Below are 54451 nucleotides of genomic sequence, written 5' to 3'. Positions count from 1 at the left end.
TTGTAGTCCGTAGGGGAATCGAACCCCTGTTACCAGGATGAAAACCTGGCGTCCTAACCCCTAGACGAACGGACCATTTTACTTGTTTGCAACAACACTATTATTTCGTTATTGCGGATGCAAAAATACAACTATTTTTCAATCCACAAAATTTTTTTTAAAAAAATTAATAAGCTTTTGCAAATAAAACTCTCTTACTTGATTTTTGCCCCGAAAATACACAGCTTCCTTCTTCAATTTTACTATCTAAAGGTATACATCTAATTGTTGCTTTTGTTAATTCTTTTATTTTCTCTTCAGTTTCTGCTGATCCATCCCAATGCGCAGAAACAAAACCTCCCTTTTTTTCAATTACTTCTTTAAACTCTTCAAAAGAATTTACTTCAGTAATATGATTATTTCTATACGTAATTGCTCTATCAAATAAATTAGATTGAATTTTATCTAATAAACCTTCCACAAAATCAACAATAGTATCTTGAGAAACAGTTTCTTTTTCTAATGTATCTCTTCTAGCTACCTCAACAGTATTATTTTCTATATCTCTATTTCCAATTGCAATTCTAATTGGAACTCCTTTTAATTCATACTCAGCAAATTTTGCTCCCGGTCTAAACGTATCTCTATCGTCATATTTAACTGAAATTCCTTTAGAGCGAAGTTCTTTTACAAAAACATTAACTCTATCTGAAATAGCCTCTAATTGATCCTCCCCTTTATAAATTGGAACAATAACCACTTGTATTGGTGCTAATTTTGGAGGTAATACTAACCCTAAGTCATCTGAATGAGTCATAATCAACCCACCAATTAATCTAGTAGAAACTCCCCAAGATGTTGCCCAAACATATTCTTGTTTCCCTTCTTTTGATGTGTATTTTACATCAAATGCTTTTGCAAAATTTTGACCTAAAAAATGTGATGTCCCTGCTTGTAATGCCTTCCCATCTTGCATTAATGCTTCAATTGTATAGGTTTCGTCTGCGCCTGCAAATCGTTCACTATCTGACTTTGCCCCTTTAATCACTGGCATCGCCATAAAACCTTCAGCAAATTCAGCATATACTTTTTGCATTAACATTGCTTCTGTAACAGCTTCACTTTTAGTTGCGTGAGCAGTATGTCCTTCTTGCCATAAAAACTCAGCAGTTCTTAAAAATAATCTTGTACGCATTTCCCATCTCACTACGTTTGCCCATTGATTTATTAATAAAGGTAAATCTCTGTAAGATTGAATCCATCCTTTATAGGTATTCCAAATAATAGCTTCCGAAGTTGGTCGAACAATAAGTTCTTCCTCTAATTTAGCTGTTGGATCTACACGTAATTTTCCCGGATTGTCTGGGTCGTTTTGCAATCTATAATGTGTTACTATGGCGCATTCTTTTGCAAAACCTTCTGCATTTTTTTCTTCAGCTTCAAATAAACTTTTAGGCACAAACAATGGGAAATAGGCATTTTCATGACCAGTTTCTTTGAACATTTTATCTAGTTGCGCTTGCATTTTTTCCCAGATAGCATACCCATAAGGTTTAATAACCATACAGCCTCTAACGGCTGAGTTTTCAGCTAAATCTGCTTTTACAACCAACTCATTATACCACTTGGAATAATCTACTTCTCGCTTTGTTAAATTCTTGCTCATAATCAAAAGTTTGGCACAAATATTGCACCTTTTTATAATAAAAATGCTAATTTCGACAAAATTAGTTTTTTTTAATAGTTCAACAATAAAAATTTCAACTGATTATGGAAGTTTCAAAATTATTTACCCGAAAATATGCCCAAATTGGCACTTTAGTTGTTTTATTAGGCAGTTTATATTCATGTGGCACTTATCAAAGCGCCTACAATTATGATGACGATGGAATTTACGCTTCCAATGCTAAAATTCAAACTAATGAAGACATTGTTATTATGGATGAGAGTGAGTTTGATAAAACTTACTTCACACGTCAGCTTGAAAAAATGGAAGATGTGAATAATTCTGACATTATTACAAATGTTGATGACTATTATTACGAGGATGAAGAGAATTACGAGAATGAAAACAATAATTACGATGCTCCTTGGGAATATACAAATGATGTAACAATTACTATTGATAACGGTTATAATGATTTTGGATTTGGGTTTGGTTATAATCCTTTTTTCAATGGGTATTATGATTATCCTTATTATACTAACTATTACAACCCTTGGAGATATAGATTTTACTCACCTTTTTATTATTCTGGTGGCTACTATCCGTACAATTATGGTGGTTATTACGGATATTCTAACTATTATCGACCATATTATTATCCTTATGGAGGTTATTATAATAATAATTATAATTACCCTTATCTTAACAAATATGATAGGTTTGATTCCCATGGTAAAAGAAATTCTTATACTTCAAATGGGAGAAATACCACCCCTTCATCTACTCAAAGAGTCGTTAGCAGCACAAGAAGAACTCCATATAATTCTTCAAACTCAACATATTCTGGAACAAGAAGAACTTCAACTAATAACAACACTATAGATAGAAATTCATCTATTAGAACATCTACAAGGTCTGGCTCAACAATTCAGCGAAATATAAATTCAACAACAAGATCTTCAGGTGTAAATACTAGAAATAGAGATTATTTTAGTAATGGAAACAGTAGAATTAATTCATCTTCTGGTGATTATATGATTAGAAGATCAACAAATTCAAATAATAACAGCAACTCTAATATTACGCCTACAAGAAGAAATTCTTCAAGCAGTTCAAACTCAACTAATAATAACAGTGGTTCTTCAAGAAGTTATTCTAATGATTCTTCCTCAAGATCATCGAGTTCTGGTTCATATTCATCTGGATCGTCATCAAGATCATCAAGCGGCTCATCAGGAAGTTCTTCAACAAGAAGCAGCTCAAGAAGAAATTAATAACAATTTAGAACCTTATACATTATGAAAAAATTATTTTTAGCAATGGTAGTTTTTGTTGCCTATTTTTCAAATGCACAAACATTATCTTATAACGATATCGGAGAATTATTCTCAAAGGAATCTATAAATGGTACGGCACGATTTAACGCAATGAGCGGGGCATTTGGAGCGCTTGGAGGAGACATTTCTGCCATAGAGATTAATCCTGCTGGAGCAGCTGTTTTTACAAAAAGTGAAGTTGCAATTTCATTATATAACAAAAAAATAAAAACAAATACCAATTTTTATGGCTTAAATCAATCTAGCGAAAATGAGTTTTTAGATTTATCTCAGGCTGGTGGCGTCATGGTTTTTAAAAGTAATAACAATAATTCTGGTTGGGGAAAATTTGCTTTAGGTTTTAATTATTCCGTTACTAACGATTTCAATAATTCCTATATAGCAAAAGGTAATAGTGGTTACGCTCCAATTACCGACTTTTATGACCCTGAAGTAGTTTATTTAAACTCAGACGGTCATTATTTACAGAATTACACAGATGGTAAAAATGAAAAATACACATTTACAATAGCTTCAGAATTTAATAATAATTTAATGTTAGGTTTTTCTTTAAGCACCTATAACATTGAACATTTTCAACGTGTTTTAACCGAAGAATATAATAATGATGGTAGCGGAAATACTTTTGATGTTTCACAAAATCAAGAATTATTAACTTATGGTGATGGAATTTCCTTTAATTTGGGATTGATCTCAAAACCAAATAACAATATTCGTTTAGGATTAGCTTTTCAATCGCCAATCTGGTATTCTCTTGCAGAAGAATTTTTAGAATATGATGCAACAATTTTTGAAAATAATATAAATGTAACAAACGAATTTTCAATAGATGATACATACTCTGGAACAAATGGATTTGATTACAAATTAAAAACTCCTTCAAAATTAACTGGAAGTTTTGCTTATATATTTAACACATCTGGCTTAATAAGTTTAGACTACATTTATAAAAATTACAGTAATATTAAGTTAAGTAACGCAGACTTTACAATGGAAAATCAAGCGTTTAACACAAATTTAGAAAGCACAACAGAATTAAGACTTGGTACAGAATGGAGAGTTGATGCATTTTCTTTAAGAGGTGGTTATCATTATGAAAAAAATCCAAATAAAAACGCATATCAATCTGATGATATTGAAGGATATTCATTAGGTGCAGGGTATAAATTTAGAGGAGGAAGAGTAGATTTTTCTTATTTAAACTCTACAAATACTGCTCCATATAATTTTTACCCAAATAATAACCAAATTAATAATGCTGAATTAAATATTGATACTTCTAGAATTACTGCAACACTAGTTTTAAATATTTAGTTATTAAAAATAAAATCACATAAAAACGCCTCAAAATTGAGGCGTTTTTTTATTATTAACATATTTGCTAAACAAGTTTTAGTACTTTTGCACAAAATTTAATTAAATGAAAACAATTTCCTTATATATAGAAAAAACAAATTCTGATACTATTTTAAAATTCTCTTCAAATAGTATTTTAACAAGTGGTAGCTATGATTTTAACAATATTGATGAAGCTAAAAACTCACCTTTAGCCCAACAACTATTTCATTTACCTTTTGTAAAACGCGTATTTATTTCTGCAAATTTTATAGCAATTGAACGTTTTTCAATAGTTGAATGGGCAGATGTAGAGGAAGAAGTAAAAGAACAATTGGAAAATTATTTGAATAACAATGGAGTTATAATTACTGAAGAAAATACTACAAAAAAAATACCGGTAGAAGTGTACGCTGAAGTAACACCAAACCCTTCCGTTTTAAAATTTGTTGCCAATAAAAAATTAATGGAAGTTGATGTTGAGTATAAAAATATTGAAGAAGCTAAAAATTCACCATTAGCTACCGCACTATTTAATTTTCCTTTTACCAAAGAAGTATTTATTTCAGAAAACTATGTGTCTATTACTAAATTTGATATTGTTGAATGGGGTGAAGTTACTGTAGAAGTTAGAAGTTTTATAAAACAATATATTGCTGATGGAAACAAAATTGTAACAGCGTATCCTGAAAAAGAAACTATTAGCACAAATGAAAAAAGTAACAATACTGAAAGTTTAGATGACGTTTCTCTTCAAATTATAAGTATTTTAGATGAGTATATTAGGCCTGCAGTTGCTGCTGACGGTGGGAACATTCTATTTCAATCCTACAATCAAGATTCAAAAATTGTAAATGTAATTTTACAAGGTGCTTGCAGCGGATGCCCGTCGTCTACAATTACTTTAAAAAATGGCATAGAGAATATGCTAAAACAATTAATTCCAGGAAAAATAGAAGAAGTTGTTGCTGTTAATTACTAAAAATTATGACCGAAAAAGTAAAACCATATAAAAATTCTGAGTTAGGAAAAAAAGAACAAGTGGCTAAAATGTTCGACACTATTTCTAATGAATACGATGGCTTAAACCGAGTTATTTCATTTGGTATTGATGTTTCGTGGAGAAAAAAAGTAGTGGAAATTATAAAAAAAACCAATCCTTCAACAATTTTAGATATTGCAACTGGAACAGGTGATTTAGCTATTAATTTAACAAAAACAGCTGCTTCAAAAATTGTAGGTTTAGACATTTCTGAAGGAATGTTACAAGTTGGAAGAAAAAAAATTGAAAATCTACATTTAAATAAAACTATTGAAATGGTTTTTGGTGATTCTGAGAATATTCCGTTCGAAAACAATTCTTTTGACGCTATTACTGTTGCTTTTGGAGTTAGAAATTTTGAAAATTTAGACAAAGGTTTATTGGAAATTTATAGAGTTTTAAAACCTGGTGGTATATTTGTGGTTTTAGAAACAGCAATACCTACAAAAACACCTTTTAAACAAGGATATCATTTTTATTCCACAAAAATACTTCCCTTAATTGGTAAATTATTTTCAAAAGATAAAGTAGCTTATAAATATCTATCTGATTCGGCCGCTTCTTTTCCTTACGGAGAAGCCTTCAACAATATTTTGATGAAAAATGGGTTTATAAATGTTGAAAACAAACCACAAACATTTGGGGTTGCTTCAATTTATATTGCTAAAAAATAATATATGAGAAAAGTTGTTGCTATTATAATTTTAATTTTTACACTAAATAGTCTACAAGCTCAAAAAAGAAGTGTCGTAGAATACCATCAAAACTGGGATAAACAAAAAATGTTTTGGGGATATTACTTAGGCTTTAACAAAAAAGACTATAAAATTACATATTTAACGGACATTGCAAATATTGTAGTAACTCCAACAGTTGGTTTTAATGTAGGTTTAATCGGAGATTTACGTTTACATAAAAATATTTCTTTGCGTTTAGAACCTGGACTTTCAAGCAATACTAAAACATTATCTTTTACACATATTATTGGAGGTGCAAAGGATAGTATTAGAGAGGTTAACTCAACCTATTTGCGCATTCCTCTTTTATTAAAACTAAATGCAGATAGGTATAATAATATTAGACCTTATGTTGTTGGTGGTGTTTCATATGATTATAATTTCTCTAGCAACCAGGATAATCCAGACGACAATTATGAGGGAGAATTTAGAATGAAAAAAAATAATTTCATGTATGAATTTGGTGCCGGAATTGATATTTATCTACCGTATTTTATTTTTTCTCCTTCTATAAGAGGTGTATTTGCTATTAATAATGAATTGGTTAAAGATAATAATCCGAATAGTCCTTGGACAGGACAAGTAGATTATTTTGGTACAAGAGGTATTTTTATAAAGTTAGCATTTCATTAAGTACTACGTTTAAATTCGCTTAATAAAATTGCAGTTGCTGTAGCTACATTTAAACTTTCTGTTTGCCGTACCTCTCCAAATCTAGGAATGGAGATTGATTGAGTTTTTAAACTTAAAATTTTCTCACTAATACCGTTAGCTTCGTTGCCCATAACTAAAATACCGTTTTTAGGTAAATTACTAGTATAAACATTTTCTCCTTCCATTAATGATGCAAAAATTGGCAATTCGGTACCTTTTAAATAATCACTAATATCCGTATACACAATTGAAACTCTGGTTAAAGAACCCATTGTAGCTTGCACAACTTTAGTATTATAACAATCTACAGAATTTTCAGAGCAAATTAATTGATCTACTCCAAACCAATCACATAAACGAATAATTGTTCCTAAATTACCCGGATCATTAACACCGTCTAATACTAAAATTAGCCCTTCATTTTTAAGCTTTTTAACTTCAGGGATTTTAAAAATACCAACAACATTATTAGGCGTTTTTAGTGAACTAATTTTTTTTAATACTGCTTCTGATACAATATAACAATCTTCAATATTTTCATATGCTGAATTATTAACACAAAATAGCTGATCTAATTCAAAATTTGAATTTAAAAATTCCTCAACAACTTTCGTTCCTTCTGCTATAAATAATTTATATTTTAATCGGTACTTTTTTTGTTTTAAACTCGTTATTAATTTGAATTGATTTTTGCTTAAAGCCATTAATTTGATTCTAAAAATTGTAATTTGTTAATACTTTGAAATGTTTTACATTTGAAACAAATTTAAACTCTTATTTTTTGAAAAACAATATTATAATATTTTTAATTTTAATAAGTATAACTTTTAGTTTTTCATCTTGCAATACATTGAAATATGTTTCGGAAAATGAATTATTACTTGCAAAAAATGCTGTTTTTGTAAATGATAAAAAAAATGTTAATTATGAAATTACTGATTATATTGTTCAACGCCCTAATCAGCTTGTGTTAGGCGTTCCATTTCCTTTATATTTTTACAACATTGGAAACAAAAATTTTGAAACAGATTTTAATACCTGGAAATTAGAAAACCCTAATTCTTATAAATTTACAACTAATATATTTTCCGAAAAACAAACTAGAGGTGTTCGTAGTTTTAAATATAAAACACATCAATGGTTTTTAAATAATGGTGAACCACCTGTTATTTTCGATGCTAAAAAAGCAATTCAAACAGTAGAAAATTTAACCCAACATTATTACAACGAAGGTTATTTTAATGTAAATGTAACTTATGAAGAACAAAAAAGTAAGAATAAAAAAATTGCTATAAATTATTTAATAAATACTGACAAACCTTATACATTAGATACCATTACAACAGCTATAGAATCTAAAGTTTTAGACTCTATTTATAATATCTACAAAAATCAATCAGAAATAAAAACGGGCAATCAATTTAAATTATCTCTATTTATTGAAGAGCAAAATAGAATCACTAATATTTTTAGAAATTCAGGGATTTATAGATTTAATAAAAACGCCATAACCTTTGAAGCTGATTCGTCTAAAACAAATTACAAATCAGATGTTACATTAATAATTAATGATAGTATTGCAAATGTGCCGTTTAAAGTTCAAAAAATTAAAAATGTAAACATATACACGGATTACTCCTACAACTCTAAAGATGAGCCTATTAAAGCAAATAAAACATATAATGGCTACTCATTTTTAGCCATTGATAAGTTAAAATATAACCCAAAATTTTTGTTGAATTCAATTTTTATTGAACCTAATGATATTTATAGAGATGAAACGCGAGAATTAACTCGTAAAGACCTAAGAAGACTAAATAATTTTAGATCAGTAGACATTAAATATGAAGAAACAGAAGATGATATGCTAAATGCTTCTATTTTTTTAACACCTTTAAAAAAATATTCCATTGGTTTTAATACAGAACTTACACATTCCAATATTCGTCAACTTGGAATTTCTGGAAAACTCTCATTTTTAAATAGAAACATATTTAAAGGATCAGAAATATTAAGATTTTCTGTGCAAGGATCATTTTTAGACTCTAAAGATGCTGCGGATCAATCTAGTTTGTTAAATGCATGGGAAGTTGGTAGTGATATTTCTTTAGAAATACCACGCTTTTTAGCTCCTTTTAAACTAAATAAAATTATTCCAAAAAGCATGGCGCCTTCTACAACTTTTACTTTAGGAACAAGCCTTCAAAAAAATATTGGATTAGACAAACAAAAATTCACAGGAATTATTGATTACACTTGGGAATCTTCAAAAACTAAAAATCATAGCTTTCAAATTGTAAACGCACAGTTTATTAAAAACCTAAATATAAATTCATACTTTAATATTTATACTTCAGAATATAATGATTTAGCCGCAATACAAGAGGAATATTTCCCACTAGTAACGCTTAACGAAGAAAATGCTATCTCATTTATAGATAACTATATTAACGATGCATTTAAAACAACTAATGAGACTGAGTATAAAACCGCTAAAAATATTGAAGCAAGATATAATATTATTACAGAAGATGTTTTAGTGCCCGTTACAGCATATACTTACACTTATAATAATAGCGAAAACTATAAAGACAACGATTTTTCATTTTTTAGAGCGAGAATTGCTTCTTCAGGAAATATATTAACACTCTTAACAAATGAAAAAGATGAAAGTGGAACAAAAACATTATTAAAAACACCAATTGCACAATACATTAGAACAGATTTAGAATACAAGAAATTCTGGAATGTCTCTTTGGAAAATGTGATTGCTTTTAGAAGTTTTTTAGGGGTTGCAATACCATATAAAAACTCAACCACCATTCCTTTTAGCAGAAGTTATTTTATAGGTGGACCAAATGATTTAAGAGCATGGAAAATCTATGATTTAGGACCTGGCTCAACAAAAAGTGGCTTAGAGTATAATATAGGAAATTTAAAATTTATTTCAAGTTTAGAATATAGATTTAAAGTAATTAACAGCGTAAAAGGAGCATTATTTGTTGATGCCGGAAATATTTGGGATATTAGTAATTCATCTGTAACTTCAAGCCAAGCTAAATTTAATGGGTTTAACTCTTTAAAAGATATTGCCATAGGAACAGGTTTTGGTGTTAGATACGATTTAAGTTTTATTTTATTAAGATTAGATATTGGCTTTAAAACTTATGAACCTTATTTAGATGCCGGAAACAAATGGTTTCAACACGTAAATTTCAGCAATAATGTTTATAATTTTGGGATAAGTTATCCGTTTTAAACAGGTTTATTTACTATTTCGTTTTCGTTTTTTTTTATTTACAACTACTAATTAAACCTAAATATTGCTTAATTTTGTTTCTACAAGTCAAAACTAAATTATACTTAATATATTATGAGTCATACTATTAAACCAGGAGTTGCAACAGGAAGCAAAGTGCAAGAAATTTTTCAATTAGCAAAGGCTAAAAAATTCGCATTACCTGCTGTAAATGTGATAGGATCAAACACTATTAATGCTGTTTTAGAAACTGCCAAAGAATTAAATTCACCAGTAATTATTCAATTTTCAAATGGTGGAGCACAATTTAATGCAGGAAAAGGATTGTCTAATGCAAATGAAAAAGCCGCCATTGCTGGTGCTATTGCTGGCGCAAAACATGTGCATACTTTAGCGGAAGCTTATGGAGTTGTTGCTATTTTACATACAGACCATTGTGCAAAAAAATTATTACCTTGGATTGATGGGTTATTAGATGCTGGTGAACAATTTTATAAAGAAAATGGAATTCCATTATTCAGTTCGCATATGATTGATTTATCTGAAGAGTCATTAGTTGAAAACATTGATATTTGCAAAACATACCTTGCAAGAATGGATAAAATGGGAATGACTTTAGAAATAGAGTTAGGAATTACAGGTGGTGAAGAAGATGGAGTAGATAATTCTGATGTTGACGCTTCAAAATTATATACACAACCAGAAGAAGTTGCATATGCTTACACTGAACTTAAAAAAGTAAGTGACAACTTTACAATTGCTGCATCTTTTGGAAATGTTCATGGAGTTTACAAACCAGGAAACGTAAAATTAACACCTAAAATTTTAGATAATTCTCAAAAATATATCCAAGAAAAATACAACACAGGAGTAAATCCAGTTGATTTTGTATTCCATGGTGGATCAGGTTCTACATTAGAAGAAATTAGAGAAGCAATTGGTTATGGTGTTATTAAAATGAACATTGATACCGATTTACAATTTGCTTTTATGGAAGGAATTAGAGATTATATGGTAAATAATATTGATTACTTAAAAACTCAAATTGGAAATCCAGACGGAGCAGATCAACCAAACAAAAAACATTACGACCCAAGAAAATGGGTACGTGAAGGAGAATTAACTTTTAAAGCCAGATTAATTCAAGCTTTTAAAGATTTAAACAACGTAAACACATTGTAAACATATAGTAACAATTAAAAATTATTAAAGAGAACATGTTTTTATATGTTCTCTTTGTTTTTTTTAGTAATTTGCACCTCTATTTTCAACTAAAACAAAATTTTATATGTCATCTTGGTTTAAAAGAAAAGATAAAGGAATTCAAACTCCTACCGACGAGAAAAAAGACGTACCAAAAGGTTTATGGTATAAAACCCCTAGTGGTAAAATTGTTGATACTGACGAATTAAAGGACAACTATTATGTGAGTCCTGAAGATGGCTACCATGTTAGAATTGGAAGTGCTGAGTATTTCGAAATTCTTTTTGACAACAATGAGTTTACGGAGTTTGATAAAGATATGGTTTCAAAAGATCCTCTTAATTTTACAGATACTAAAAAATATACTGAAAGATTAAAAGAAGCATATGCTAAAACTAAATTAAACGATGCGGTTAGAACTGCTGTTGGAAAATCTTTAGGGAAAGATTTAGTAATTGCTTCAATGGATTTTGCATTTATTGGAGGATCAATGGGTAGTGTAGTTGGTGAAAAAATTGCAAGAGCAATTGATTATTCAATTAAGAATAAAATTCCATTTTTAATGATTTCAAAATCTGGAGGAGCAAGAATGCAAGAAGCTTCTTTTTCATTAATGCAATTAGTTAAAACATCTGCTAAACTAGCTCAGCTTGCAGATGCAAATATTCCATATATTTCTTTATGTACAGATCCAACAACTGGTGGAACTACAGCCTCATACGCAATGTTAGGAGATATTAATATTGCTGAACCAGACGCTTTAATAGGATTTGCTGGGCCGAGAGTGGTAAAAGATACTACAGGTAAAGATTTACCTGAAGGTTTTCAACGTTCTGAATTTGTGTTAGAACACGGATTTTTAGATAAAATTATTGAACGTAAACATCTAAAGAAACAAATAAATTTATATATAGATTTAATTGAAAACATTCCCGTTAGAAAATAAGAAATAAAAAAGAGAGCTTTTAGCTCTCTTTTTTATTTTAATGTAATTTCTAAAACCTCACTAGTATACTTTGTTACCATTACAAATATTTCACCAGTTGTTATTTCTTTTTTAATAATATTCATTGCAACTACAAAAAAAGACTCCTAAAAGTAAAATAACGAACATTTTAAAATACTTTACTTTCTTAAAATTATATATTGAAATAATTAATAAAACAGTTAAAAACTAATTTAATTTTAACCCTCTACTTGTAAAAACGTGTAAATGAATGCAAAAAAGAAAGTGACCTTACAATCATTTCCGCTAAAAATTTAAAAATCTATTTAATTGTAATTCAAAATAATAGTAGTATCTTTGCCGACTGATAGCAACCATTGTTGCATCAATACATAAAAATTATTAAAATAAATTAATGTTAGCATGTACTTAACAAAAGAGAAAAAAGCAGAAATTTTTGCAAAACACGGAGAATCAGCAACAAACACTGGTTCATCAGAAGGTCAAATTGCCTTATTTACTTACAGAATTAACCATTTAACTGAGCATTTAAAAAGAAATCGTAAAGATTTTAATACAGAACGTTCATTAGTAAAATTAGTAGGTAAAAGAAGAAATTTATTGGACTATTTAATTAAATCTGATATTGTAAGATATCGTGAAATAATTCAAGAATTAGGATTAAGAAAATAATTTTTTTTAAAAGAGGCAAATTTTGCCTCTTTTTTATTTAATTAATCTAAAAAAGAAAGCTTAATTTAAACTTTTCATTGGTAAACACACAACACAACAACAAACCAATTGTTTAATTAATTTTAAAACTTATTTATGATACCGAAGGTACATACACAAATTATTGATTTAGGAGATGGAAGAACCATTTCTTTAGAAACTGGAAAATTAGCAAAACAAGCGCACGGATCGGTTGTTGTAAGAATGGGTAACGCCATGTTATTATGTACAGTAGTATCTAACTACAGCGCAAGTCCAGGTATTGACTTTTTACCATTAACTGTTGATTACAGAGAAAAATTTGCTGCAGCAGGAAAATACCCAGGAGGTTTCTTTAAAAGAGAAGCAAGACCAAGTGATGATGAAGTATTAACAATGCGTTTAGTAGATCGTGTTTTACGTCCTTTATTTCCAAAAGATTACCATGCAGAAACGCAAGTTATGATTCAATTAATGTCTCATGACGAAAACGTAATGCCAGATGCTTTAGCAGGTATAGGAGCTTCAGCAGCTATTCAATTAAGTGATATTCCTTTTGAAACTCCAATTTCAGAAGTACGTGTTGCAAGAATTAATGGTGAATTTGTAATTAACCCAAGTAGAGCTCAATTAGCTAATGCTGATATTGATATGATGGTTGGTGCATCTGCAGATTCAGTAATGATGGTTGAAGGTGAAATGGATGAATGTAGCGAAGAAGAAATGGCTGAAGCTATTAAATTTGCGCACGAAGCCATTAAAATTCAATGTGCTGCTCAAGTTGCATTAGCAGAAGCTGTTGGTAAAAAAGAAACTCGTGAATATGAAACTGCTCCTTCTGATGAAGCCTTAGAAAAATTAGCTCATGATTTTACTTACCAAAAAGTATACGACATAGCAAAAGCAGGAAGTGCAAAGCATGAAAGAAGTGCTGCATTTGCTGAAATTAAAGAAGCATTTAAAGCTACTTTTACAGAAGAAGAATTGGCTGAAAAAGGTGCTTTAATATCTCAATATTATTCAAAAGCAGAAAAAAGTGCTGTTAGAAACTTAACTCTTGAAGAAGGCTTACGTTTAGACGGAAGAAAAACTACAGAAATTCGCCCAATTTGGTGTGAAGTTAATTATTTACCGTCAACTCACGGTTCATCAATTTTTACACGTGGAGAAACTCAAGCATTAGCAACAGTTACTCTTGGAACTTCAAGAGATGCTAATATTTTAGATTCAGCAACTTTTGAAGGTGAAGAAAGATTTTATTTACACTATAACTTCCCTCCTTTTTCAACAGGTGAAGCACGTCCTTTAAGAGGAACTTCACGTAGAGAAGTAGGTCACGGAAACTTAGCGCAACGCGCATTAAAAGGAATGGTTCCTGCAGATTGTCCTTACACAGTAAGAGTTGTATCTGAAGTATTAGAATCTAACGGTTCTTCTTCAATGGCAACAGTTTGTGCTGGCACAATGGCATTAATGGATGCTGGTATTCAAATGAAAAAACCAGTTTCGGGTATTGCTATGGGATTAATTTCTGATGGTGATCGTTATGCTGTTTTATCTGACATTTTAGGTGATGAAGATCATTTAGGTGATATGGACTTTAAAGTTACAGGAACTGCAGACGGAATTACTGCTTGCCAGATGGACATTAAAATTAAAGGATTATCATACGAAATTTTAGTAAATGCTTTAAAACAAGCTCGTGAAGGTCGTTTACATATTTTAGGAAAAATAACGGATACAATTGCACAACCAAATGCAGATGTAAAACCTCATTCTCCAAAAATGGTAACTAGAGTAATTCCTAACGACTTTATTGGTGCTTTAATCGGACCAGGAGGAAAAGTAATCCAAGAAATGCAAAAAGAAACAGGTTGTACCATTGTTATTAATGAAGATCCTGTAACAACTGAAGGAATTGTTGAGATTTTAGGAACTAACCAAGCAGGAATTGATGCTGTATTAGCAAAAATTGATTCTTTAATGTTTAAGCCTGAAGTGGGAAGCGTATATGAAGTGAAAGTAATTAAAATGTTAGATTTTGGTGCTGTTGTAGAATATAATGACGCTCCAGGAAATGAAGTTTTATTACATATTTCTGAATTAGCTTGGGAACGTACAGATAATGTCACTGATGTTGTAAATATGGGTGATGTATTTGATGTAAAATACTTTGGAAAAGACCCTAAAACACGCAAAGATAAAGTATCTAGAAAAGCACTTTTACCTAAACCTGAAGGATTTGTAGAAAGACCTCCAAGAGATGATAAAAGAAGTGGTGGACGTGACAACCGTGGTAGAGATAGCCGTGGTGGAGACAGAGATAGAAGACCTAGAGACGATAGAAAATAATATTCCATAAAAAAATGCTTCTCAATATTGGGAAGCATTTTTTTTAATTAAAACAAAAGAAGCCATACATTTAACTAATTTTATTTGTAATTTGGCTTCTTTCTTATTAACAGAGATTACTAATCATTTAGTTCACTGTTATTTTTAAACTATTAGAAAAACTAACCCATTAATTTTTTCTAATAACTAGTTAATATTGAGAGCTCCAATCATTGGTTTTACCAATGATTGGCTTTCTAACTCTCTTAATAATAAAAATGACTAACCCCTGCATTTTTATTAAGTTTTATTTTGAATAGTGTTTCTTTTCTATTCAAAAAAATTATTTTATTGTTACTTTTTGATCAACAAAATGTTTAATTGGCATTATCACAATACCTTCTTTAGTTTTAATTGTAATACAAATATTATCTATTTCTTCAATTACTCCTTCAACCTTTTTAGTTTTAATATGCTGCCCTATTTCAAAATTTCTACGCGAGTAAAAACCAAATAATAATCTGGTAATGATATCTCTTGCTCCTAAACCAAAAGCAATTGTAAAGGAAATTAAAACAGATCCTAATATTAAAGTTAAGTTGCTTGTAATTATTTCTGTATTTACACCTGCTTGATTTAATGCGGTAATTGAAACAAAAACAACAATTACATAAAATGCTATATTACTTACTAAATTAGAACCAGAAAGCTCCATAGATTTAAAAGTATCTACTATTGAATTTTTTATGATAGAAGCAAAATAAACTCCAACTACAAAAATTAATAAAGCAGTAATTAATACTGGCAAGTAGGCAATAAAGCTTCCTATTCCTTCAGAAATCATTTTTAAACCCAAAATTTCAGAAGCTATTACAACAAAAACTAAAATCAATAAATACTTTATAAATTTTAAAATTATTTCAGAAGGCACAACATTATAATCGCTTTTACCAAATAATTTTGCTTCGTTTAACTTTGTGGTAATGGAATCTATTTTAGTTATTTTTAAAAATCGTTTCAAAACATAGTTTACTACCTTAATTGCAATATAGGCCAAAATTATAAAGCCAATACCTAATAATATTTTTGGTATAACTGAAAGTATGGATCTCCACAAATCTTGTGCAAACGAAAAGTTTACATTATTTAATTGAATAATTGATTTCATTATTAATATGGGTTAGTTTATATTAAATTAGTCTTTCAACAAATCATTGTTGTTCATTTTATTTTTTACGATTTCCTTTTCTGTAATTAAAAATTCACCAATAGTATTTGGATATTTTACAGCAAATAAATCGGCAATATCAATAGAAAGCTTAATCAACGAAATATCGTTAATTACCTTTTCACGAAGTACTTTTGGCACTTCTTCGTTATGCAATATTTTCTTAAACGGATTTTCCATTATTTAAGATTTTCATATACATTAATTACTTTCTCTCTAGCTCTCTTTAAGCGCATTTTTACAGCACTCTCACCTATTTCTAAGGATTCTGAAATTTCTTTTATTGAAAAATCATCTTGATATTTCATTAACAAAATCATTTTTTCATCAGGCTCTATCAATTCTAGTGATTTTTTTAATTTATCAGCTTTCATTTCAAACAATGACTCTTCACTAGAATCTAACTCATCTGAATCTGAAATATCCACTTCAAAATTCTTTTCATTTTTCTTATAATTATTTCGTGTAACGTAATTCACACAAAAATTATAGGTAAATGAATATAGCCAAGTTGAAAACTTAGCAGTTCCTTTAAATGTTCTTAATTTTACAAACAACTTAATAAAAACATCATGTGTTAAATCTTGTGCTTCTTCTTTTGAAGTTGCAAAACCATAACACTTATTATACACCATACTAACATGCCTATCATAAAGAACAGCAAACAAATTTGAATTATTTGTTTTAACTATCTTTTGAACTAACTCGTTATCACTTAATAACGATATGTCGTTAGATGATTTCAATTATCTTTTATTGGGTTATATCTTTAAGACTCATTTGCATTAAAAAAGTCACAAAAAAAATTATTTATTTTATTTTGTAACATTTTCAAAAATACAACGTATATATATTAGACCCTATTAATAAACTAATTAATTTTTAGCTACTAAATGAGACAACTTAAGATTACAAAACAGGTTACTAACAGAGAAACCGCATCATTAGACAAATATTTACAGGAAATTGGAAAGGTAGATTTAATTACTGCCGAAATGGAAGTTGAATTAGCACAAAAAATTAAAGCTGGCGACCAAGCTGCTTTAGAAAGATTAACAAAAGCGAATTTACGTTTTGTTGTATCTGTAGCAAAACAATATCAAAATCAAGGATTAACATTACCCGATTTAATTAACGAAGGAAATTTAGGTTTAATTAAAGCTGCAAAACGTTTTGATGAAACACGTGGATTTAAGTTTATTTCTTACGCTGTTTGGTGGATTCGTCAATCTATTTTACAAGCATTAGCTGAACAATCTCGTATTGTACGTTTACCTTTAAATAAGATTGGTTCTATTAACAAAATCAATAAAATGTACGCGTTTTTAGAACAAGAAAATGAAAGACCTCCATCTGCAGAAGAAATTGCTAAGAAATTAGATATGACTGTAAATGATGTAAAAGAGTCTATGAAAAACTCTGGTCGTCACGTATCTATGGATGCTCCTTTAATTGAAGGTGAAGATTCAAACCTTTATGATGTATTGAATACTGGTGAATCTCCAAATCCAGACAAGGCGTTATTACACGAATCATTAAAAGTTGAAATTGAACGCGCTTTAGAAACTTTAACACCAAGAGAAGCTGATGTTGTTCAATTATACTTTGGTTTAGGTGATGCACACCCAATGACTTTGGAAGAAATTGGGGAAACTTTTGATTTAACACGTGAACGTGTTCGTCAAATTAAAGAAAAAGCAATTAGAAGATTAAAACATACTTCAAGAAGTAAAATTTTAAAAACATATTTAGGTTAATTTTTATTAACTTTTTAAAAATCAGTAAAAAACGCTCGAAATTTCGAGCGTTTTTTGTTTATAAATCATACTTTTGCAAAAAACTTCATAAAAATGAATAAATTTATTGCTCCATCAATGTTAGCTGCAGATTTTGCTAATTTACAACGAGATATTGAAATGATTAACAACAGTAAAGCCGATTGGTTTCATATTGATGTAATGGACGGTATGTTTGTTCCTAATATTTCATTTGGTATGCCAGTTATTAGCGCTATTAAAAAACACGCTAAAAAAACAATGGATGTACATTTAATGATTGTTGATCCAGATAGATATATTGCAGATTTTAAAAAAGTTGGAGCTGATATTTTAACGGTACATTATGAAGCTTGCCCTCACTTACATAGAACAATTCAAGAAATAAAAAGACAAGGAATGAAAGCGGGAGTTTCTTTAAATCCACATACGCCAATTGCTGTTTTAGAAGATATTATTGCTGATTTAGATTTGGTGTTAATAATGAGTGTAAACCCAGGTTTTGGTGGACAAAGTTTTATTGAAAACACCTACAAAAAAGTACAACAATTACGTGCGTTGATTGAATTTAGCGAATCCGACGCCCTAATTGAAGTTGATGGAGGCGTAACAGATCAAAATATTGAACAATTATTAGAAGCTGGAGTTGATGCCTTTGTTGCTGGAAGTTTTGTGTTTAAAAGTGAAAACCCAACATCAACTATAGCTAATTTAAAAGGATTAGTTTCTGGAATTTAAGCACTTTCTAATTCGTATTGTTCCAATAAATATTTTAACAAATCTGTAGTTGTTACTATTCCAACAAGTTCGTCTAAATCTACAACTGGTAATGCGTGAAACTCATTTTTTGCTAAAATTTCAGCAACCGATTTTATAGTAATATTTGACGTAACTTTAATTGGATTTTTAACCATAATTTGCTCAATACTAAGCATATCGTAAATGGCATTATCTATTTTTATTTCATCAGCATCATAAGAATCTAAAAAACTTATTCGCTTTAAGTCAGATAAACTTAACATACCAATAATATGTTTTCCTTTATCAACAACTGGAATATGACGGATATGAAAATCTTTAAATAATCGTTCGGCTTTAAATAAATCGTCAGAAAGTTTTAACGTTACAAGTTTCGTTGACATTATTTTCGATACAGGTTCTAGACGTTTCATAATTAAAATATTTACTAATTATATAAAGTTCTTAAAATAATAGTAAATTTAGTATGACCAAAATCATATTATACAATTTTGAGGTGTTATATTAGCATTCAATATCCGAAATTCATCAAAAAAAAAACTTCAATGAAAAAACCACTTTTTTACTTTCAAAAGGTTTTTATTCCACTAATTCTTATTTCAACAATAGTTTCATGCACAACAAAAAATGAAAAATTAACTATTGCAACAGCAGCAAATATGCAATATACAGTTAATGAAATGATTGACGTTTTTCATTCAGAAACTGGTATTGAATGCCAAACGGTTGTTTCATCTTCAGGAAAATTAACCGCACAAATTCAGGAAGGAGCTCCTTTTGATCTTTTTATTTCTGCAGACACCAAATATCCAAATGAATTATTTAAAAATGGTTTCACCCAAACTGAACCTAAAATTTATGCCTATGGAAAGTTAATATTATGGACATTAAAAGATGATATACAACCATCGTTAAAATTATTAACATCTGAAAAAATTAAACATATTGCAAGTCCAAATCCTAAAACTGCACCCTATGGAATTGCTGCTGAGGAAGTTTTAAATTATTATAAAATTTTAGATTCTGTAAATCTAAAATTAGTTTTTGGAGAAAGTGTTGCTCAAACTAACCAATTTATTACGTCAAAAGTTGCAGAGCTAGGTTTTACAGCAAAATCTGTAGTTTTAAGTCCAAACTTAAAAGAAAAAGGTGCTTTTATAGAAATAGATGAGGCTTCCTACAATCCTATCGCTCAGAGTGCTGTTATTATTAAAAATAGTGGGAAAAACTCAAGTAAATCAGAAAAATTCTTTAATTTTCTGTTTTCGAAAAAAGGAAAAGAAATCCTTATAAAACACGGTTATACTGTAATAGATAATGAATAAATTACAAGGTACTATTAATAATATTATCAGCAATGAGAGCTTATCATTAGTTTATATTACTGTAAATGATTTAAAAATAACTGCTATTGTAATTGATACTCCAGATACAAGTCCTTTATTGCAAAAAGGAAAAGCTATTACTGTTATTTTTAAAGAAACCGAAGTAATTATTGGTACAGGTACAAATCATACTATTAGTATGCAAAATAAGTTTGTTGGACCAATTATTTCTATAGAGTCTAAGGCATTGCTAAGTAAACTTATAATTGAAACTAGCGTTGGCAAAATAACATCTATTATAACAACAAATGCAGTAAAACAGTTAAAATTAATTGTTGGATTAGAAGTGACCGCTATGGTTAAAACTAACGAAATTTTAGTAACGGAATGATAGATTGGGCTCCACTCATATTAACCTTTAAATTAGCATTAATAACAACGTTTTTGCTTTTTATAATATCCATTCCATTGGCATATTGGATGGCTTTTACAAAGTCTAAATTTAAACCCGTTATTGAAACCTTAGTAAGCATGCCATTGGTATTGCCGCCAACAGTTATTGGGTTTTATTTATTGATTGCATTTAGTCCAGCAAACTCATTTGGAAACTGGTTAAATGAATGGTTGGGTTTAAAATTGGTATTTTCTTTTGAAGGCTTACTTTTTGCATCCATAATTTATAGTTTGCCTTTTATGGTACATCCTATCCAAAGCGGATTTACCAACTTACCAGTTTCATTAAAAGAAATGTCTTACGTATTAGGGAAATCAAGGTATACTACTATTTTAAAGGTGTTATTACCAAATATAAAATCATCATTATTAACAGGTATAGTTTTGGCTTTTGCACATACAATTGGTGAATTTGGTGTAGTTTTAATGATTGGAGGAAATATACCTGGAAAAACAAAAGTTGCTTCCATTGCCATTTATGATGAAGTTGAAGCCTTAAATTATGGTGCTGCAAATACATATTCCTTAATTTTATTTGCTTTAACTTTTAGTATTCTATTAATTGTGTATTTGTTTAATAATGGATATTTAAAACAGTTTCACAAATGATAGCATTAAACTTTCAAAAAAAATTAATTGCAGCCACTGGTGAAATGTTGCTTTCTGTAGAAACATCAATTGAAGAAGGTAGCTTAGTAACATTGTTTGGCAAATCTGGCGCAGGAAAAACCACCATTCTAAGAATTTTAGGAGGTTTAACCCAACCCGATTTTGGTGAAATTAATGTTGATGGCACAACTTGGTTAAACACTTCAAAAAAAATAAATTTAAAACCGCAAAAAAGAAAAGTTGGGTACGTTTTTCAGGATTATGCGCTTTTTCCAAATATGACGGTGAAGCAAAATTTAGAGTTTGCACTTAAAAAAGATGATGATATCACTATTATTAATCACTTAATTGAAATGGTTGAACTCGGTGAGCTTCAAAATAGAAAACCAATAACACTTTCTGGTGGACAACAACAAAGAGTTGCATTAGCAAGAGCCTTGGTTCAAAAGCCAAAAATATTATTATTAGACGAACCTCTTTCTGCTTTAGATGAAGAAATTAGATATAAATTACAACAATATATTTTAAAAGTTCATAAAGAATTTGGCTTAACAACATTATTAATTAGCCACGATGTTTCTGAAGTTTTAAGAATGTCTGACCATGTTATTGAGTTAAATGAAGGGAAAATAATTAGACAAGGACCCACCAATCAAATTTTTAATTATCAAGATTTAAGTGCGAAATTTCAATTAACAGGAACACTAATCCAAATCATAAAACAAGATTTTATTTACATTTTATCTGTTCAAATTGGAAAAGACATTGTTAAAATAGTGGCGGATGAAAGTGAAGGAAAGGATTTAATGATTGGTGATAAAATTTTAATTTCTGCAAAAGCGTTTAACCCTATAATACAAAAAATAGGATAATTTATTTAAAAAACTATCCTATTTTTAGTAATTTAAAATAATTCAATCTTTAATTGATTGTAATTTTAATTTCTTTTGAAATATTATTTGAAGCATTACCAACATAAATCAAATAATCTCCTTTTTCTAAATTCCAGTTTGAAATACTTTCATCATAAAAGGATAAATTATTGGTGTTTATTGAAATTTTAACAAAATTTGAACTTCCCTTAAAAACTTCTACTTTTTGAAATCCTTTCAATTCTTTTAAAGCTCTTTTAACTTTTGATTTTGGCTTTCCAACATATATTTGAACAACTTCTGACCCATTAAATTTACCAGTATTTAAAACATCTCCACTAATAACAATCGTTTCATTTTGAACATATTGTTTTTTGTCCGTTTTAAAATCAGACAGTTTAAAAGTTGTGTATGATTTTCCTTCTCCAAAAGCAAATAACGGTTGTATTTTTTTAGTATCATGCCAACGATAACCAACTAAAATATCTTCTTTATAATATTGATTGATACTATCACCTGGATACGACAATTTACCAAACGAATGTGCTGCATTATCACTCAACTTTTTAGGAAAAGTAAACGGTAATTTACCTGATGGATTTACATCACCACTCGCAACATCTGCAATTGCATTACCTGCTTCACTACCTAAGTACCACATTTGTATTAATCCTTTTACGCTGTTGATCCAAGGCATTTCAACAGCGTTACCACTTACCAAAATAACTCCTAAATTCTTGTTAACTTTCAAAAGGTCATTCAGCAACTCATTTTGCCCAAAAGGCAATCCAAACTCTTGTCTGTCGCCACCTTCACAATCTTGTAAATGATTTTTATTTAGACCACCAAAAAACAATACAACATCAGCTTTTGAAGCCACTTCTAACGCTTCATTTTTAAGTTTTTCCAAATTCAATGTTGAAGACAACACTTTTCCATATGCCGAAGGACCAGAAGCATATCCCATTGCATGAACTATGGTTGCATTTTTAAATCGTGCTTGTAAACCTTGTAATGGTGCTATTTCATTTTTTGCTTTTAATTCTGAAGAACCTCCACCTACTGTCATTGATTTTGTAGCATTTTCACCAATTACAGCTATTGTCATTTTTTTATTAGGATCAATTGGGAAAAAAGAATCTTCATTCTTCAACAACACAATTCCTTCACCAGCAATTTTTCGAGCCACATCTATATGCTCTTGATTATTCATTCTGCCAAATGGTCTATTTTCAGACATATTGGTTCTAAACATTAAACGTAAAATTCTTCTAACTTTATCATTTAAAACCTCCACCCCAACTTCTCCCTTTTTTAACATTTCTATAAAAGGATTTGCCAAATAGTAATAGTCATAGGTATTTTTAGTGGAAGTTGTTAAACCATCAGTTCCTGTGCCCATTTCCATATCTAACCCAAATAATGCCGCTTCTTTGGTATTATGAGTTGAACCCCAATCTGAAATAACAACACCATCAAATGCCCAATCTTTCTTTAAAATAGTGTTCATTAACAATTCATTGTGAGTTGTATGTTGACCTCTAAGTTGATTATAAGCTCCCATTATTGACCAAACCTTTCCTTCTTTTACGGCAGCTTTAAAAGCTGGCAAATAAATTTCATACAACGCTCTATCACTAATTTCAACATTAATGTGTCCTCTCCATAACTCCTGGTTATTTAATGCATAATGTTTTACACAAGCAGCAACACCATTTTGCTGAACACCTTGAATATAAGGACCTACCATTTTGGAAGTTAAAAAAGGATCTTCACCCATATATTCAAAATTTCTCCCATTTAAAGGGGTTCTATACATATTAACTCCAGGTCCTAAAAGCACATCCTTTTTCCTGTAACGCGCCTCTTCTCCTAAATTAATACCATATTCTTTTGAAAGTTTTGGATTGAAGGTTGCTGCCAAACAAGTTAATGCAGGAAATGCAGTAATAGAATCATTAGTCCAATTTGCATATCCCCAATCATCCCAATTTATTTCACCACGAACACCATGAGGACCATCAGACATCCAAATTTCAGGAATTCCTAACCGGTCAACTCCAGGTGTTGAAAACTTAGATTGTGCATGACACATGGCAATTTTTTCTTCTAAAGTTAATAGTGAGATAATACTATCTATTTTTTCATCAATTTGTTTTTCAAAGCCTATATTTTGTGTGATTCCTTCAAAAGAAAAAAGACCCAAAAACAACAAGTTGATTCCTAAAATCAAATATTTTGTTTTGTTATATTTAATCATATTATCTATTTTATTATTTTAAAAGTATTAAATGATTTTTCAGATAATTGGACACTAAATTGCTTATTTCCTATTTCAAAACTTTTGCTTGTAGCATTTCCTGAATTATAATAAATAATGATTACGGAATCTGCATTTTTAAAAGCAAGACAATTTTTATCTGAAGTATCTATTTTGACAGCTCCTTGCATAATAAAATTACTAAAATGCTTCATCAAATAAAACTCAGGGTTGTATGTAACTTTTTTTGTTTTAGAATCTACTGTAATCATTGAATTTTGTCTCCAACCCCACTGGCTTTTTCCTGTTTCATTTAAAACCATATTCCAATACATATACGAATTTGCTCCATTATTAAAATAATGTTTCATAAGTTCAAATGTATGTTCTGCTGCTGCCCAATTATTTGACCCATCACCACACTCCGTTTCTGTCTGCATTAATTTAAGCTCAGGATATTTTTTATTTACTCCAGGAATTGCATCTTTTCCCGCCCATTGAAACCCAACTCCTTTAATATATTTTTTAGCTATTGGATTTGACAATACACTATCTACTCTTTCAATTTGTGGACGCTCAATAGTCCCTAACCATATTTCTGTACTTAAAGAATCAGCTTCAAACTTTGGGCCTAAATAATTTCCAATAAATATTCCTAAGTCGGAAGGGCTCCAAACAGATGAAGGAAAGCTTTGACAAGAATTAGGTTCGTTCTGAACATGCACAGCATAAATATCAATCCCTTCTTTTTGATAAGCTTTAATAAATTTAGAAAAATACAATGCATAAGCACTTAGGTACTTATTATCCATTCTAAATTGAGTTTCCATTTCTTTTCCTTTACCCTCTTCTTGTAAATCATTTACAACATCAGGATTACAAGCATAATTATTATTCGATTTCATCCAAGATGGAGGACACCAAGGTGAAGCCCATATTTTTATATTAGAATTGTATGTTTGTGCTTTTTTAATATAAGGAATCAATCTTAGCTTATCTCTATCAATAGAAAAATTAATCATTTCAAAATCATCAACCATTTCATTATGACTATACCAATCTACAGCATAATCATTTGCTCCAATAGGCATCCTGAATATATTGAAATCACAACCTTTATCAATATCAAAAAGTGAATCAAATATTTTATGCTGTTCAACTTCTACTAATGCATGAACAGCTTCCCAACCTAACTCATTAAAACATCCACCAAATCCATCGATTACTTGCTGCTTTTTATCTGGATAAATTTGAATTGTAGCATCAGAAATATTATTATTTTTAAAAATAGCTACCTTTTTTGTTTCCCATTGGTTAGCAGGAGAACTGCTAATCCACTCCATATTCATTTCTTGTTTTGAACAACTTAATAATGTGATGAATAATACAATGGCTAATAAAATTATTTTTTTCATATTAAAACGTTTTTAAATTTCCCATATTTTTAGGAGATTACATAATATTGATAACTTGAAAATTATTTTTTTTTAATACAATTATTCCCCTTTTAGTATTCATTTTCTGTACATAAAAAACATATGTTTAACTAATTATTTACCTTATAAACTTCACCTGTGATATGAACTTTTTTTGAAATTATTTTTTGAACTGTTTCAAGCTGTTTATTAGGTTGTGAGCCTCCTACTGAAATTAACAATATTTCGTCATTCACTACTTGAGAATAGTTTTTATCAACTATCGCTAATTGTTTTGGAGTTACTATAAAATTAACAGTTTTGGTTTCACCAACTTTTAAAAATATCCTTTTAAACCCAATCAAGTTGCGCGTTGGATTAAATCCATCGTCAATTAATTTTGTTGAATACAATTGTACTATTTCCTCTCCATTTACATTTCCTGAGTTAGTAACATCAACCGAAGCAATTAATTCCTTATTGGTTTTATTTGAATCTGGAATTTTAAAATTTGAATATGTAAAAGTTGTAAAACTTAACCCGAAACCAAATTCATACAATGGCTCTCCTTTAAAATAACGGTATGTTTTCCCTTTCATATTATAATCAGAGAATGCTGGAATATCATTAATATCTTTGTAAAAAGTTAAAGGTAATCTACCTGCCGGATTGTAATCTCCAAAAATAACATCGGCAATGGCTGTACCTCCAGCTTGCCCTGGATACCAAGCTTCAATAATAGCAGGGATATTTTCATTTTCCCAATTAATTGCGACAGCACTACCGTTTAACAAGACTAACACCATTGGTTTCCCAAGTTTTTGCAATTTTTTCATCAAGTCTGTTTGTGTACTAGGTAACTTTATATCTAATCTGTCTCCGCCCGAAAATCCAGCAACTTTTACTTTCATTTCTTCACCTTCTAACAATGGACTTAACCCCATACAAAGAATAATAACATCTGATTTTTTGGCTAACTCGATGGCTTCATTTTCTAAACCATTATTTGGAGCTTCCCATAAAAACTTCATAATAGCATATTCTGTATTATTTTGTTTATATTCTAACTTCATTTTATAAGGTTTCCCTGCTTCTAACGTAACATATTCATATTCTTTTTTAGGATGATGAACATCTTCACGAGCAACAACTAAACTATCATTTAAATATAATTTCATTCCAGAAAAAGCTTCTCCACCTAATGCATATTCCTCGGTTTTAGGAACTGATATATATCCTGTCCAACGTATCGAAAATTGATCGTATTTTAAATCTTCAAAAGGTGCATTCGTTCCCCATACAAAATCGACAAGCTTATCAATTTGTGTATGCAGAGGAATTCCTTCACAATCTAAATTGGAAAAATACTCAGCATTTAGACCATTTTCTTTTAATGATTCATCTGTAAATAAAACTGTTGAAGGCACTACTTCAAAAATTGGTAATCCTTCTGCTAATTTACAGCCAACAGCATAATTCACTTCGGTATTTGGTAATTTTTGTATAATCCCATTTAGTGGTGTTACAGGGTTTGATGGATAGCCATTGTAATTTCCTAATAAGACTTCTAAATCGTTCGCATTTGGACCAATCACTGCTACTTTTTTAAAGTCTTTTCGTAATGGTAATAAATTGTTCTCATTTTTTAGTAAAACCATGGATTTACGTGCAGTTTCTAAAGCTAATAAACGGTGTGTTTCAGAATCAACCACATCATAAGAAATATCTTCATATTTTACTGCTCCTTCTGGGGCAAATAAGCCCAATCTTAAACGAGCAACAACCAATCTCTCTAACGAAACATCTAACTCACTCTCAGTTATATAACCATTTTTTACGGCTTCTACCAGCGCAGGGTAAGTACTTCCACAATTTAAGTCGGTACCCGCTTTTACAGCCATAGCTGCTGCTTCTTGTTGTGTTTCAGTTATTCCATGAGCATCTTTATTGTAAAAATCAACAATTGCCCAGCAATCTGAAACAATATACCCTTTAAAACCCCATTCTTTTCTCAGCAAATTACTTAACTCCATATTTCCACAACAAGGCAATCCATTGTAACTATTATAAGCACACATTACTGAATATACACCTGCTTTTTTCACTACTTTTTCAAATTGAGGACTGTATGTATTTATCATGTCATAAGGTGTTGGAGTGGCATTGAAACGATGTCTATCTATTTCTGGCCCACTGTGAACCACAAAATGCTTAGCAGTAGCAATTAATTTAAAATAATTTGGGTCATCGCCTTGTAAACCTTTAATAAATTGAACCCCCAATTCACCTGTTAAATAAGGATCTTCGCCATAAGTTTCCATTCCTCTACCCCAACGTGGGTCTCTAAAAATATTAATATTAGGTGTCCAATATGTTAATCCTTGGTAAATCCCTCTTTTATTGCGAGCAGCAAATTCATGATGCTTCGCTCTGGCTTCGTCTGAAATAGTTGTGGCTACTTTAAACATTTGCGCTGTATCCCACATTGCTGCCATTCCAATAGCTTGTGGAAAAACCGTTGCTTTTCCAGCCCTCGCAACTCCATGTAAACATTCATTCCACCAATTATATGCAGGAATTTCTAATCTATCAATTGCAGGAGAATCGTAGCTCATCTGTGAAACTTTTTCTTCTAAGGTCATTAATGACACCAAATATTTTGCTCGCTCTTCAAAACTTTTATCAGTGTTTTTATGAGTTGGAATTTCATTATTACAAGAATTACTAACTGTGATAAGTATGATACAATAAATTATTTTTTTCATTCTAAATTGTTTAAATGATAAGCTCTCAAAAAGGATGAGAGTATTATTCTATATTTATTTTTAAGCTTACTAAATACCTAGAATTTTATTTAGAATAAAGCTTAAAAAAATCTTCAAAATTCTTAATATTTTCTAATCCCAAAATCCAACAAACTTCAGAAAGATCTGAAAAGTTTATTCCACCTGCAGAAACGGCCTCATTATTGTAATGCCAATCCTTCACATTATACTTATTTGCTAAATTGATAGCAAATGCCCATATTTCAACTAATTTAGGATCAGTAAATTTCTCATTCCAATTGGCAAATGCAGGATTACGAAATCCTGGTATCCAGTTTCCAACTGCATTTCCATCAGGTATTTTATGATAATCAACACTGGTCTGTACATATTCCAAACCTTCAGTAGAAGTTACTTTTTCATTCCAACCACTATGTTGAACAACATGTATGCGTTGTGAAGTTTTTAATTTAGGAATTTCGGTCTGAATAGCTTGAATCAATTTTGCTGTAAAATCGGATTGACCAGCCTCTGCAATCCAAACATCTCCTTGTTTAGATAATGTTGCTACAACAAGATTCTTAACCTTTTCACTTGCTTCTTTTAAGTTTTCATGAGCATCTGTCCAGTTATCTTCAAAGGCGCGCTGAAATAACTCATTTAGCGGAACATAAAGTCCATCTTGAATTCCATTGGTACCAGCTACTGAATGGTAATTTATTTTTGAAAAATCAGGTTGAGACATCAACATGGTTAAGGCTGCTGCCTTATGGAGATCATCTACATCCGTTTTACAATCAAATTGTACTAATTTTAAATCTTTTTCAATATTAAAAATGCTTCTTTGTGAATTTTTATTAGTAACAATGTCACTATTAAAATACATCAGAATTGTTGCTATTATTAATGATAACGGTAATGTTAATAGTTTCATTTTTTTATTTCTCTTTATATTCAAACCAATCAAAACTTGCTGTTGCTTTTGTTTTTTGCCCATGACTTGTTGCATACATTCCTATTCCTGCTCCATTAAATTGATTTCTATTTCCGTCAGCAATAACTATTAAACTTTGTATTTCGCCTATTTGTTTCATGTTATTTTCGGTTTTATCATAACTAAAAACTACTTCCAAATTATCTGCTTCAGCTTTTAAAAATATTTCAGAATTTGTATAAGGAACTCTAGCTATTTCTTCTTTTATTCCTTTGAATGATTTAATCAGTACCAGTTCATTTTTTCCTTTTAGCAACAAATAAAAATTTTCGTTTGTTCTATAAATTGCTAAACCAGCTTGCTCATTTATTGTAGAAGTTTTGAATGATAATTTGGTGCTTGCAGAAAACTGATGATGTTCTATTCTTTGAATAATTAATGAAGAATTTACAAGACTATCTATAACTTCTGGTCTCAGATTCATCTCAAAATTCCCATTCGATATTTCATAAAATTGCTCTTTTGGCGTTCTAATCGTACACCATTTCAAAACCAATTCACTAGTTTCAAACTCATCTTTTTTAGCCTGTTCTTTAAATGGATTCCAAGTTAAGTTTGGTCTTTGTTGTTCTTCAAGTACTTTTCCTTCACCTCTATTAAAAACAGGTGTTTTACCATCAAATTCAACTTTAGATAGAAATGTTTCACGTGCCAGCGTTGTTTCTCCATCAATAATTCTTTTACCAAGAGACACACACCACCATTCTCCATTTTGAGTTTCAACCAAATCTCCGTGCCCAATGGCCTGAATAGGATAATCACTTCCCAAATGCCGATGCGTTAATACAGGGTTTATCATATCAGTAATGTAAGGGCCCCATAAAGAATCACTATGATGTACTGAAAGTGCATGGTATAAACCTGCCCCTCCTTCAGATAGAATTAACATATATGCTCCATTAATTTTGTATAAATGTGGGCCTTCAGTATAGGACGCGTTATTCTCGTGACCATAGGTGAATATTTTTCTTTGACCTACTAATTTCTGCTGTTCCAAATCCAGTTCCTGCGTCCATATTCCACATTGAATTTGCCAAACTTGTTCTTCAATCCATGTATGACCCGGGTAATAACAATTGCCATCTTCATCCCTCATTAAAGAAGGATCAATACCAGGAGCATCTTTTATCCAAATTGGATTAGGCCATGGGCCTACAGGATCTTTTTCTATTAAATAAAAATTACCTCCACTACCAACTCCGGTTGTTATTAAATAAAATAAATCATCATGTTGCCTTATCTTCACTGCATAAATTCCCATTCTATCCTGAAGTCCATCAAGGTCTATCTGATCTGGACGATGAATTCCGTTTCCAATTTGTTCCCTGTTTACTAAATCTTTACTATGATAAATAGGAATCCCTGGATACCATATAAATGTTGAATTCACCAAATAATAATCATCTCCTACTCTACAAAAAGATGGATCGGGATGATATCCTGATAATATTGGGTTTTTAAATGTATTTGGGATCTCTTGGCCAATAACTAAAACTTGTGAAAGGATAAATATTAAATTAAAAACTACAATTAATTTATGCCAATTTGTTTTAACTTTTTTCATTATTCCTTTTTATAAATTCTACCAAAAGCTATGTTAAAAATATAGAACAACGTGTTTTACCACGTTGTTCTAACACCTAAATTAAATATGAAATCACTCTTATTCTCCTATTTAGGATTTTATGAAATACTAATAGGTATCCTCTACCGACCTATAATACGGATCTGAAGTGAATACCTATTAATTAAATTTAATTAAAAATTTATTTTTTTATTTATTCTGGTTTAAATACCCAAGTCCATCCTGTTCCATAAACCTCACTATTTGATACATATAAAAGAAGTTCATCTTCTGTAAGAGAAACAATTTCATAAATACCATCAGCATTTCCAGCACCTCCAGCTCTATTTCCACCCATTAGAGGTTGGTCTATAATTTGTAATTTTTTATTTGATACATCTAATACAAAACTTCCTGAGGCTCCTGAAGCTCCTGCATCAGAATAATATGTGTAGTTTGCAGCTCCATTTAAATCGAAATGCATTTTTCCATAAGGGTCAGGAGCGCAACAGTCTCCTGCATTCCACCATAAACTCCAAACATTTTCTACTCCTCCAGGGGCAGACATAAACCAAAAAGCTCCATTTCCAGGTGTACCTGCATAAACCCAAGTTTTACCCGCTGCTGTATCTTCACTTACCAAATCGTACCAATCTTGATCTAAGGCATTGTCTAACTGATCAATTTGTACGTCAATTGATTTTGAAAAGAATTCTGAACCTAAAGTTCCAGTAAAAGTGAAAGTAGCCTTTCCAGGGATTGGATAAATAAAAGTTATTTTATCTGTAAGTGCTTTTCCTAAATTATAATCCCAATAACCATTTATTCCAGGAGTTACTAAATCAAGTGTAATTTTATTACCACCCGGTGTACTCTGAGTTGCGATTAATTCAACTCCATCAACATCGGTAGAGTTTTCTAAATATTGCTCATCAATAATTGGTTCACAAGCGGATAGAATCAGCACTAGTGTAACAATCCAAAGATTTTTTATTTTATTAAAATTCATATCTAATTATTTTAAATTTAACTTAATATTACCAACCTGGATTTTGATTATAAATACCTCCTGAAAGACGTATTTCAGTTTCTGGGATTGGAACCAATCCTTTTATTTCTGTTCTATAATTTGCTTTATACGTAGCAGCTATTCCTGAATTTCTTACATTAATAGTTTCGCTAAAAGCTGTATCTACATCTCCCCAACGTACCAAATCAAACCAACGTAAACCTTCAAAAGAAAATTCATGTAAACGTTCCAGTTTTAAAGCATCTAAAGAATATCCAACAGCAGGTAAACCCGCTCTTGCACGTACAGCGTTCATACCATCTGCAGTTCCTGTAATTTCAGAATGCATTAACAATACATCTGCAAAACGCATAAAAATAAAATCTTGTGCATGCATTAACTGCATATCTGTATTCCCCCAGCCATATAACTGAACAAACATACCAACAATAGCTCCTGATGGATCAGGATGTTGAATTGCTATGTATTTTTTATTGAAATAACCAGTTTCATGATCGCCTTTGTCTGCTGAATATCCACCTGTTCCTTGGTCAGCTACCCCCATTGGTAATATAGAACCTTGTTTTCTAGGATCTGCATCGTCCCAAGTATTCCATAATTTTGGATTGATAGTTCCCCAACCCCAACCTTGACCGAAAGGAACCATTGAGTTATCTCTAATACCAAAAAATAAGGCCAATCTGTTTGTATAAATATTTCCATTACTCCATCCCCAATCACCGAAGGAGAAACGTTGCATAAACATAGTTTCATAATTTCCTGTACCAAAAGTTGGAGAAGTACCATCTTGACCTACCCAAGATAAACCTTCATTTGCAGCCCAAGGCAATACTGTTGTTCCAGCACTTTGGTTTACATAAGAATATGGCCATAAATTTCTAAAGTCAGGTGTTAATTTATATCCACTTCTACTAATACAATCATCTAAATATGTTTTAACATCAGATGCGCTTAAAGAACCTCCATCAACCAATGGTAAATCACTAGTAGATTGTCCTTCCATATTTGTCATATATCCAGTATAAAATAAATATACACGCCCTAAATAAGCTTGAGCTACCCATTTATTTGCATGACCATAGTCCGAAGTAGGCATAGCAGTAAATGGAGTATCTGGCATAGTTTCAATTGCTAGTTTTAAATCTGAAGCTATTTGGGCAAAAGTTTCAGAATACGTAGCTCTTGCCACATCTCTTGGAGAATCTATAGTTACAATTAAAGGCACGCCTCCAAAGAATTTAGCCAATCTAAAATAGTAAAATGCTCTCATAAACAAAGCTTCACCAATAGCTTGATTTTTAAATTGTTCTGCTAATTCTGGAGTATCAAAAAATGTTGAAAAATCAGCTTCAGCAGTTTTTTCAATAATTGCATTTGTTCTAGAAATACCGTTGTAACATTGCGTCCACATATCTCGATATGTATCTTCAGCAGGATCTTCAAAATTATCAACCCATTTTGCAGATTTATCATCTGGCCCACCTCCACCTAACATCATATCTGACATTAAGTTAGCCGCTAAAGCTTCATTACTATGTACATTTGCAGTATAAATTGCATTATAAACACCAGCCATTGCCTCCTCAATATCCGTAGGAGTTTTATAATAACTTTCCAAACTCTTTCCGTAGAGATTTGTAGTGTCCAATTCTTTTTCACAGCTGGTTACGAAAATCAGGCCTATGAAAGCTATAAAATATATTACTTTTTTCATTATTTTCATTTTATTTTAAATTAAAAATCAACACTTAGCCCGAACATTACAGTTCTTGCCTGAGGATATAGTCCAAGATCTACTCCTGATGCCCAACTTGCGTCGTGTCCAAAACGAACTTCAGGATCCATACCATCATACTTAGTAAACGTATATAAATTACTTACTGACATATATAATTTTGCATTTGAAATTGCTGCAAAATCAGCCAACTTATTTCCAAATTCATATCCAACAGTTAAATTATTAATTCTTAAATAATCCGCATTGTGCATAAAGATATCAGAAATATAATTTGTGTTTCTATTTGAAACAGAGCTTAAACGTGGCATTGTATTAGATGTTCCTTCACCATGCCAACGATCAAATACACCTGAAGTATAATTTTGTGTGAAATTATCAGCAAAAGATCTATAAGATTGCATTACCTGCATTCCAAATTTACCCGTTAAAGTTGTATTTGTATAAAAACCTTTATATGCAAAATTTAATTGAATACCCATTTCAAAATCTGGATTAGGGTCTCCTAAATACACTTTATCATCTTCATCTATTGCTCCATCTTGGTTTTGATCCACAAAACGAACATCTCCAGGGCGTTGATCTGCAAAATAAGGAGTGCCGCTTGGAGTTACATACGCATCAACCTCATCTTGATTTTGCAAAATTCCATCTGCTTCAAACCCATAGAAATATCCAATTGGTTGCCCTACTTGTACTCTTGAAATATAAGATGTTCCTTGTGATAATACATGGCTAGGTCCTAAAATAGATCCATCCGTATTTGCAATACGTGTAACCGTGTTTTTATTATGAGCTCCTGTTAATGTAGCTCCATATTTAAAATCACCTATTTCATCTTTCCAATTTAAAACAATTTCAATACCTTTATTTTCAATATCTCCACCATTAATATATGGAGCACCAGCACCAGATGTTCCTAAAATAGGAGCTTCTAACAACCAATCTTTAGTTGTTTTATTATACCAATCAAATGTCACTCCTAATCTAGAATCTAACAGATTAACATCAAAACCAATGTTTAATTGTTCAGAAGTTTCCCAAGTAACATCAGGATTTGTAACTTTTGCAGGATAAGCAGTTGTTCCTGAAACAGGTTTTGTATCTCCAAAGAAATATCCAGGGAAGACATATGCTATTTGAGATGAGTAAATAAAGTTATCAATTGATTGATTACCGTTTTGTCCCCAACTTGCTCTAACCTTAGCAAAATCTATAATATTAGAAGTGCTTTCCATAAAGTCTTCTTTAGTTAATAGCCAACCTGCTGAGAAAGATGGAAATGTACCCCATCTATTTCCTTTAGCAAAATTTGATGAACCATCCATACGAACAGTTGCAGACATTAAATATTTTTCTTTGAAATTGTATTGAGCTCTAGCCATATATGACATTAAGCCTCCACCTCCGGCAGCCCAATCAGCTCCCCAAGTATTTATATCACTTACAGAACCTGGACTTTCAGTATTATTAAGGTATGCATATTCAAATTGCCCTGGAAACAATAAATTATTTCTTGAACCACCAACCTCTGTATTTATTTGGTTTTGAAGTAATTCAGTACCTAATAAAGCATCAATTTGGTGATCACCAAATTGGCGTTTGTATGAAACTGTATTTGTCCAAGTAAAATTTGCTCCAAAATATTGGCTTTGAGACGCTCCGTTAGTTGCATCTGAATAAAGTGTACCTAAATGATATGTAGGGTTCATAGATCTACTATGTCCAAACCAAGAATCAATACCGTATGAAGACCTGAATTTTAAATCTTCTATTGGCTCAACTTCTAAAAATACGTTTCCTATTATTTTATTTCCTTTTCCAGTATTGTAATTATGACGATAAAACATTACAGCTAAAGGGTTTGTTTGACCTGTACTAATACCTTCTAAAGTTGGAGAAAATCCAAATTCATTGATATTTGAATCAATTGATTGTTGCCAATAAGCCGGCATAAAAGGATTTTGAACTAAAGCATTGTGTAAGTCATTCCAATAAATATTACCAGTTGCTACACTTCTATTTTCTTCATTAGTATAGGTAAAGTTTTCACCAACAGTAATAATAGCATGTTCTTCATTCTTTTTTAATACCATTTGAGTATTTAACCTTGCAGTAAGTCTTTTATATCCTGCACCTGTAATATCACCACCAATCATACCTTTTTGATCTAAATAAGATATCCCTAAAGAATAAATAATGTCTTCACTACCGCCAGTAATATTAAGTGCATAGTTTTGTATAGGAGCATCATTATTTGTAATTTCATCAATCCAATTGGTTCCTTCCCAACCATTTTGAAGATTATCCCAAATTTCTTGACCATATTGATCTGCCACCGCTGGATAATTATTATTTAACCAAGAATTATTTTTAATCTTTGCTTCCCAATCAGTTGGTGCTAATCCATCATTTACTCGACCTTCATCCATTATATACATATATTCTTGTGCATTTAATGGATCTAGGTTTTTATAAATATTTTGAACACCATAATAAGAGTCAAAACTAATTTTTGCTGGAGCATTTTTACGCCCTTTAACTGTTGTAACTAAAACAACACCATTTGCAGCACGAGAACCATAAATAGCAGCTGAAGCAGCATCCTTTAAAACGTCAATTGATGCAATATCTGAAGAACTCAAATAATCTATACTCCCAACAGCTACACCGTCAACAATATATAAAGGATTTGAATTTCCAATAGTACCCAGTCCTCGGATTGTAACTCTTGTTCCTGCTCCCGGAGATCCATTATCCCTAGTTATACTAACCCCTGCAGTGGTACCTTGTAAAGCTTGCATTGCATTTCCTGTGTTAAGTGCCGCAATATCTTCACCTTTTACATTTACACTTGCTCCTGTTACTAAAGCTTTCTTTTGTGTACCATAACCTACAACTACAACTTCCTGTAGATTTTGCATGTCTTCTTCTAAAACAATTTTTAGTGGATTAAAATTTTGGATTGTAACTTCTTTAGATACGAAACCCAAATAAGAAAAAACAATTACTTGTTTTTCTTTAATACTCTGAAATAAGAAATCTCCATTAAAATCTGTAGTAACCCCTACGGTAGTTCCTTTTATTATTACTGAAACTCCAGGTAATGGTGTGCCATCTTTACCCGATACATTACCTGAAACACTTTGCGCTTGTACAAATATACCTAGCAAGAGAATCCCAAGAAAAATAATTTTTTTTAAATTTTGAATTTTCATAAAATATTTGGTTTAATTATTCTTTTTTGCCTAAATTCATACTATTATGAATAGTAGCTCATACAAAGTTATTACATATGTTAAATAATTGTTAATCATATTTTGTCATTTATTTGTATATTTTCATTAACTATGTGTTTTAAAACACAATTTTAAATAATTATGATACAAAATGCTCATAGAGAAATTACACGACTAATTCCTGAAGATAGTTTTTTAGTAGAAGAAAGAGTAAAAGATGATTTTGATTTCCCTATTCACTTTCATCCTGAAATTGAAATGAATTTTATTTTTAAAGGAAAAGGCGTTAGACGAATTATTGGAGATCATACTGCTGAAATTGATGAACTAGAATTGGTGTTGGTTGGCCCAAATTTGGTTCATGGTTGGGAATTGCACAAATGTACTTGTAAAGAAATTTATGAAATTACTATTCATATTCATCCAGATTTATTTAATGAAAAAACGTTGGCAAGAAGAATATTTAAGCCTATAAAAGATATGTTTAATAGAGGTAAACATGGTATTTTGTTTTCTAAAGAAACTACCATTAAAGTAATGCCTCGCTTAATGGCTTTAACTAGAATTTCTGGAATTAGTTACTATTTAGAGTTTATTTCAATTTTAGATGAATTGGCTAAATCTACAGAACAAAAATTACTATCAAACTCTTCTGCTGTTAAAGAAGATTTTCATAATAGCGATAAAATAAAAAAAGTGTACGATTATATTCAGAACAATTTTACTAAAACAATTACTTTAAAAGAAATTTCTGAACTAGTAAATATGAGTCCAGTTTCATTTAATAGATTTATGAAAAGTAGAACTGGAAAAACATTTATTACTTATGTAAATAATACCAGAATTAGTTTTGCAACAAGATGGCTTTTGGAAACTGATTTAAGTATTGGAGAAATAGGCTTTAAATGTGGATTTAACAATATTGCCAATTTTAACCGCTTATTTAAAAAAGCTAAAAACTGCACTCCAAAAGAATTTAAAGAAGAATTTGTTGGTGTTAAAAAAGTATTATAATTTGTGTTTTTTGCATAAAAAAAACTCTCTCAGATTTTATCTAAGAGAGTTTTAAATAAACAAATCAAACTTAATTAAAATTTATTAGCCCATTATTACTGTTATAGCATGTTCTTTATTAGCTTCTAGAATTGGAATAATGTTTGAACCAATTTTCTCACCATTTACAATTAATTGTTGTATTCCTTTACTAACATTGTTTGGGTTTAAAACTTCAATATTATAAGTAGCTCCTCTAAATTTTCTACTCATTTTAAACCTATTCCACTTTGAAGGAATACAAGGATTTACTAAAAGTCCATAATACATTGGTTTAATACCTAAAATATATTGTGTAATTGCATAAAAATTCCAAGATGCCGTTCCAGACAGCCAAGAATTTTTAGCTTCGCCAGGTTTTGAAGCTTCTTTACCTGCAATCATTTGGCAATATACATAAGGTTCAACTTTATGTAATTCTGAAATTTCTTCTAAATAACTAGGTGCTATTTTAGAATAATATTCAAACGCTTTATCACCTCTTCCAATCTTAGTTTCCGCAATCATAACCCAAGGATTGTTATGGCAAAAGATTCCTCCGTTTTCTTTATAACCAGCTGGATATGTAGAAATTTCGCCGTATTCAATATAATACTTAGAAAAAGCCGGGCTATTTAATACAATTCCGTAATCACAATTTAAATGTTCATCAACAGCATTTAATGATTTTTCTACTAAACCATCTTCAATACCAATTTCGGCCATACTGCACCAACCTTGAGATTCTATAAATATTTTTCCTTCTTCATTTTCATTAGAACCAACTTTTTTTCCAAAATAATCGTATGCTCTTAAAAACCAATCACCATCCCAACCATGTTTTTTAACAGCTTCAATCATGTTATCTACATGAATTTGCGCCTCATTTGCCTCTTCATCATTACCAATTTGCTTACATAAATCTATATATTCTTTACCGTACACAACAAAAAGTCCTGCAATCATTAAAGATTCTGCTTGTCCGTCTTTTTTGTTTCCGGTAGTTTGGAAAGACTCGTTTGGATCTTTTGAAAAACAATTTAAGTTTAAACAATCATTCCAATCTGCTCTACCAATAAGTGGTAATTGATGAGGTCCCAAATTATTAACCACATGATAAAATGATGCTTTTAAATGCTCAAAATGTGGTTTTGCTCTTGTAATATCATTATCAAAAGGAACTAATTCATCCAATAAAGAAAAATCACCAGTTTCTTTAATATATTCAGTTGTTGAAAGGATTAACCATAGCGGATCATCATTAAAATTCCCACCTAAAATAGCATTCCCTTTTTTAGTTAATGGTTGATATTGGTGGTAACAAGAGCCATCTTCAAATTGTGTTGAGGCAATATCAACAATTCTTTCGCGTGCTCTTTCTGGGATTTGATGTACAAAACCAATTAAATCTTGATTAGAATCTCTAAAACCCATTCCACGGCCAATTCCTGATTCAAAAAATGACGCAGAACGAGACATATTAAAAGTAACCATACATTGATATTGATTCCAAATATTCACCATTCTATCTAATTTTTCATCATCAGATTGAATAGAAATTTTTCCTAATAAATCATCCCAATACACTTGCAACTCTTTATATGCAACTTTCACTTTTTCAACAGTATTGTATTTGGCAATCATTTCCTTTGCAGGTTTTTTGTTGATTACAGCTTTACTTTCCCATTTGTTATTTTCATCTACTTCCACATAACCCAACATAAAAATGTAATCTTTTTCTTCACCTGGCTGTAGCGTTACTTCAATATAATGCGAAGCAACTGGAGACCACCCATGTGCTTTAGAATTTGAAGGTTTTCCATTAGTAACAGCTTCTGGAGCATCAAAACCATTATATAATCCAATAAATGAATCTCTGTCAGTATCATAACCATTAATAGGCTCATTTACTGAGTAAAAAGCGTAATGATTTCGTCTTTCTTTAAATTCGGTTTTATGATAAATAACTGAATCTTCAATTTCAACTTCACCCGTACTAAAATTACGTTGAAAGTTGGTCATATCATCTTCAGCATTCCACAACGCCCATTCTATAAATGAATACAATTTTAAAGTTTTTACTTTTGAAGTTGTATTCTTTAAATTTACTTTTTGAATTTCACCCCAAAAACCAAGTGGAATAAATTGTAGTACTTCTGCCTGAACACCATTTTTGGAACTTTTGAATTTAGTATAACTCATTCCGTGGCGGCATTCATAACTATCCAATTCGGTTTTTACAGGTTTCCATCCTGGAGACCATATTGTTTCCTCATCTTTAATATAAAAATATTTTCCTCCATCATCAATAGGTACATTATTATATCTGTATCTAGTTAACCTCCTAAATTTAGCATCTTTATAAAAAGTATAACCTCCTCCTGTATTGGAAGTTAGCGAGAAAAAATCTTCGTTTCCAAGATAATTAATCCACGGATAGGGAGTTTTAGGATTCGTAATTACATACTCTCTATTTGCATCATCAAAATGACCGTATTTCATGTTTAATATTGTATTTAATCTTTAAAATATCACTATTTACCATAACTATTTTCTGAAAATATTATGAAAAAAATAGCACTTTATACAAGTTCTAAAATTAACAATCCTATAGAATTCTTTTTGATACAATATTGTCATTTACACAAATAATTTGATAAAACTCATTTCCTTGAAATCTAAAGCTATTTAATATCATTCTTTATTTGTTGAAAAAGAAAAAACCCTTGAAAAATATAATTTCTCAAGGGTTTTACTAGTGACCTCGGTAGGATTCAAACCTACAACCGCTGGAGCCGAAATCCAGTGCGCTATTCAGTTGCGCCACGAGGCCAAATATTAATTTTTATCTAAGCCAATAATTGTTTTACAGCCATAGATATTGCTTTACCATCTGCTTTTCCAGCAAGTTCTTTAGAAGCCATACCCATAACAGTTCCCATGTCTTTCATTGAAGTTGCTCCAACTTTCTCAATAATTTTAGCAACAATGTTTTTAACAGCTTCATCACTCATTTGTTCTGGTAAAAACTGAGCTATTACTCCCACTTGTGCTAACTCAGGATCTGCTAAATCTTCTCTGCCTTGCTCAATATAAAGCGCTGCACTATCTTTTCTTTGTTTTACTAATTTTTGAAGTAATTTAATTTCATCTTCTGAATTAAATTTATCAGATGTACCTCCTTTAGTTTGCAATAAGAGCAATTCCGATTTAATGGCTCTTAATGATTCCAATGCTATGCTGTTTTTGGATTTCATAGCCTCTTTCATTTTATCCATTACCTTTTCTTGTAAACTCATAATCAAAATTATTTATTTGCGAAGATAAAAAAAAAGAACTCGAAATTCTCTAATTTTCATTAAAGATTTTCGAGTCCAAAACTTAGAAAACTTGTCTAAGGGCACTTGTCTTTGGGCAAAGTTTTAATCTACATTATCATGTAGAAATGAGTTGTTTGAACGGAATTGAATATCATCATTTTCATCAATATTTAAAGTAGTTCTAGACTGATTTAATTGTGATGAATGAGAGGTTTGATTTAATTCTACACCCATTCTTTTATAAGCTGGCTCTTTTTCTATTTCGTCAATATTTTTATTTACTTTATTTATAAACTTATAATTAAAGTTTTTCATTTTTTCTCTTCTTTCCGCAGCTCTTTTTTGCAATTCAGCAATTGTTAAATCTAACGGAGAAACCTCTTTATGATCAAAAACCTCGTGATCATTAATGCTAATTTTTGGTTCGGATTTATATTTTAAAGTAGGCTCATCAATTACTTTTTTCTCAATTGCAACAGGTTTTGAAGCTCTTGTAAGATTTTCTTCCAACTCTGTATAATCTTCTAAAGTAAAATATACATCTTCTTCAATTTTTTTAGGTTGAACTACTTGATGCGCAATTACTTCAATATTATTAATTACGGGTTCATTTACTTCTTTAACAGGTTCTTTTTTTGATTGAGAAATAGGCAAATCAAACGTAAATGAAATTTGCTTTTCTTCTGAAATTGGTTCAATTACTGGTTCTACCTTTTCTGATTTTACTTCAGTAATCACAAATTCCTCAAACTTTTTTGAAGAAATTTCTTCACAAACAACTTCAATGTTTTTAATAAACTCCGAGGTTTGTATTAAATCAAATTGAGGTTCTTCTTCTATTTCTTCTCCTAAATCATACACTATTTTTTCTTCTTTAATTTCAACAGCTGCAATAGGCTCATTTGTTGATTTTGAAGCATTATCTAGTAAATTTTTTTCAGAAAAATCATAGGATGCTTCTTGCTCATCATTAAGTGTATGAATTATTTTTTTGGCTTCAACATTTGAAATTTCATGTTGTTGATCTTTATTAAAACCGGTTGCAACAATGGTTACTGCAATAGCTTCTCCTAAGCTTTCATCTTCTCCAACACCCATAATAATGTTTACGTTAGATTTAGCTTCAGATTGAATATAATCGTTAATTTCTCCAATTTCATCAATGGTAATTTCATCTGTTCCAGAAACAATTAACAATAAGACATTTTTAGCGCCTGTGATCTTATTATCATTTAATAAAGGTGAATCTAATGCTTTAGAAATAGCTTCTTCAGATCTATTTATCCCAGATGCTGTTCCAGATCCCATTATAGCTGTTCCACTATTAGATAGTACGGTTTTTGCATCACGTAAATCTATGTTTTGAGTATAATGATGTGTAATAACTTCTGCAATACCTCTTGCTGCAGTTGATAAAACTTCATCAGCTTTTGAAAAACCTGCTTTAAAACCAAGATTTCCGTATACTTCTCTTAATTTATTGTTATTAATTACCACCAACGAGTCTACATATTCACGTAATTTTTCAATCCCTTTTTGAGCTTGTTCATTTCTAGTTTTTCCTTCAAAAGAAAATGGAATAGTAACAATACCAATAGTTAGTAAATCTAATTCTCTAGCAGCTTTAGCAATTACAGGAGCAGCACCCGTACCGGTTCCACCACCCATTCCAACGGTAATAAAAACCATTTTTGAATTTGAAGATAACATTTGCTTTATTTCTTCAATACTTTCTTTTGCAGCTTGTTCACCAACCTCAGGGTTTGCGCCAGCACCTAAACCTTCAGTTAAAGAAACTCCTAACTGAATTTTTGTTGGGATTGGGCTATTGTGCAATGCTTGAGCATCTGTATTGCAAATAACAAAATCTACTCCATCAATTCCTTGAGTATACATGTGATTAACGGCATTACTACCGCCACCACCTACTCCTATAACTTTAATAACGTTAGATTGATTTTTTGGTAAATCGAAGGAAATGTTGTTAAAATCTGTGCTCATAATATTTATTTGTTGGTGTTATACGTCTCTTTTTCTTACTAATAATTTATGCTATTCCGCGTTGTCTAAAAAATCTCTAAACTTATCTCCCCATTTTTCAAAAATTGATTTTTTAGGTTCTTTTGGTTCTTCAACTTTAATTTCTTCTGGAACTTCTATTGAAGGCTTTTCCGCTAACTCTTCTGCTACAACTTTTGGTGGTAAATTTTTTGCCTTTTGTTTATCTATTTTTTTTAATCCATTCATTAATAAACCTACTGCAGTGGCATATTGTGGACTCGAAAAACTTTCATCTGTATCTCCAGCTAAATTTTCATTCGGATATCCAATTCTGGTATCCATACCTGTAATATATTCTACTAATTGTTTTAAATGTTTTAACTGAGCGCCGCCTCCTGTTAGTACAATTCCCGCTATTAATTTTTTCTTTGGTTCTTCATGACCATAATTTTTAATTTCTAAAAAAACTTGCTCAATAATTTCTACAACACGTGCATGTATTATTTTAGATAAATTTTTAAGTGTAATTTCTTTTGGATCTCTTCCTCTTAGACCTGGAATTGATACAATTTCATTCTCTTTATTTTCACCTGGCCAAGCTGACCCAAATTTTGTTTTTAATAATTCTGCTTGTTTTTCAATAATTGAACAACCTTCTTTAATATCTTCGGTTATTACATTTCCTCCGAAAGGAATAACTGCTGTATGACGAATAATTCCGTTTTTAAATATGGCTAAATCTGTTGTTCCACCTCCAATATCAATTAAAGCAACGCCAGCTTCTTTTTCTTCATTACTTAAAACTGCCTCGGCAGATGCCAAAGGTTCTAATGTTATTCCTGCAAGATTTAATCCGGCGCTTTTAATACACCGCCCTATATTTCTAATAGATGAAACCTGACCAACAACTACGTGAAAATTTGCTTCTAATCTTCCACCATACATTCCAACAGGCTCAGTTATTTCCGCTTGTCCATCAACTTTAAATTCTTGAGGTAAAACGTGTATAATTTCTTCTCCTGGAAGCATCACTAATTTATATACTTGTTTTTCAAGCTTTTCTAAATCTTCATCATTTATAACTTCTTCAGAATTAGGGCGTGTTATATAATCACTATGTTGTAAACTTCTAATATGTTGACCTGCAATACCAACCACTGCCTCATCTATTTTAATCCCTGACACTGCAATAGCTTCATCAACAGCTAATTGAATTGATTGTATTGTTTGTGTAATATTATTTACAACACCTCTATGTACTCCTAAACTTTTTGCTTTACCCGTACCAAGCAACTCAATTTTCCCATATTCATTCTTTCGCCCAATCATAGCAACAATTTTTGTTGTTCCTATATCTAAACCTACTGAAATATCATTATGCTCCATATTCTACTTCTTTTGTACACACAACTTGCTTGCGGTATTTTAAATTTATTGATGAGTAATTATTAATTGTACTATCTAACATTGTTTTGTTATAAAACGATTTTAAATTCTCAAATTTTTCGTTTAAATTTTCAATCTTACCAACAATTATTTTTTGTTCACCAACTCTTGTTTCTAAAACGTACTCATTATCTGGCGCTAATTCCACACCAATTATTTGTTTTTTTAAAAATTCATCGTTTAAAATTGTTGTTGCCAACAAGTGAATTTCTTCAAAATCTTCTTCTTCAACATCGCCAAAGATAATCAAAACACGCTCCGAGTGATTTACTGACAAAGGCATCCTTTTAGCCTGTCTATCAATATAATAACTCTCATCTTCAGACACCACTCTTGCTATAGGTGTACGCTGTTTAACCTTTGCTTTTAGCGAACCATCAACTGTTAAAAAAATAGCCGCATTTTCTACCATAGGATGTGATAGAACATTAGACTCTAATTTATGTAAATCTATAACAGATTTTTCTTGATTTCTAACAGTTTTTCCATTTTGTATTAACAATTTATTAACCATTTCATAATTCATAAAAAGGTTATTTCCGCGCTCAAATTCAACTACAACTTCCTTCACTTTTATGGCATTATTTTTATGATTTGAAAAACCATATAAAAACCCAATTAAAGTAATTAAGAATACTCCTTTTATGTAGTTCCAGTTAATTTTCACTTGTTAATTTATATTTTATTACACTTACTAACTCCCCAATATCTCCTGCGCCAATCATAACAATTACTTGTGCTTTTGATTTTAAAATATTTTTATACAAATTCTCTTTTGAAGAAATCTGTTTTTTATCTATGGAAACTTTGTCTAATAACCAACTTGAACTAACTCCTTCTATTGGTAATTCTCTTGCCGGATAAATATCCAGTAAAATTAATTCATCAAATAATGATAAACTTTTTGCAAAATCATCTACAAAATCTCTAGTTCTACTAAATAAATGTGGTTGAAAAACACCTACTATTTTTTTTGAAGGATACATTTCTCTAACCGCACTTGCAACAGCAATAATTTCTGTTGGATGATGTGCATAATCATCAATTAAAACCAAATTATCAGTTTTAATTTTATAAGAAAAACGACGCTTTATTCCTTTAAAAGAAAGTAAAGCTTTGGCAATGACTGGTAATGATATTCCGTAACTATTAGCCATTGCCAAAGCCGCCACCGCATTTAGCACATTATGTTTTCCTGGTAAATTTATTTTTACCTCTTTAATAAATTCTGTTGGTGTTTTTACATCAAAAATATAAGCACCATTTTCTATTTTAATATTTGATGCATTGTAATCGGCATCTTCGTCTATTCCAAAAGTTAAAGCCTCAATTGGTAACCCTTTTTTTACAATTAATGTATCAGAAACTTTAGCTCCAAAATCTTTAAATGATTTTTCCAATTCAGCCGGTTCTCCATAAATATCTAAATGATCCGCATCCATTGATGTAATACAAGCAATATTTGGTGATAACCTTAAAAATGAGCGATCAAATTCATCTGCTTCAACCACAGAAACTTCTGAGCCACCTAAAATTAAATTTGAATTATAATTTTCTGAAATCCCGCCTAAAAATGAGGTTGCATTTACACCTGCTTCAAACAGAATATGACCTAACATGGTTGAAGTAGTTGTTTTACCATGTGTGCCTGCAACAGCTAAACAAAATGAATTTTTAGTGATTTCACCTAATATTTCTGAACGCTTTAAAACCTTATAATTATTATCAAAAAAGAAATTTAATTCTGAATGATTTTTAGGAATTGCTGGCGTATAAATAACCAACGTATTCCCTTTATTTTTGAATTCATCAGCAATAAAATCAATAGCATCTTCAAAGTGAATTTGCATTCCTTTTTCCTTTAATGAATTAGTAATTTCGGTAGGAGTTTTATCGTAACCAGCAACATTTTTCCCATTGCTTTTAAAATAAAAAGCAAGTGAGCTCATACCGATTCCTCCGATACCTACAAAATAAATGTTATGTATATTATCTAAATTCAATGAATTAATTTTTCTATTTCTTTTACTATATCTTTTGTTGCATTTGGCAACGCCAATACTTTAATATTTTTACGTAATTTTTGTTGAAGTTCTTCATCTGATATTAATCCTTCAAATAAATTTTTAAAAGTCTCTAATTCAGATTCTTTCAATAAAATAGCACCTTCTTTATCTACAATTGCCAATGCGTTTTTTGTTTGATGATCTTCAGCTACATTTGGCGATGGAATAAAAATTACTGGTTTTCCAACAATACACAATTCTGATATTGAACTTGCTCCTGCTCTACTTATTAAAATATCTGCAGCTGCATATGTTAAATCCATTCTATTTAAAAAAGCATAGGTTTTTACACCTTTTAATTCATCATATTTTTTAAACTCATCATAATATAACTTTCCCGTTTGCCAAATAACTTGAATACCTTTTTCTACCAACCAATTTATATGCTTTTCAATTAAATTGTTCAACGCTCTAGCACCCAGACTTCCGCCAATAATAACTAATGTGTTTTGCTCTTTATTTAAATTAAAAAACTGAATTGCCTCTTCTCTTTTAGAATCAATATCCAGTAAATCCTGACGAACTGGATTTCCAGTTTTTAAAATTTTATCAGCAGGAAAAAATCGTTCTAAACCATCATAAGCAACACAAATTTTATCAGCTTTTTTACTTAGTAATTTGTTAGTTATTCCTGGATATGAGTTTTGCTCTTGAATCACTGTTTTTATTCCTAATCTGTTTGCAACAAATAATGTTGGCCCACTTGCAAAACCTCCAGTACCAATAACAACTGTTGGTTTAAATTTTTTTATTATTTTATATGCATTCCATAAACTACTGATAAGTTTAAACGGAAACATGGCGTTTTTTAACGTTAATTGCCTTTGTAAACCCGCAATCCACAATCCCTTTATTTCATAACCAGCTTGTGGAACTTTTTCCATTTCCATTTTATCTTTAGCTCCTACAAACAAAAATTGGGCTTCAGGATATTTTTCCTTCAGCTCATTCGCTATAGACACAGCCGGATATATATGTCCTCCTGTTCCACCTCCACTTAATATGATATTAACCGATTGCTTCATGTAAAATATCTAAAGGGTTTTCTTCATTATCTGGATTTACTACTTTTTCTTTATTTGCGGTAACACTTAATATAATACCAATAGCAATACAAGTCATCCAAATAGATGTTCCTCCACTACTAATTAATGGCAATGTTTGTCCTGTTACAGGAAATAAATTTACAGCCACAGCCATATTAATAACTGCCTGAATAATTATAGGAATTCCCACTCCAATAATTAATAAAGTTGCAAATATGGTAGTTGCTTTTTTTGATGCAATTAATATTCTTATTAATAAAAATAAGTAACAAGATATAACTACCAATGCACCTATTAAGCCCCATTCTTCAACAATAATTGCGAAAATAAAATCTGATGAAGATTGAGGTAAAAAGTTTTTTTGAACACTTTTCCCAGGGCCTCTTCCTTGAATTCCTCCACTTGCAATTGCTATTTTTGCCTTTTCAACCTGATAACCTTCCTCTGCATTTTCATTAGCAAAGTTTTCAACCCTACTAATCCATGTATCTACTCTATTTGGCAGCACTCCAGGGAGGGCTTTCGCAGTTAACACAAATAGAGCAAACACAAATACACCTATCCCCACAACAGATGCTAAATATTTAAAAGGATAACCACCTATAAAGGCGACCATTAATATCATTAAAAAGAAAATTGCAGTAGTTGAAAAATTGGCTGGCAAAATTAACCCTAATATTATGGCTACCCAGATCCACAATTTTAAAACACTATCTTTAAATGTAAATTCTTTGTCTTTGTTTTGTGCCAAATATCTGGAAACATAAATCATTAAAATTAAACCTGCCAATGTTGAAGTTTGAAAACCAACTCCAATAAAGGGAATTTGAATCCACCTACTTGCATTTGCCCCACCAATAGTTGAGCCTTTTGCCAACGTAAATGCTAACAATACAATAACCAGAGGAATCATTATTACAGAACCTCCACTAAAAAATCTATATGGAATTTTATGAACTCCGTAAATAATCATAAAACCAACAGCTAATAATAATGCGTGTTTAACTAAATGAAAGATTGGCGTGCCATTATTGGCAACATATACCAAATTTGTACTTGCGCTGTAAATTGGTAAAAACGACAATAATGCCATAAAACCAACTACCGCCCAAATTGCACGATCACCTTCAATATTTTTAAACCAATTTTTCATTTACAATTCTCTCACTGCTTGTTTAAATTTGTTACCTCTATCTTCATAATTTTCAAATAAATCAAAACTTGCACAGGCAGGTGATAGCAATACAGTATCTCCTTTTTCTGCAATTTTGTATGCTACTTTTACTGCTTCTTCAGCTCCAGCCGTTTCAACTATTAAATCAACAACATTATTAAATGTTTGAATTATTTTTTGATTTTCAATACCTAAACAAATAATAGCTTTTACTTTTTCTCTTACCAAAGGCATTAAATCTAAATAATCATTTCCTTTGTCAACTCCTCCCACAATCCAAACGGTAGGAGTTCTCATACTTTCTAAAGCATAAAAAGTTGCATTTACATTTGTTGCCTTAGAGTCGTTTATATACTGAACTCCATTTATTTTTAACACCTCTTCCAATCTATGTTCAGCGCCTTCAAAGTCCTCTAAACTTTCTCTAATAGTGTTGCTTCTAACTTTTAATAATGAAGATGCCATAGCCGCTGCCATTGCATTTTTCGTGTTATGTTTCCCCTTTAATGCTAAAGTTGTTATACTCATTATTGTATGTTCAGTTTTATATTTTAATATTATATTATTATCTTTTATAAATACTCCTTGTTCCAATTCCTTTTCTAATGAAAAAGGCAACAATGTTGCTTTTACTTTATTTTTGTTTAACCAATTTGCAATCACCTCGTCATCAGCATCATATATTAAAAAATCGTTTTCTGTTTGATTTTCTGTTATTCTAAATTTTGAGTTGATATAATTTTCAAACTGATAGTTATATCTGTCTAAATGATCTGGCGTAATGTTTGTTAAAATAGCAATGTGTGGTGCAAAATCTACAATACCATCTAACTGAAAACTACTTAACTCTAATACATGAATTCCGAAATTATCCTCAGCCACTTGCTGTGCAAAACTTTTTCCAATATTCCCACCCATTCCAACATTTAAATTGGCTTTTTTCAAAATATGATTTACCAACATTGTTGTGGTAGTTTTACCGTTTGAACCTGTAATTCCTACAATAGTTCCAGTAGTATATTTTGAAGCAAACTCAATTTCAGAAATCACTGGAATTCCTTTTTCTTTAAGCGCAACTATTAATTGCACTTTATCAGGTATTCCAGGGCTTTTCATCACCACATCCGCTTCAAATATTTTAGCTTCTGTATGACCACCATCCTCAAATTCAATGTCATTATTTAAAAGAACGTCTTTATATTTTTTTGCAATTTTTCCTTTATCAGAAACAAAAACATTGTACCCTTTTTGCTTTCCTAAAATGGCAGTTCCAACACCGCTTTCTCCTCCACCAAGAATTACCAAATTCTTCATTTATCGCAACTTTAAGGTTACTATTGTAAATACCGCCAACATAATTCCAACAATCCAAAAACGGGTAACAATTTTACTTTCATGGTAACCAGATTTTTGATAATGATGATGCAATGGTGACATTTTAAAAATGCGTTTTCCTTCACCAAATCTTTTTTTGGTATATTTAAAATAACTTACTTGCAGAATAACGGATAAATTCTCCACCAAAAATATGCCTGCTAAAATTGGAATTAACAACTCCTTGCGCACTGCAATTGCTAAAACTGCAATAATTCCACCAATGGTTAAACTACCTGTATCTCCCATAAAAACCTGAGCCGGATATGTATTATACCATAAAAAACCAACCAATGCCCCAACAAATGCTGCAATAAAAATGGTCATTTCACCTGAGTTTGGTATATACATTACATCTAAATAATTGGCAAATATGATATTACCAGAAACCCACGCAAAAATACCGAGCGTGAGGACTATAATTGCCGATGAGCCTGCTGCTAAACCATCAATCCCATCAGTTAAATTTGCTCCGTTTGATACCGCTGTAATTATAAATATGACAATTGGAATAAATAACAACCACGCATATTCTTTTAACCCTTTTCCGAAAATTTCTAAAGCCTCGGCATATTCTAACTGATTATTTTTAAAAAACGGAATCGTAGTTTTTGTTGATTTTTTTGCTTCTCCAAACAATACCGGCACTCCATCTTCTGCAACATATTGAAATTTTATTGGTAATTTCTCTTTCATGGTAACACTAGGATGAAAATAAAACATGGCCCCAACAAAAATTCCTAATGAAATTTGACCAGCTATTTTAAACCGCCCTTTTAAACCTTCCTTATCTTTTTTAAAAACTTTTATATAATCATCAACAAAACCAATTATACCCATCCAAAGAGTTGTTATTAACAAAATAACAATATAAACATTGTCCAATTCCGCTAATAAAAGCACAGGAATTAACGTTGCTAAAATAATAATAACACCTCCCATAGTTGGAGTTCCAGCCTTTTCTACCTGCCCTTCTAATCCTAAATCTCTTACAGATTCTCCTACTTGCTTAAATTGCAAATAGTTAATAATTCTTTTACCATAAATAGTTGAAAACAATAAAGAAAGAATAAAAGCTAGCGCAGAACGAAATGAGATATATTGGAACAATCCTGCTCCTATAACATCAAATTGACTGTCTAAATAATCAAATAAATAATATAACATATTGTTAAATTTCTAAGCTTTTAATAATTCAGTTATTATCTCAAAATCATCAAAATGAGTTCTTACACCTTTAATTTCCTGATAGGTTTCATGACCTTTTCCAGCAATTAAAATAATGTCTCCTTTTTTCGACAACTTTGTGGCCGTTTTTATAGCTTGCTCTCTATCTAAAACTGTAATTGTTTTTTTATAGTTTTGAGCTTCAACACCACTTTCAATTTCATTAAGTATCACTTGAGGATCTTCACTTCTTGGATTATCTGAAGTAAAAATAACCTGCGAACTTAATTGAGAAGCTATGCGTCCCATAACAGGACGCTTAGCTTTATCTCTATCTCCACCACAACCCACAACGGTTATCACTTGTTCATTTCCTGTTCTAATATCATTAATTGTTTCAAGCACATTTTTTAACGCATCTGGCGTATGTGCATAATCAATTATTGCCGTAATTCCTTCTTTTGAAGTAAAATGTTGAAATCTTCCACTCACACTTTCCAACTCACTAATAGCCGTTAAGGCATCTGTAGTATTTAAGCCTAACAAATCGGCAGTTCCATAAACCGCACATAAATTATAAGCGTTAAAACTACCTGTTAATTTCACCCAAACTTCATTACCATTTATATTTAAAAACAATCCAGAAAACTGGTTTTCTATAATTTTAGCTTTGTAATCAGCCATTGTTTTTAAAGCATATGTGTATTTTTTTGCTTTTGTATTTTGAAGCATCACTTCACCATTTTTATCATCAATATTTACCAAAGCAAATGCTGTTTTTGGCAACATATCAAAAAATGATTTTTTTACATCTCTATATTCCTTAAAAGTCTTATGATAATCTAAATGATCGTGCGTTAAATTTGTAAAAATTCCACCTGCAAACACTAATCCTTCCGTCCTTTTTTGATGAATTCCGTGAGAACTCACTTCCATAAAACAATAATCACAACCAGCTTCAACCATTTCATTTAAATACTTATTTATAAGTAATGAGTTTGGTGTTGTATGTGTTGCTTCGTACTGAGTTTTATCAACCAAAATTTTCACAGTTGATAATAATCCAGCGCTAAATCCTGCTTTTTGAAATAAAGTATATAATAATGAAGCAATAGTTGTTTTACCATTAGTACCTGTTACTCCAACTAATTTTAATTTTGAAGATGGATTATCATAAAAATTTGAAGCAATAATTGCCAACGCTGAATCAGAATTTTCAACCTGAATATAAGTAACATCTCCGTTTAATTTTTCGGGAAGCGTTTCACATACAATTACAATTGCACCTTGCTCAATTGCTTTATCAATAAACAAATGCCCATCAAAAATCAACCCTTTTTGAGCAACAAACAAGCTGTTTTTCTTCACTTGTCTAGAATCAAATTCCACAGCATTCACTTGTGAATTTGTGGTTCCGTGAATAGAAATAACACCAACTTTATATAATATGTCTTTTACTAATTTCAATTATGCTAGTTTAATTTTTATTATAGTTCCTTTTTCTAATTTTACACCTTCTTCTAAAGATTGTTCTATCACTTTCCCTTTTCCTTCTAACAGCACTTTTAATCCTAAATTTTCAAGTAAAGAAATGGCGTCCATAGCCGCCATTCCTTTTACATTCGGGATTGAATTAAATTCCTTGTTTGAATTTGCATAATACGTGTCAAAATTATTTTGAACACCTTTAAAATTCGGTGTTTTATCTTCTACTTTATTAATTATATGATTTGAAGTGTATATTTTTTGAGCAATATCTTTAAAAACCGGACCAGCAACATCTGCTCCATAAAAACCAGTTTGAACTTTTGGTTTATGAATAACCACTATACAACTATACAATGGGTTTTCTGCTGGAAAATAACCTGTAAAAGATGAAATATAAAGTTTGTTTTCAGCCCAATCTGACTTCCAATATTCTGTACGTGCTGTTCCTGTTTTACCTGCCATTGAAAAATCTTCAGAATACATTTTTTGTCCAGTTCCTCTTTTTACAACATTTTTTAAAACCTCTTGAACTTTTTTAATTGTTTCAGGAGAACAAATAGCTGGGTTTATAACTGTTTTATTAAAGGACTCCACGTGCTTATCCCAAGTTCTTATTTCTTTCACAAACATTGGTTTTACCATTTCACCATTATTTGCAATTGCATTATAAAATGTAAGTGTTTGCATTGGTGTTAACTGTAAATTATACCCATACGACATAGAGGGCAAAGCGTTTTTACTCCATTTTTTTTCACCTGGAGCAGGAATATCTGGTTTTCCTTCACCTTTAATTGGCAATCCAAGTAAATCGTTTAAGTTCATTCCTTTAATAATATCAATGAATTTTTGTGGATTAGCACCAAAATTTTCTTCAATAAGTCTTGCTAAGCCAATGTTAGATGAAACTTCTATTGCTCTTGCAGCAGAAATTTTTCCGTAACCACCTCTATGAGAATCATTAATATATCTTCCATACATTTTATACCTTCCATCACCAGTATCAACAACCGTACTTGTGTCAATTACTCCCGCATCTAAAGCTGCTACAAAAGCCATAACTTTAAATGCAGAACCAGGCTCATGAGATTCTCCAACCGCATAATTTAAACGTTCA

43 protein-coding genes and 2 tRNA genes (1 of these 45 only partly in view) are annotated in these 54451 nt (G+C 30.8%); 17 read left to right on the top strand and 28 right to left on the bottom strand.

Going from position 1 to position 54451, the window contains the following annotated elements:
* Nucleotides 1-3: 3 nt before the first annotated feature.
* Nucleotides 4-75: transfer RNA gene (locus JEY78_RS09705), tRNA-Glu, on the bottom strand.
* Nucleotides 76-166: 91 nt separating this feature from the next.
* Nucleotides 167-1645 carry a proline--tRNA ligase gene (gene proS / locus JEY78_RS09700; RefSeq protein WP_291850217.1) on the bottom strand — a complete coding sequence of 493 codons (1479 nt, stop codon included), beginning with the start codon at nucleotides 1643-1645 and terminating at the stop codon, nucleotides 167-169.
* Between the two features lie 104 nt (nucleotides 1646-1749).
* On the opposite strand from proS, the gene JEY78_RS09695 reads away from it, so the two are divergent.
* From JEY78_RS09695 to JEY78_RS09675, 5 genes are all read left to right on the top strand, one after another.
* Nucleotides 1750-2919 (top strand): hypothetical protein, encoded by a 1170-nt coding sequence (locus JEY78_RS09695; RefSeq protein ID WP_291850214.1) that lies wholly within the window; start codon nucleotides 1750-1752, stop codon nucleotides 2917-2919.
* 24 nt (nucleotides 2920-2943) lie between these two features.
* Entirely contained in the window at nucleotides 2944-4296 is a 1353-nt protein-coding gene (locus JEY78_RS09690) for a UPF0164 family protein (RefSeq protein WP_291850211.1), read from the top strand.
* 106 nt (nucleotides 4297-4402) lie between these two features.
* Nucleotides 4403-5299, top strand: a complete 897-nt coding sequence (locus JEY78_RS09685; RefSeq protein WP_291850209.1) for a NifU family protein — start codon at nucleotides 4403-4405, stop codon at nucleotides 5297-5299.
* Between the two features lie 5 nt (nucleotides 5300-5304).
* Complete coding sequence (gene ubiE / locus JEY78_RS09680; protein ID WP_291850206.1) at nucleotides 5305-6033, top strand: bifunctional demethylmenaquinone methyltransferase/2-methoxy-6-polyprenyl-1,4-benzoquinol methylase UbiE; 729 nt, start codon at nucleotides 5305-5307, stop codon at nucleotides 6031-6033.
* A gap of 3 nt (nucleotides 6034-6036) precedes the next feature.
* The gene (locus tag JEY78_RS09675; protein ID WP_291850204.1) at nucleotides 6037-6729 is read left to right on the top strand and encodes a porin family protein; all 693 of its coding nucleotides are present in this window, start codon (nucleotides 6037-6039) and stop codon (nucleotides 6727-6729) included.
* On the opposite strand, the gene JEY78_RS09670 is transcribed toward JEY78_RS09675, so the two are convergent.
* Complete coding sequence (locus JEY78_RS09670) at nucleotides 6726-7454, bottom strand: RNA methyltransferase (RefSeq protein ID WP_291850202.1); 729 nt, start codon at nucleotides 7452-7454, stop codon at nucleotides 6726-6728. The genes JEY78_RS09675 and JEY78_RS09670 overlap by 4 nt on opposite strands.
* Nucleotides 7455-7531: 77 nt before the next feature.
* Between JEY78_RS09670 and JEY78_RS09665 the strand changes: the two genes are divergently transcribed.
* The 5 genes from JEY78_RS09665 to JEY78_RS09645 all read left to right on the top strand — a co-directional run bounded on the left by JEY78_RS09665 (nucleotide 7532) and on the right by JEY78_RS09645 (nucleotide 15221).
* Nucleotides 7532-10009: a BamA/TamA family outer membrane protein gene (locus tag JEY78_RS09665; RefSeq protein ID WP_291850200.1), complete on the top strand. Its 2478-nt coding sequence runs from the start codon at nucleotides 7532-7534 to the stop codon at nucleotides 10007-10009.
* 114 nt (nucleotides 10010-10123) lie between these two features.
* Nucleotides 10124-11191: a class II fructose-bisphosphate aldolase gene (gene fbaA / locus JEY78_RS09660; protein ID WP_291850197.1), complete on the top strand. Its 1068-nt coding sequence runs from the start codon at nucleotides 10124-10126 to the stop codon at nucleotides 11189-11191.
* Nucleotides 11192-11297: 106 nt separating this feature from the next.
* Nucleotides 11298-12158 carry an acetyl-CoA carboxylase, carboxyltransferase subunit beta gene (accD, locus tag JEY78_RS09655; RefSeq protein ID WP_291850193.1) on the top strand — a complete coding sequence of 287 codons (861 nt, stop codon included), beginning with the start codon at nucleotides 11298-11300 and terminating at the stop codon, nucleotides 12156-12158.
* Between the two features lie 423 nt (nucleotides 12159-12581).
* Nucleotides 12582-12851, top strand: a complete 270-nt coding sequence (gene rpsO, locus JEY78_RS09650; protein ID WP_291850190.1) for a 30S ribosomal protein S15 — start codon at nucleotides 12582-12584, stop codon at nucleotides 12849-12851.
* A 135-nt stretch (nucleotides 12852-12986) separates the two neighbouring features.
* Nucleotides 12987-15221 carry a polyribonucleotide nucleotidyltransferase gene (locus JEY78_RS09645; protein WP_291850187.1) on the top strand — a complete coding sequence of 745 codons (2235 nt, stop codon included), beginning with the start codon at nucleotides 12987-12989 and terminating at the stop codon, nucleotides 15219-15221.
* Nucleotides 15222-15543: 322 nt separating this feature from the next.
* On the opposite strand, the gene JEY78_RS09640 is transcribed toward JEY78_RS09645, so the two are convergent.
* Genes JEY78_RS09640 through JEY78_RS09630 form a run of 3 tightly spaced genes read right to left on the bottom strand, consistent with a single transcriptional unit; the run spans nucleotide 15544 to nucleotide 17174 of the window.
* Nucleotides 15544-16368: a mechanosensitive ion channel domain-containing protein gene (locus JEY78_RS09640; protein ID WP_291850184.1), complete on the bottom strand. Its 825-nt coding sequence runs from the start codon at nucleotides 16366-16368 to the stop codon at nucleotides 15544-15546.
* A 27-nt stretch (nucleotides 16369-16395) separates the two neighbouring features.
* Entirely contained in the window at nucleotides 16396-16608 is a 213-nt protein-coding gene (locus JEY78_RS09635; protein WP_291850182.1) for a hypothetical protein, read from the bottom strand.
* Nucleotides 16608-17174, bottom strand: coding sequence for a sigma-70 family RNA polymerase sigma factor (locus tag JEY78_RS09630; protein WP_291850179.1), 567 nt, complete (start codon nucleotides 17172-17174; stop codon nucleotides 16608-16610). The genes JEY78_RS09635 and JEY78_RS09630 overlap by 1 nt, the downstream gene beginning before the upstream one ends.
* Nucleotides 17175-17321: 147 nt before the next feature.
* Between JEY78_RS09630 and JEY78_RS09625 the strand changes: the two genes are divergently transcribed.
* Nucleotides 17322-18185, top strand: a complete 864-nt coding sequence (locus JEY78_RS09625; protein ID WP_291850176.1) for a sigma-70 family RNA polymerase sigma factor — start codon at nucleotides 17322-17324, stop codon at nucleotides 18183-18185.
* A 93-nt stretch (nucleotides 18186-18278) separates the two neighbouring features.
* Nucleotides 18279-18941 carry a ribulose-phosphate 3-epimerase gene (rpe, locus tag JEY78_RS09620; protein WP_291850174.1) on the top strand — a complete coding sequence of 221 codons (663 nt, stop codon included), beginning with the start codon at nucleotides 18279-18281 and terminating at the stop codon, nucleotides 18939-18941.
* Here the strand turns inward: rpe and JEY78_RS09615 are convergent.
* Entirely contained in the window at nucleotides 18938-19375 is a 438-nt protein-coding gene (locus JEY78_RS09615) for a CBS domain-containing protein (protein ID WP_291850170.1), read from the bottom strand. The two genes, rpe and JEY78_RS09615, sit on opposite strands and share 4 nt — an antisense overlap.
* 132 nt (nucleotides 19376-19507) lie before the next feature.
* Between JEY78_RS09615 and modA the strand changes: the two genes are divergently transcribed.
* Genes modA through JEY78_RS09595 form a run of 4 tightly spaced genes read left to right on the top strand, consistent with a single transcriptional unit; the run spans nucleotide 19508 to nucleotide 22221 of the window.
* The gene (gene modA / locus JEY78_RS09610; RefSeq protein ID WP_291850167.1) at nucleotides 19508-20287 is read left to right on the top strand and encodes a molybdate ABC transporter substrate-binding protein; all 780 of its coding nucleotides are present in this window, start codon (nucleotides 19508-19510) and stop codon (nucleotides 20285-20287) included.
* Entirely contained in the window at nucleotides 20280-20678 is a 399-nt protein-coding gene (locus JEY78_RS09605; RefSeq protein ID WP_291850164.1) for a TOBE domain-containing protein, read from the top strand. Before modA ends, JEY78_RS09605 begins: the two co-directional genes overlap by 8 nt.
* The gene (gene modB / locus JEY78_RS09600; RefSeq protein ID WP_291850223.1) at nucleotides 20678-21349 is read left to right on the top strand and encodes a molybdate ABC transporter permease subunit; all 672 of its coding nucleotides are present in this window, start codon (nucleotides 20678-20680) and stop codon (nucleotides 21347-21349) included. The genes JEY78_RS09605 and modB overlap by 1 nt, the downstream gene beginning before the upstream one ends.
* Nucleotides 21346-22221, top strand: a complete 876-nt coding sequence (locus tag JEY78_RS09595) for an ATP-binding cassette domain-containing protein (protein WP_291850161.1) — start codon at nucleotides 21346-21348, stop codon at nucleotides 22219-22221. Before modB ends, JEY78_RS09595 begins: the two co-directional genes overlap by 4 nt.
* Before the next feature lie 49 nt (nucleotides 22222-22270).
* On the opposite strand, the gene JEY78_RS09590 is transcribed toward JEY78_RS09595, so the two are convergent.
* From JEY78_RS09590 to JEY78_RS09555, 8 genes are all read right to left on the bottom strand, one after another.
* Nucleotides 22271-24481, bottom strand: coding sequence for a beta-glucosidase (locus tag JEY78_RS09590; RefSeq protein ID WP_291850158.1), 2211 nt, complete (start codon nucleotides 24479-24481; stop codon nucleotides 22271-22273).
* 5 nt (nucleotides 24482-24486) lie between these two features.
* Nucleotides 24487-25896, bottom strand: coding sequence for a hypothetical protein (locus tag JEY78_RS09585; protein WP_291850155.1), 1410 nt, complete (start codon nucleotides 25894-25896; stop codon nucleotides 24487-24489).
* 131 nt (nucleotides 25897-26027) lie between these two features.
* Nucleotides 26028-28661: a glycoside hydrolase family 3 C-terminal domain-containing protein gene (locus JEY78_RS09580; protein WP_291850153.1), complete on the bottom strand. Its 2634-nt coding sequence runs from the start codon at nucleotides 28659-28661 to the stop codon at nucleotides 26028-26030.
* An 85-nt stretch (nucleotides 28662-28746) separates the two neighbouring features.
* On the bottom strand, nucleotides 28747-29595 hold the full coding sequence (locus JEY78_RS09575; protein ID WP_291850150.1) for a hypothetical protein: 849 nt from the start codon (nucleotides 29593-29595) through the stop codon (nucleotides 28747-28749).
* Between the two features lie 4 nt (nucleotides 29596-29599).
* Complete coding sequence (locus JEY78_RS09570; RefSeq protein ID WP_291850147.1) at nucleotides 29600-31219, bottom strand: glycoside hydrolase family 43 protein; 1620 nt, start codon at nucleotides 31217-31219, stop codon at nucleotides 29600-29602.
* A 214-nt stretch (nucleotides 31220-31433) separates the two neighbouring features.
* A complete protein-coding gene (locus tag JEY78_RS09565) occupies nucleotides 31434-32228 on the bottom strand; it encodes a hypothetical protein (protein WP_291850144.1) in 795 nt (264 codons plus the stop codon).
* 28 nt (nucleotides 32229-32256) lie between these two features.
* Nucleotides 32257-33963 (bottom strand): RagB/SusD family nutrient uptake outer membrane protein, encoded by a 1707-nt coding sequence (locus JEY78_RS09560; RefSeq protein ID WP_291850141.1) that lies wholly within the window; start codon nucleotides 33961-33963, stop codon nucleotides 32257-32259.
* 20 nt (nucleotides 33964-33983) lie between these two features.
* Nucleotides 33984-37202, bottom strand: a complete 3219-nt coding sequence (locus tag JEY78_RS09555) for a TonB-dependent receptor (RefSeq protein WP_291850138.1) — start codon at nucleotides 37200-37202, stop codon at nucleotides 33984-33986.
* 162 nt (nucleotides 37203-37364) lie between these two features.
* On the opposite strand from JEY78_RS09555, the gene JEY78_RS09550 reads away from it, so the two are divergent.
* Nucleotides 37365-38237, top strand: coding sequence for an AraC family transcriptional regulator (locus JEY78_RS09550; RefSeq protein ID WP_291850136.1), 873 nt, complete (start codon nucleotides 37365-37367; stop codon nucleotides 38235-38237).
* Nucleotides 38238-38321: 84 nt separating this feature from the next.
* Here the strand turns inward: JEY78_RS09550 and JEY78_RS09545 are convergent, their stop codons facing one another.
* The 13 genes from JEY78_RS09545 to JEY78_RS09485 form a co-directional block, all read right to left on the bottom strand.
* Complete coding sequence (locus JEY78_RS09545; protein WP_291850133.1) at nucleotides 38322-40757, bottom strand: glycosyl transferase; 2436 nt, start codon at nucleotides 40755-40757, stop codon at nucleotides 38322-38324.
* A 257-nt stretch (nucleotides 40758-41014) separates the two neighbouring features.
* Nucleotides 41015-41088: transfer RNA gene (locus JEY78_RS09540), tRNA-Arg, on the bottom strand.
* A 16-nt stretch (nucleotides 41089-41104) separates the two neighbouring features.
* Nucleotides 41105-41554, bottom strand: coding sequence for a GatB/YqeY domain-containing protein (locus JEY78_RS09535; RefSeq protein ID WP_291850130.1), 450 nt, complete (start codon nucleotides 41552-41554; stop codon nucleotides 41105-41107).
* A gap of 123 nt (nucleotides 41555-41677) precedes the next feature.
* Entirely contained in the window at nucleotides 41678-43576 is a 1899-nt protein-coding gene (gene ftsZ, locus JEY78_RS09530; protein WP_291850127.1) for a cell division protein FtsZ, read from the bottom strand.
* Between the two features lie 51 nt (nucleotides 43577-43627).
* Nucleotides 43628-44962, bottom strand: a complete 1335-nt coding sequence (gene ftsA, locus JEY78_RS09525) for a cell division protein FtsA (RefSeq protein ID WP_291850124.1) — start codon at nucleotides 44960-44962, stop codon at nucleotides 43628-43630.
* A complete protein-coding gene (locus JEY78_RS09520) occupies nucleotides 44952-45689 on the bottom strand; it encodes a cell division protein FtsQ (protein ID WP_291850121.1) in 738 nt (245 codons plus the stop codon). Before JEY78_RS09520 ends, ftsA begins: the two co-directional genes overlap by 11 nt.
* The gene (murC, locus tag JEY78_RS09515; RefSeq protein ID WP_291850118.1) at nucleotides 45679-47025 is read right to left on the bottom strand and encodes a UDP-N-acetylmuramate--L-alanine ligase; all 1347 of its coding nucleotides are present in this window, start codon (nucleotides 47023-47025) and stop codon (nucleotides 45679-45681) included. Before murC ends, JEY78_RS09520 begins: the two co-directional genes overlap by 11 nt.
* A complete protein-coding gene (gene murG / locus JEY78_RS09510; RefSeq protein ID WP_291850115.1) occupies nucleotides 47022-48113 on the bottom strand; it encodes an undecaprenyldiphospho-muramoylpentapeptide beta-N-acetylglucosaminyltransferase in 1092 nt (363 codons plus the stop codon). Before murG ends, murC begins: the two co-directional genes overlap by 4 nt.
* Nucleotides 48097-49287 carry an FtsW/RodA/SpoVE family cell cycle protein gene (locus JEY78_RS09505; protein ID WP_291850113.1) on the bottom strand — a complete coding sequence of 397 codons (1191 nt, stop codon included), beginning with the start codon at nucleotides 49285-49287 and terminating at the stop codon, nucleotides 48097-48099. The genes murG and JEY78_RS09505 overlap by 17 nt, the downstream gene beginning before the upstream one ends.
* Nucleotides 49288-50622 (bottom strand): UDP-N-acetylmuramoyl-L-alanine--D-glutamate ligase, encoded by a 1335-nt coding sequence (gene murD, locus JEY78_RS09500; RefSeq protein WP_291850110.1) that lies wholly within the window; start codon nucleotides 50620-50622, stop codon nucleotides 49288-49290.
* Complete coding sequence (gene mraY, locus JEY78_RS09495) at nucleotides 50623-51849, bottom strand: phospho-N-acetylmuramoyl-pentapeptide-transferase (protein ID WP_291850107.1); 1227 nt, start codon at nucleotides 51847-51849, stop codon at nucleotides 50623-50625.
* Between the two features lie 12 nt (nucleotides 51850-51861).
* Entirely contained in the window at nucleotides 51862-53316 is a 1455-nt protein-coding gene (locus JEY78_RS09490; protein WP_291850104.1) for a UDP-N-acetylmuramoyl-L-alanyl-D-glutamate--2,6-diaminopimelate ligase, read from the bottom strand.
* Nucleotides 53317-54451 carry the 3' portion of a penicillin-binding protein gene (locus JEY78_RS09485; protein WP_291850101.1) on the bottom strand. It continues 854 nt past the right edge of the window, so 1135 of the gene's 1989 nt are visible here — the last part of the coding sequence; the start codon falls outside the window, past its right edge; its stop codon occupies nucleotides 53317-53319. It lies immediately after the preceding gene.

Origin of the sequence: Lutibacter sp., from assembly GCF_016342705.1 — a bacterium.
Taxonomy (GTDB): domain Bacteria; phylum Bacteroidota; class Bacteroidia; order Flavobacteriales; family Flavobacteriaceae; genus Lutibacter.
This window is presented reverse-complemented; position numbering and strand designations above follow the sequence as displayed.

Coding starts and splice junctions, on each gene's coding strand:
- proS (WP_291850217.1), bottom strand. CDS start 1,645: ATGAGCAAGAATTTAACAAAGCGAGAAGTAGATTATTCCAAGTGGTAT.
- JEY78_RS09695 (WP_291850214.1), top strand. CDS start 1,750: ATGGAAGTTTCAAAATTATTTACCCGAAAATATGCCCAAATTGGCACT.
- JEY78_RS09690 (WP_291850211.1), top strand. CDS start 2,944: ATGAAAAAATTATTTTTAGCAATGGTAGTTTTTGTTGCCTATTTTTCA.
- JEY78_RS09685 (WP_291850209.1), top strand. CDS start 4,403: ATGAAAACAATTTCCTTATATATAGAAAAAACAAATTCTGATACTATT.
- ubiE (WP_291850206.1), top strand. CDS start 5,305: ATGACCGAAAAAGTAAAACCATATAAAAATTCTGAGTTAGGAAAAAAA.
- JEY78_RS09675 (WP_291850204.1), top strand. CDS start 6,037: ATGAGAAAAGTTGTTGCTATTATAATTTTAATTTTTACACTAAATAGT.
- JEY78_RS09670 (WP_291850202.1), bottom strand. CDS start 7,454: ATGGCTTTAAGCAAAAATCAATTCAAATTAATAACGAGTTTAAAACAA.
- fbaA (WP_291850197.1), top strand. CDS start 10,124: ATGAGTCATACTATTAAACCAGGAGTTGCAACAGGAAGCAAAGTGCAA.
- accD (WP_291850193.1), top strand. CDS start 11,298: ATGTCATCTTGGTTTAAAAGAAAAGATAAAGGAATTCAAACTCCTACC.
- rpsO (WP_291850190.1), top strand. CDS start 12,582: ATGTACTTAACAAAAGAGAAAAAAGCAGAAATTTTTGCAAAACACGGA.
- JEY78_RS09645 (WP_291850187.1), top strand. CDS start 12,987: ATGATACCGAAGGTACATACACAAATTATTGATTTAGGAGATGGAAGA.
- JEY78_RS09640 (WP_291850184.1), bottom strand. CDS start 16,368: ATGAAATCAATTATTCAATTAAATAATGTAAACTTTTCGTTTGCACAA.
- JEY78_RS09635 (WP_291850182.1), bottom strand. CDS start 16,608: ATGGAAAATCCGTTTAAGAAAATATTGCATAACGAAGAAGTGCCAAAA.
- JEY78_RS09625 (WP_291850176.1), top strand. CDS start 17,322: ATGAGACAACTTAAGATTACAAAACAGGTTACTAACAGAGAAACCGCA.
- rpe (WP_291850174.1), top strand. CDS start 18,279: ATGAATAAATTTATTGCTCCATCAATGTTAGCTGCAGATTTTGCTAAT.
- JEY78_RS09615 (WP_291850170.1), bottom strand. CDS start 19,375: ATGAAACGTCTAGAACCTGTATCGAAAATAATGTCAACGAAACTTGTA.
- modA (WP_291850167.1), top strand. CDS start 19,508: ATGAAAAAACCACTTTTTTACTTTCAAAAGGTTTTTATTCCACTAATT.
- JEY78_RS09605 (WP_291850164.1), top strand. CDS start 20,280: ATGAATAAATTACAAGGTACTATTAATAATATTATCAGCAATGAGAGC.
- JEY78_RS09595 (WP_291850161.1), top strand. CDS start 21,346: ATGATAGCATTAAACTTTCAAAAAAAATTAATTGCAGCCACTGGTGAA.
- JEY78_RS09590 (WP_291850158.1), bottom strand. CDS start 24,481: ATGATTAAATATAACAAAACAAAATATTTGATTTTAGGAATCAACTTG.
- JEY78_RS09585 (WP_291850155.1), bottom strand. CDS start 25,896: ATGAAAAAAATAATTTTATTAGCCATTGTATTATTCATCACATTATTA.
- JEY78_RS09580 (WP_291850153.1), bottom strand. CDS start 28,661: ATGAAAAAAATAATTTATTGTATCATACTTATCACAGTTAGTAATTCT.
- JEY78_RS09575 (WP_291850150.1), bottom strand. CDS start 29,595: ATGAAACTATTAACATTACCGTTATCATTAATAATAGCAACAATTCTG.
- JEY78_RS09570 (WP_291850147.1), bottom strand. CDS start 31,219: ATGAAAAAAGTTAAAACAAATTGGCATAAATTAATTGTAGTTTTTAAT.
- JEY78_RS09565 (WP_291850144.1), bottom strand. CDS start 32,228: ATGAATTTTAATAAAATAAAAAATCTTTGGATTGTTACACTAGTGCTG.
- JEY78_RS09560 (WP_291850141.1), bottom strand. CDS start 33,963: ATGAAAAAAGTAATATATTTTATAGCTTTCATAGGCCTGATTTTCGTA.
- JEY78_RS09555 (WP_291850138.1), bottom strand. CDS start 37,202: ATGAAAATTCAAAATTTAAAAAAAATTATTTTTCTTGGGATTCTCTTG.
- JEY78_RS09550 (WP_291850136.1), top strand. CDS start 37,365: ATGATACAAAATGCTCATAGAGAAATTACACGACTAATTCCTGAAGAT.
- JEY78_RS09545 (WP_291850133.1), bottom strand. CDS start 40,757: ATGAAATACGGTCATTTTGATGATGCAAATAGAGAGTATGTAATTACG.
- JEY78_RS09535 (WP_291850130.1), bottom strand. CDS start 41,554: ATGAGTTTACAAGAAAAGGTAATGGATAAAATGAAAGAGGCTATGAAA.
- ftsZ (WP_291850127.1), bottom strand. CDS start 43,576: ATGAGCACAGATTTTAACAACATTTCCTTCGATTTACCAAAAAATCAA.
- ftsA (WP_291850124.1), bottom strand. CDS start 44,962: ATGGAGCATAATGATATTTCAGTAGGTTTAGATATAGGAACAACAAAA.
- murG (WP_291850115.1), bottom strand. CDS start 48,113: ATGAAGCAATCGGTTAATATCATATTAAGTGGAGGTGGAACAGGAGGA.
- JEY78_RS09505 (WP_291850113.1), bottom strand. CDS start 49,287: ATGAAAAATTGGTTTAAAAATATTGAAGGTGATCGTGCAATTTGGGCG.
- murD (WP_291850110.1), bottom strand. CDS start 50,622: ATGAAGAATTTGGTAATTCTTGGTGGAGGAGAAAGCGGTGTTGGAACT.
- mraY (WP_291850107.1), bottom strand. CDS start 51,849: ATGTTATATTATTTATTTGATTATTTAGACAGTCAATTTGATGTTATA.